Here is a 57,671-nt window from a genome sequence, read left to right on the forward strand (position 1 = left end):
TAACCTTATCCCCATAACCATATTGCACCAATAACGATTTAAAATCATTAATGAAAGCCAATTCATGATTATAAATAAATCTGTAAATACCTATATTGGACTCAATTTTGTTAATACTAACAATCTTTTCTCCTTTATCATTCTTATCCGCTTTTGACGGATAAATCCTAACTTTAATATTCTTATTAACAACTTTCATTTAATTATAACCACCATTATTAATAAAAAACCCAAATAAAATATGTATTAACTACAATTAATAATATAAACCATATACATATATAAAGAAATACCGAGAGAGCAATTGACGACTATTCACACACTCATAAAATTATAAAAAAAATCAAAAAAATAGTATACTGAACAAAAAATCCAATACAAATACCATGAAAAAATAGCTATTTTAGAAAAATAAGTATGGAAAATTATTAAAAATAAAAGTACCCCCAACATTGCGATTCATCCTCGACTTAAGAAGTCGAGGTATTCTCGCTAAATTATGATAAAAAGAAAATTCACTAAATCAAAAAGCAAAAGCATAAGACTAAGAAACAAAGAAACAATACTCAAAACACTAGTGTACAACATAGTCCAATGCATCAAAATTTCAAAATGATGTCAACATAACCCGGGACTGTCAATTTGTTAGGACTTTTGTTAATATTTAGTGGTTATTTTTTCAAATTCCTTTTCCAGTCTTCTTTTAATTTTTTAATACTATATTTTTCGTTAAATTGTTAAAGTTAAAAGATATGAATGTAAAAAATGTGAAAAAAAGTTCCAAGTTGAGTTCACAGAATACTGGGGAAAATTCTGTAATTATTCCAATAAAATGAAAAATAAAGCAAAAATATTATTGCACCATGGATGGAAATCATTAAGAAATATTGGAAATGATTTTAAAGCATTATTAGACTTTGATATATCTCACGAATCTGTTAGAAAAGCTTTAAAAAATGAAGGTGGATTGTACTGGCTAAATGAAGAAATAGAACTCTCCGGATATTATGGTTTCGATGCCCAATGGATTAGAAACGAAGGTAAATGGATATACAGACTAGAACTATTCGATATAATAAATAATATGCCAGTAGCATCCTTAATATCAGAAAAAGAAACACCAAAAATAATTGAAGATTTCATCGACATATCAATCCCACCAAAACACCGCAAAGCAATAATAACAGACTTAAAAGAAGATTACGAACAAGTAATGAGAAAATTAGGCTTCGCACACCAACACTGCACATTCCACCTAATAAAAAACATAACAACCAACTTAAAACCAAAAATAACTGAAGAACTAGACAAATACGAAACAGAATTCCAAGAAAACAATCCAAAAGCCTCAAAAAGCAAAATCAAAAAAGCACGAAAAGAGAAAAAAGAAGAAATAACAGACGAAATAAAAATCTACATAGAACTATTATATGAATTATTCCACCAACAATCATTTGATAAAGCAAAAAGCTACATAGAACTCCTAAAATACGAATTAACCAATTTTCCAAAGATGATGCAAGAGTACTTAATAAAAATTTCTTCCCAGTCTACAGAAAATACCTGATATTCCTAGAAAAAGCATTCATATGAAAATTAGAAAGTACAAATAATAAAATAGAAAATTATTTCGGAAATACGCTAGATAAACATACTAAAAGAATTTATAGAACTCCTGAAGGAATATTTGATTATATTATGGCGAGAAAAAATGGATGGATTGAAAACCGAAAAAAAGTCCTAACAAATTGACAGTCCCTCTGAATGATTAGAAAAAATTATTATATATTACTCAAAAATATACAAGTGATAATATTTTTTTCTAAATAAATCTAAATATCTGGTGTTTTCATGTTAACCAAATTTTTCAAATTGGACGAAAATAATACAAATTTAAGAACTGAGTTTCTGGCAGGTTTAACAACATTTTTAGCTATGGCTTATATTTTAGGTGTGAACCCTGCATTGCTATCTGAAGGAGGAATGCCTGCAACAGGAGTATTCTTTGCAACTGCTCTTGCTTCAGGAATTTCTTGTATTATTATGGGGCTTATTTCAAAATACCCTGTTGGCCTTGCACCAGGCATGGGAATAATCCCTGTGTTTACATATACAATCATTATAAGTATGGGCAACACGTGGGAAACTGCGCTTGCGGCAGTATTTGTTTCAAGCATACTCTTTATATTGATTACCATATCAGGTTTAAGGGAAGCCATTCTTAATGCCATCCCTCTTGACCTGAAATTTGCAATTGGTGCAGGTATTGGTTTTTTCCTAGCATTTGTCGGTTTAAAAGGTGCTGGAATTATTATAGGTAACTCTTCTACTTTAGTGGGAATGGGTGATATCTCATCTGCCCCTGCACTTTTAGCAGTTATCGGCATCATGCTTACTTTAGTGTTATACCTTAAAAAAGTGCCAGCAGCAGTATTTCTTGGTTTAGTAATAACATCAATTTTAGGAGTAATTTTCACATTATTTGGATTTGGTACTGGAAATGTTTTAATGCCATCTATTCCGACACACTTTATTTCATTTAACTTTGATGTGTCCCTAGTCGGTGCATTTACAAAAGGATTCGGCCAATTATTTTCCAACATCCCTAACTTACTCACAATCCTGTTCTCATTATTGTTTGTGACTTTCTTTGATACTACAGGAACATTAATTCCTTTAGCAAATCAGTGTGGTTTCATTGATGAAGAGGGTAATGCAGATGGTATTGACCGAGCTTTCCTCGCAGATGCAATTAGTGGACTCATCGGTGCCGTTTTAGGTACATCAACATTAAATGCATATGTAGAAAGTGCAACAGGTATTGGACTTGGAGGCAGAACCGGATTAACAGCAATATTTATAGGTATTTTCTTCCTACTTTCACTTGTCTTTGCCCCTACAGTTTTATCATTATTCACCTCTTCAGTGACAGCAGCGGCATTAGTGATTGTAGGTATACTGATGGCCGCACAATTGAAAGAGGTAGACTGGAACAATATGGCCATGGCATCTTCCGTATTCATAACTACCATAATGATGATTTTAACATACTCAATCACAATAGGTATATCATGGGGATTCATCACTTATGCGGTTGCATCTATTGCTACCGGTAAAACAAAAGAATTCAAACCGATTACCTGGCTGTTGATTATTGTATTCGCAGTATCACTATTTTTAGGACTTTAATTTGTTAGGGGAAAAATTTAACTTCTCCAAACACTTTATTATTTTTTTAAAATTATCAAAGTATATGTTAGCAATTTAAAATAATCGTTGTTGAGTGTCAATATAGTTAGGTTCAGAAATTTCCTTTACAATTCCATTAACATCACCAATCAGTAATGGAGAATCAGGATTATGCAACTTTTGATTCTTTTTGACTAGCTTGATGTTACTGTTGGCATAGCAGTATAGAAATTATCTACTAAAAATCGAAATATTATTTCATAGATTACAACAAAAAATGCCTTAAAAGTAATGAAATTATCCGCTATTTTTTAGGAGAAATTTGTTTCATAGTGGACAGTCCCATGAAAACTTTTTTATAAAATGTTAAATAGAGTATTTAATATAAATAAATCTTTTAAAAATCCAATCAAGTTCATTAAACAAATATTTTATAAAAATATACATATTACCAAAGAAATAATCATTTACTTGATTTTGGGGGGAATTTTTATGATAAAATTTAAATATTTTTCTAAAAAATCGATAATTTTAATTTTATGTCTGGTGATATTGTGCAGTATGCAGGCCTGTGCAGCATGTACGGCCGTATATGTAGGTTCGGATGCTAGTGATGACGGTTCAGTAATTGTTGCAAGATCAAATGATTATCCTGCCGTTTGGGCAAATCATATTGAGGTAACTCCTGCTGTAGAAAATCAGCCGGGTCGAGTCATGCCTGTAACTGAGTATGGAACGGTAAAAACGGAAATTCCGGCAAATACTTACAAATACACTTCAACACCATATATGGATAGTACGGTAGCGGCTACGGGTTATTCTCATGATGCGGCTTCTGCTACTAATGAAAAAGGAGTAGCCATGACCATGTCTGTTACAGCATATGCAAACAGTGCCGCTTTGAGGGCAGATCCTTTAGTATCTGCTGGAATTTGTGAAGATGCTGCAGTAGACCTTGTGATTTGTCAGAGTGGAACTGCGAGGGAAGGTGTTAATGTTCTTTGTGGAATCATTGACAGGTATGGAAGCAGTGAAACTAATATTGCTTTTATTGTCGACCAGAATGAAGCATGGTATATAGAGATGTATACCGGACATCAGTATGCTGCGGTGAAATTGCCAAGGGACAAAGTGGCAGTTTTCGGTAATGAATTTTCTTTAGAGTACTTATCCGACTATGAAGACCATATTATATCTAAAGGATTATTTAGTCTTGCAGAACAAAGGGGTTTTGCTGTACATGGTAAGAATAATGAAATTAATCTCTTTCATACATATTCCGGAAATCAGATGACTACAGATTATTCCCATAGGAGAACCTGGATTGGACACCACATTTTAGCTCCTTCAAAATTCAGTGCCGAATATAATCATAATACTATGTATCCTCTATGTTTCACACCAGATAAGAAGGTTTCACTGCAGGACGTCTCTCAGCTTATGCGCAATAGATTTGAAGGAACAAAATATTCTCCTGATGAGACAGGTAATACTGATATTAGAGTGATTGGAACTGATACTGCACTAAGCGCCCATATTATACAGGTGTTTTCAAATCTTCCTGCAGAAATGTCATGTGTCAACTGGGTCAGCAGCGGTCCGCAGGTCTATGGAGTCTTTGTACCGGTATCCAATGATTGTATATATGTTGGTGGGGCTTATGGAGCTAATCAACCTGCAAGTCAAAAAAATGTCTTTGATATAAATTATCCATATTATCTCTTTAAGGATATCTGCTCTCGCTGTTTAGGACCAAGCAACTACAAAACTTATGGCGAGCCTGTCAAGGATTTCTGGTATAAAGCCGAAAGCAATATGTTCATTTCAATGAGCAGAGTACTCGCAGCAGCAGCAAAAATGACCGATAAGAATAGCAGGGCAAATTATATCACTTCATACTGTAATGATATGATGAATAAAGCATTTGAAACAGGAAAAGAAATACGCCAAATTATTCAAAATGGAGTGCCTCCAAGGGATTTGAATATTGATGCATCAAAATTCAGTGCTGTTCCTGCTGTACCTGGAGACCACTCTACCGAAATTATAATTAAGACAACAGATATCGTTAAAGTGTATAGAAACGGAACACAATTCTATGCAACTATCATGGACGGTGAAGGGAAATATGTGCCTAGAGGGGCTGTAGTTACTTTCAGTGTTAATGGTGTAATGTATAATCGTGTAGTCGGTGAAAACGGTTTGGTTAAAATGAATATTAACCTTAATCCACGTAATTATAATATATGGACTTATTATGGTGGAGCAAGTGCTATAAATGCAATTGATATATTGCCTACATTGATAGCCGGAAACCTGGTAAAATATTATATGAATGACTCCCAGTTCTTTATCAAATTGGTTGACGGACAGGAAAATCCCGTTGCAGGTAAAGCTATTAGCATGAACATCAACGGAGTATTTTATGACCGTACAACTAATCAGGGCGGTATAGCTAAACTGAATATCAGATTAAATCCTGGCACATATATACTGACTGCAACCGATCCGAATACAGGATTAATGATGTCATATATTATTACAGTATTGCCTATTTTAACGGGAAATGATATGAAAATGACCTATTTAGATGGAAGCCAGTTTAAAGCAAAAGTGGTTGATGGTCAGGGCAACCCAAAGGATAATGTAAGTGTAATATTCAACATCAATGGAGTATTCTATAACAGAACTACAGATGCATCGGGAGTTGCCCGTTTGAACATTAATTTGATGCCTGGGGAGTACATCATTACTTCAGAATATGAAACCGCTAGAGTTTCAAACATAATAACTGTAATGGCAAAGGATTGATTTAAATGCAAATATTGATGTATTAGTTTATAATGCAGCATTTATGCCGATTTAACTAAGTTATTCAGTTAAGTTATTTTCATTACCATCACCATTACCGAATATTTCACGTTAATGAAAATTAAAATAATCTTGTTTGTGTGTCAATATAGCTAGGCTCAGAAATTTCCTTCACCACATCACCATCATTAACATCCCCGACCAATAATGGTGAATCAGGATTATGCAACTTCTGATTCTTTTTGACTAACCTGATGTTGCTGTTTGCGTAGTAATATCGAAATTATCCAATACTTATTGTAATATTTGTTCGTAAACTATAAAACAAATAATAGTGTTCAAATACTCTTACCAAAATTGAATATACTAAATATAACATATACAAAAGTAAGTATATACTTTTAAATTTAGCCTTGGAGAAGATTATATGCCAGAATTTAAACTTATTGAAAAGTTATTATACAAAAGTGAAAAAATGACATAGAAGCTGAATTTATAATAGGAAACGAAACTTTATGGGCAAGTCAAAAAGTCGTAGCAGAAATTTTTGGAACAACTTCAGCCAATATTTCAATGCATTTCTCAAATATAATTGAAGAATGCGAGTTAGATGAAAAAGAAGTGAGTATATCTTCCAAAGACCTTTTTAAAGACGATTCTGATTTTATTAAGAAATCCTTAAAAAAATCAAATAATAGAGGTAGTCCCCAAAAATGGTATAATCTTGATGCAATCATATCAATAGGATATAGAATAACAGCAAAGAAGCAACACAGTTCCGTCGCTGGGCTAATAAAATTTTAAAGGAATATATGGTGAAAGGATTTGTCATCGATAAAGAACTACTGAAAATCATATTTGCAAAAGTCTCCAATGAAAATATCAAAAAGTATATAATAAAAAACCACAAAAATATAGTGTAAAAAACCACAAAAGCATATTATAATTATGGGGATTAATATGTCTGAAATTTATTTTAAAAGAATATTGGATGAAACAATTGAAAAAAGACTCAAAATGATAGGTGCAATAGTTATTGAAGGTCCAAAATGGTGTGGAAAAACAACAACAGCAAAACAGCATGCCAAAAGTATTTTACAACTACAAGATCCGGACAATAGACAGAACTATTTAGAATTAGCTGAAATAATGCCATCAAAATTATTAGAAGGTGAAAACCCGAGATTAATTGACGAATGGCAAGTTGCACCAGTATTATGGGATGCTGTAAGAACAAAAATTGACAATACCCCCGGATACGGACAATTTATCCTTACAGGCTCAACAACTGTAGACAATGATAAAATTATGCATACTGGAACTGGACGAGTAAACAGAATAACGATGCTACCTATGAGTTTATACGAAAGCAAAGAATCAAACGGCAAAATATCCATTTTAGATTTGTTTAAAAATCCAGATATGCATATAGATGGAATAGAATCAGATTTAACAATGGAAAATTTAGCATTTGCAACTTGTAGAGGAGGATGGCCAGAAAGTGTCATACAAACGGATAAAGAAGCACAATTATTTGTTGCAGAAAACTATGTAGACAATATTTGTAAATCAGACATATCTACAGTGGATGGAGTTAAAAGAGATCCAAACCGAGCTAAAAAAATATTAAAATCATATGCACGAAATAATTCTACAGAAGCAACAAAACAAACAATTTTAAAAGATGTTAGGGGAAATTATCCAGACATGGCTTATTCTACATTGGATGATTATCTAAAAGCACTTTCCAAATTATTTGTCACAGTCAATATTCCTGCATGGAATCCTAATATCAGGTCAAAAACCGCAATAAAATCATCAGATAAACGAGAATTTATCGACCCCTCAATAGCAACAACATTATTAAATTTAGACCCTGAAGGATTATTATTTGACTTAGATACTTTTGGACATATATTTGAAAACTTATGTATGAGAGATTTATCGGCATACACTTCATCAATGGGAGGACAAGTATCTTACTATAGAGACCGTTACGGCTTGGAATCTGATTGCGTATTAACTTTAAAAAATGAAGATTATGCATTAATAGAATTCAAATTAGGAAGTAAAAAAATAGAAAAAGGAGCGAAAAACTTATTAAAACTGGATAAACTCATTAAAAAGACAATTTCAGAAACTGATTTATATTTAAAAGAGCCGAAATTTTTAGCTGTAATAACCGGAGGAAAATATGCACATACAAGAGATGATGGAGTTAAAATATTGCCAATCGGCTGTCTACACTAAACTATTATATTAATTTAGATTGTTTATCGATATAGCTAGGCTCTTTAACTTCCTTTACAACATCACCATCTTTAACCTCACCAATCAGTAATGGAGAATCAGGATTATGCAACTTTTGATTCTTTTTGACTAACCTGATGTTACTGTTGGCATAACAGTATAGAAATTATCTACTACTTTTTTGATTTTTATTTCATTCATTACGAACGAATAATGCTTGAAAAGTATGTGAATTATCTACTACTTTTTTAATGGATTTTGTTTCATAAGTAAAGAATCAACCCGGTTCCATCAATTGACAAGCAAATTTATCATTTCATTTGAAGTTAAAGTTTATCCTTCATTTTTAAATAATACTTCATTTATTTGAAGTAACAGTATTAACTACATCTAAATGAAGTACTTCAAATTGATAAATGAAATTAGATTAATGGCTTAGGACTTTGAGTGAAATCCTGAGGATACTTTTTTTCACATAACTCATATCCAATATATTCCAATCTTTCATTGAGCAATCTTTTTCCATTTTCGGTTACTGCATACAATGGAACTTTTTTTCCAGCATAATATGGTTTTCTTTCTTCAGCAGTTTCCCGTATGTTTATGGAAGAGCATCCTGAAATCACATCAGCATAATCAAATAACATCTCCGCCTCTTTTTTGGAAACGTTGGTTGTATGTGCTACGAAAATATATATGTTGACATCTTCAGGTTTTGGATGTTGCCTTAAATCCTTAACCATTTCTGTTGGAATAATTGTTATTGCAATGTTTTTATATCCTCTTTCAATTGCCATTTCAAGACCTTTTAATGGATTCAACTCTGCAGTTTCAGGATTTAAAACATTTTCTCTTCCAACTTTATCCATTACCTCATCAATTGGAGTGGTGCTTATCAATGCGGAAACTCTTCCTCCAACTCCCTGAACAAGCTCAGCGTCATCAATCAGCAATGTCCCTACTCCCTCACATGCTCCAACCACACAATCAACATTGCCATTGATCATGTTGGTTTTTAATGTTTCGCTGGTTCCAAAGCTCATTGTGTCTTCAACATCAATTGATCTTTGTGGAGTGCACATTCCGAATTCATCTATTCTTTTGTTAATGTTGGATTTGATGAATTCTTTTGTCAAATTACCATTATGCTGACCATTGTCAAATATGGAACAGTAATCTACTACCGGTTCTCCAATGTAGGTTATTTTCCCGTTTTCTATTACTACTTCAGCTTTTCCTAATGCTTCAATTACATGTCTGTCATTCATACAATCACCAGATAACAAATGTTATATACAATGCTTTTTAAATAGATTTTGTAAGGAAAAACTCACAATAGGTCAAAAAGATGAAAAAAATTAAAGATTACGATGACAATTGCCCCATAGACGATACATTGAAATTGATATCCAAAAAATGGGTGATATTTATCATCAGAGACATATTCTTAGGAAAAAAGCAATTCAGCGAATTTCTAGAAGAAAAAACACTAAGCAACAGAGTACTGACAGACACACTCAAATTCATGGAAGACAATGATTTAATTACAAAACAAGTTTTTGAAAATGACATCAAAACTGAATATTCACTAACGCAAAAAGGATTCAATCTAAACAAAATTCTCTATAATATGCTGGAATACGGCCTCAATGAAGTAAACAGCGGAAATCTATCTGAAAAACAAAAAGAAGAATTATTAAATGAGTATGAAGTCCTTTTTAAAATCAATGATTAATTTTAACGACTATTCTCATAACATATTAGAAAATTATAAAAATTTTTTAGTTTCTTTTAAAAATTCTTCTGCCTGATTAATTCTTTTTTTAGCTAAATCTTCCCCAATAGAGTCTATTGCAGAATAATCCGCATCTTCCCTGTCTGATTGAGCATTAGTCAAATATTTATACACATTATATCTGAATTCATCTTCATGAACATATTTTAAACTGAACAACTGAATCAAACCTTGATGAGTTTTAGGGACATTGCATTCCTTCTTAATCAATAACGCTTTAGCACATAAAAACATTGAATAATAAGATAAACTAACTGAATCTGCATAACCTTCAATTTCAAATAAAGCTTTACTATGTTTTAATTTTGTTTCAGCCTTAACAATAAAAGCAAGTACCTCTTCATTATCCAATTGGTACACCATCCTTTAAAACATTAGTTAAAAATGAGAAATTTTTAGTTTTATTGAATAAGTCTTCATTAATTACATGAGCTGAAATAAGTTCTTGTTTATCATACATAATCCATGCAATTTCCTCTGAAATAATATCATCTATATCTTCACGATGATTGGAAATTATTAGAATATCAATGTCTGATTCCTCATGATCATCACCACGAGCAACAGAACCAAATAATATGATTTTAATAATTTTATCACTGTTAATTGCATTTGCAAACTCACGAGCAATCTCAACTCTATTATACATTAATAACCACCATAGATTATTAGATAATAATTAATTTAAATTTTATCAATAATAAATATTTACTAACTGCGACTTTATGAAAAACTTGATTAATTAATATTAAAATAATCTAGTTTGTGTATCAATATGCCTCACGTAATAGTTGTACCACTTATTAAAAAAAGCAATAAATAATGATAAAATATTGTGAAATTGTATTAAACTGAACATTAACATTTGCACCAACTATTCAAAACTAACTTTAGAATATTCATCCCGGAATATAATTATAGTACTTCAAAATTGCTTTAAATTCATAAAAATTCTTTCATTTCAACAAAAAATATATTTACTTACGAATTTAACATATTAATAATCAATTTATTCCCAATATTTGAAAAATTCATCTGAGGGATTATCCGATTTCATTATGTTTTCATATTCACTGTTGTAGAGGTAATGTTTAGCTATATCCAAATCAATTTCATGGTCGATATATTAACATGAACTCCCACTTACTTATCAGATATTGCGCACAAAACAATTTTACCCGAACGGCTCAAATTAAAATAGATATTTTCATGATTGGATGGGTATGCATTACCATATTTTTCAGTTTTAGATATGGGATTTTGTTATATTTTCCTCATCAAGCAGTTTTTTAAAATTAGATCTGCTCCGGCACTCCGTTTCTTATCCTTTTCAAATATATAATAATCTATCTTTTTTCTGCGATTTTCAGCAAGTAACCAGTAAGTTTTTTTTAAATCCAAATTATCCTCATTAAAATAAACTAATTTAATCATTTTATCCAATAGAAATTTAAATGATTAATATGTTCAAAAATTATTTAAGGCCATGGGAGTAATTACGCCTTTTTTTAAAAATCCATAATAATCTCAAACTCAGGAAACTCCGTCTCTCTAATAACCCTATTAATATTAGGATTTAAAACCTTTGAAAATTTCAATACCAAATCCCTGATGTTATTATATTCCTTTTCAGATTGCGAATTTAAACCATGGGCAAGAATTGAATTGTTTCTTGTAAATATATTGGCTAAAAATGAATGCTTATTTTCTATGTATAATTTTCCTATTTCATCTTCAAAGTCATTGAGCAATTCATAGCCCTGAATTAAACTGATCCTGACAACGCCTTTAAAATCGGCTTCAAAGTTACGGTTTATGCCGTGCTGTTCCAATATTGTCAAATCCACATCAGATGTATTGATTCCATACTCATTTTTAAGTCTTATTTGAGCAATTAACTCTAAAGATCTGTAAAGTCTTGCAATGGCATCATCATATTTTGTTTCTTCAGCCCTTCTTTTTGCATTACTTATCAAACTAGCTAAAACATAATACGGCCTTATATCCTCTTCCCCCTCACATAGAAAATGAAGTGCCTTTGCATTAAAGCCTAACTGTTTTTTTACCTCAGGCCATTCCTTTACAAATGCCTTTTTATCAAAATACTCGTTGGCATTTTTATAATCCACATTATCAAAATAATAATATGCAGTGAATAATTTAAGATAGGCATCCTTATTTGCTTTAGTTACACTGCCAATAAATGCTTTTCCGGCATTAAATTGATTAGTGTTAAATAATCCTTTAAGAAGTCTTATCATTATGCCATCATATATAGGGTATAGATTTTGTGTAATGATTTTTTCAGTACCCCTTATTACAGCACCGTCTTGACGTTCTGTACCTACAAGATATATTTTCTTTTGAAGAAACATGGAATTGAATGCAGCCGCCATTGCCATTGTTTTTGTACCTAACGTATAATCGATAACAACCTTATAATCAGACAATTCAATAATTTTTTCATTAAATGCTTCAAAATAAACTTTAAAGTCATCAACATCTTCTAAATAAACAAATTCATAGTAATCGAATTCCTCTCCAAATTCATCCAAATACTGCTTTTCAACAGACTCTACAGTTTTTTTGGATTCTTCAGGGCCGAAAAATATTACCTTATCCGGATTGGTCGTGTCAATGGAAAATAAAATTCCATGCGCCAAATCCTCTGTTTCTGATTGCCCCATACCTTCTTCAACAGTCACTAAAAGTGCAGTATCTTTCCTTGACATTTTTACACCTGCTTTAATTAATAATTAATCTTGTTAAATTAACAATATCTCCTCTTTAGCCATCAACTGTAAGATTCATTAATTTAAGATTATCATTCAACATGAAAAAATGAATGCCTCAACTAAAATTAGTTGAGGAGCTCATTTAAGATATTTTACAATCTTTTCAACATCATCTGTAATAATTGCTGTATGATCAGTATCATCAATGAAGATGAATTCACCATTCCTTGCAATATTTTCTAATTTACCCTCATCGCCATGTTCAGTAGCCAGATAAATTACAGGAGTATCATTGATTTTTACAGGTTGGAAATCCCACACAGAGTTTACATAGAACATTTCAACCATTTTCTCAGATAACTCATCATTATCTTCTCCTCCTAACTCATCAATATCAAAGCCTAAATCTGTTAGTTCCTTAAAGATATCTGATGCATCTACATTATCTGGAATGTCATCACTGTAGAAGTCTAATGCACCATCTATTAAGACACATTTTTCTATTTTCCTGTCTTTTTCTAACTTTTCGGCAATCAGTATTGCGAAAAGACAACCTAATGAATATCCGGCTATAATGTCTCCATCCTGGAAGATGTCTTTGATTGCATTCCAGTACTTTTCAAATGTCATATTATGGTCAGTGTTTTTGATTTCATCAACTGTTAAATCATATTTGAAGTCATCAATAAGGTAGACATTTCCTTCAAATTCAAGATTGTCGAGCAATGGTGAAAATACCATAGACAATCCGCCCAGTGGAGGCAGTATAAACATGTTTTGATTTTGGATACCCTCTTTAGCCAGATAGAATCCGTATTCCCCTTGGTCATCATCAATGAATTTTGCAATTTGATAAGGAGTTTTATTATCAAAAATGACATGGGCGTTAACACTAATGCCAGATTTAGACAAGATTGAGGTCATTTTAATTGCAGTTAATGAATCACCACCCATACGAACGAAGTCATCATAGATACCAATGTTTTCCTGATTGAAGACTTCTTCAAATGCATTTACTATTAGTTTTTCAGTTTCAGTGGTTGGTGCAACATACTCAACTTTCAATTCTTCAACATCGACTTCAGGCAATGCGCGTTTGTCCACTTTACCGTTTACATTCAATGGAATTTCATCCAATCTGATAACAAATGATGGAATCATATATTCAGGCTTGCGTTCATCAACATAATTAGATATATTCTCTTTTAGTTCCTCATCGTCAAATTCACCGGTTGCAACAACATAAGCAACAACTTCATTGTTTGTACCGCGTTTAATGGTTTGGACAGTCACGTCATCGACATAGTCTATTTCACGTATGACCGCTTCGATTTCTGAAAGTTCCACACGGTTTCCTCTGATTTTGACTTGGCTGTCACGACGTCCGACTACACCTAAAAACCCATCAGACAATACGCGTACCATATCACCGGTACGATACATCACTTTATAGTCCTCATCATCCTCAAACGGATTGGTCAGGAATGCTTTGGCAGTTTCTTCGTCACGGTTCAGGTAGCCATCAGCTATCTGGTTACCTGCAAGGTACAATTCGCCGACAGCACCGACAGGAACACGTCTGAATTCATCATCCAAGACATAAGCCTTAATATTGTCAACCAGATGACCAATAGAAGACGGGTCGATTCTATCTGCTACATCACAAGTTGAGACTTCAACATATGCTTCTGTAGGACCATAACCGTCAACAAAACGACAATCCACTTCATCATCGAATTCACCTAACTTCTCACCACCAGTGAACAGAACATCCAACGGAATATCATCAACTTGAGTAATTAATAACTTGGCAACTTGTGTGGTAATGTCAACGTGATTTATGCCCTGTTTGATGAAGTGATTATTCAATGCGCTCATGTCAAGTTTTACATCGCTTGGAATAACATCCAAACATGCACCAGCATAAACTGCCGCAAATATCGCTTTATAAGCCGCATCAAAACCAATTGATGAATAAAGACCGAAAACATCATCGTTAGTCAAACCATAATTTCTGATATAATAAGCAGATAAGTTAACAAAAGCGGTTCTTGGAACTTTAACACCTTTAGGAAGACCAGTAGTACCACTGGTGTACAAGATACAACCCAAATCATTATAAACTACAGGCAAGTTGGATAATGTTCCAATATCCTCTCTTAAGATATCTGAGATGTTTAAGATGATTGAATCATTAGCTAACAATTTAGCGCGTTCATAAGTTCTATTACTGACAATGACAACCTTGGATTCAGTATCTTCCAATATAAATTGTATACGGTCATCAGGATGAGCATCATCTAAAGGAACATAAGTAGCACCAACAGATAAAATACCTAAAACACTGAACATGTATAATTCAGAACGTTCAACAAGGAAAGAAACGCAATCCTGTTTTTCAACACCTAATTCTTTCAATGTATTTGCCAGTTTATCAGCAATGAATGCTCCTTCAGCATAAGTATAGGCATTCTCATTATAGGATACGAGATTGCCATCAGGATATTTGGCAAGATTATCATTGAATGCATCCAGAATATCACCATATTTCAAAGCATGTTCTGTTTGATTATATGTATCTAAGAGTTTCAAATCGGAACCTGAAACATAATTGATTTCACTTAACTTATCAACGCAGATTATTTGTGATAATATTAATTTATAAGACTCAACAAACCTATTTATCATGTCTCGAGAATATTTAGCTGAATATTGAATACAAATTGAATAAGACTTGCCTTTTTGAATAATATCAATACACAAATCACTAATTAACTCCTCCATGTTTTCAGATTCGCCATCTTCTTCCATAGATTCGAATTCAGTGTAGTCTGCATCATCATCATCTATCCATTCAGGTACGAATTGGAATAATACGCTTGAATCGATATCATATTCTTTTGCAAGCAATCTGAAAGGATAATAATTATATTTCATTACATCGTATACCAAATCAGACATGTATTCCATGAAATCAGACACATTCTGGTCTTTACAGTCCGCCAGCATAGGCAATGTGTTTACATACATACCGATTGCATTGTAATTGTTGAATCTGCCACGTCCATTCTCAGCAACATTGAAAAGGACCCTGTCACTGCCGGTGAATCTGGATAAGGTGTAAGCAAACACGCTAGTGAACAGTACATTTTCACTAACATTATATTTACTTAAGAATGATTTAAATTGAGTCACATCTATGTCCAGGTCCAATAAAACATCATCAGGACCATCACCATCAACACTATCCAATAATTCGCTTACTTCATCCACATCGGCAAGCATTCTATCATAGAATCTTTCAGCGTCTACATATTCTTCTGTTTCCCGTATTTGTTGGCTGAATGCAGAAACTTTCAGGAATGACTCATCAACATCAACACTGCCACCATCAAGAATTGTTTGTAAATCTTTTTTAAATACACCATCGGATAAAGCATCGAAGATTATATGGTGGAAAGAAGCATATAATGAATAACCGTCACTATTTTCAACAACCAGGAATCTGGACAAACTATCATACAAATCAAATGGTTTAGTTAAAAATTCCATGAGATAATCATCGTCCACATCTGATTTGAATTCCACAGATGGTTCTGATCCTTTTACCAAATAAGGAACATCATTATCATCGCTAACACACATGCCTAAAATCGGATGAACATCCAACATAACATCCAATGCATTTAATATGTCATCAACATCATAGTCCTTAGCTATATCCATAATGCTTGGAATCATATAGATATCAAATTTATTATTTGCAATTATATCCAGATATACGTTCAATTGAGACTCGTTTAAAGGACATCCATTTTCTAAAGTGTAAATATCCAAGTCCAATGCATCTTCTTTATTAATGTTTTCAGCAATTGCAAATGGAGTGCGCAAACTCAAAATGTCTGTTGCAGTAACATCATAGTCGCCAAGATATGACAACACTTTAATTGCAGTTAATGAATCACCACCAAGATGAGTGAAATCATCATAAACACCAATATTATCCTGATTAAAGACTTCTTCAAAAGCATTTACAATTAGTTTTTCAGTTTCAGTTGTTGGAGCAACATACTCAACACGTAAGCTGTCCAATTCAACATCAGGCAGTGCACGTTTGTCAACTTTACCGTTTACATTTAATGGAATGCTGTCCAATTCAATGACAAATGATGGAATCATATATTTAGGTTTGCGTTCGTCGACATAGTCACAAACAGCAGTCTTGAGAGAATCCGCATCGAAATCTTTGGATACAACGACATATGCAACCAGTTCATTATTGGCGCCGTTTTTAATAGTCTGAACAGTCAGATCTTCTACGAAGTCAATTTCACGTATGACCGCTTCAACTTCTGACAATTCAAGACGGTTTCCTCTGATTTTAACCTGACCGTCACGACGACCAACAACACCTAATGAATTATCAGGAAGAACTCTTACAAGGTCCCCAGTACGATACAATGTAGCATAATCTTCACCACCATCAAACGGATTGGTCATGAATGCTTTTTCGGTTTCCTCATCACGGTTCAAGTAACCGTCGGCTATCTGACTACCTGCAAGATAAAGTTCACCAACAGCACCGACAGAAACACGTCTAAATTCATCATCCAAAATATAAGCTTTGATATTGTCAACAAGATAACCTATTGAAGAAGAATCAACCCTCTTATCCACATCAATTGTTGCAACTTCCACGTATGCTTCTGTAGGTCCGTAACCGTCTGCAAAGCGACAGTTGACTTCCTCTTCAACTTCACCAAGTTTTTCACCACCAGTGAACAATACATCTAAAGCCAAATCATCAACCTGACCGATAAGCAATTTAGCAACCTGGGTAGTAATGTCAACATGGTTTATACCCTGTTTTATGAAGTAGTCATTCAATGCATTCATGTCTAATTTAACATCATTCGGAATGACATCCAGGCAGGCTCCGGTGTAAACTGCAGCAAATATTGCCTTAAATGCAGCGTCAAAACCAATTGAAGAGAACTGACCGAATACATCCTTTTCGGTTAAATTATAAGTTCTGGCATAATATGAAGATAAGTTAACAAGTGCTTTTCTAACTGTTTTAACACCTTTAGGAAGGCCGGTAGTACCGCTGGTGTATAAAATACAAGCCAAATCACCATAAGCAACAGGTAATGTATCTAAAGTTCCAATATTTTCTTTAAGAACATCAGAGATGTTTAAAAGGTCTGCATCAGTTAAATTAGCTACACGTCCACATGTTTCATCGCTGACAATGACAACTTTAGCTTCGGCATCTTCTAAAATGAATTGTATACGGTCATCCGGGTGTGCATCATCCAAAGGAACACATACCGCACCTGTTGAAAGGATACCCAATATGCTCAGCATGTATAATTCTGATCTTTCAACAAGGAACGCAACGTTATCCTCCATACCAACACCAAACTCTTTTAAATGTTTAGCTATCTCATCTGCAACAAATGCCCCTTCAGCATAAGTATAGGAAGCATCATTACAGGATACAAGTGTGTTATCCGGATATTCGGCAAGATTATCATTGAATGCATCTAAGATGTCTTCATACTCCAAATCATATTCAGTTTGATTAATAGCATCCAGAATCTCCAAATCAGATGAAGAGACATAATTTATATCCGATAATTTTTCAGCATCCACTATTTGTGTTAATATTTCAGCGTATGCTTCAACAAAACGGACTCCAGTTTCATGTGAATATCTGTCGGAATGTTCTAAATTAACAAGATATCCATCATCCAAATCATTGATGACACATGAGAAGTCAGATACCAAATCAAGTACAGATCCAACGATTAATTCATTTTCTACATGAGACACATCATTCAAATCAAAGTTATACTCGAAACTGACATCATTGTTTAAATCATATTCACTGGCAAGCAATCTGAAAGGATAAACACTGTTTACCATTGAATTCAGGTTCAAGTCAGAGAAGTAACTTACAAAGCTTTCAACTGAGTCATCCTTACAGTCAACCAATAGAGGAATCGTACGGACATACATTCCTAAAGCTTCCTTATTGTATTCCTCATGACGACCATGTTCAGTGAAAGTGTAATAAACCTTGTCACTGCCTGCAAATCGAGAATATGTGTATGCAAATATTGAATTTAGCAATGCTCCCACAGTAATACCGTTTTCAAGTGCAAATTCTTCAACACGATCGCGAATACCCCTAACAGGAAGAGATAAATTCTCAGCAGAACCGTTTAAATCATCCAATATATTATTTACTTCATCAATGTCAGCGAATAAATTATTGAAGAATTCCTGTGCAGATTCATAAATAGGTTCAAATTTGGATTTATATGAATCATTGCTGTCATATACAAATCCTAAATCTATTTCTTCATCCAAACTGCCATCCAATGCAGCAAGTATGTCCCGATCGATTACTGAAGCGCTTGTTGCGTCACTTATCATATGGTGCATATCATAGAAAATAACTTTTTCATCATCATTAATAAAGAAACGACATAGAGATTCAGCCAAATTGAATGGCAGGATAAGGCTTTCATAATCATTATGGTCAATTTCTTCAATTACAGGATTGCTGTCACAGACAATAAGAGGCAAGTCACTATCATCAACAATACGCCCTCTTAAAACAGGATGTTTATCAATTAAAGAAGCAATAGCATTTTTCATATCTTCAACAGTACAGTCTGAACTGAATTCAACAATACCCGGAGCGGCATAAGCAGTACCTTTATCGTTGACCTTTTCATCCAGATAAATACCTAATTGAGGTTCGGATAAGCAGCAGACAATACCGTCTTCAATTCCATAGCCTGCAATAAACTCTAATTCATGTCTAATATTATCAATAAACTCATCTACTGAGTCACTAATATATGTACCCTCTGCATAGCTACCCGCAACAACATATTTATCGTTTTCACGAGTAACATTCAAATCAATACCATAATAATCATCATCAGAAGCTTCAATTTCACCTAAATCATCTAAAGATATTTCAGGATCATATGATTCAAACAATTCGTTTCTGAATTCTGATTCCGTACTTAAGAAGTTGAAAGTAACTGGAGCATTTTTAAACTCTAATTCATCAGCCATGTAAATTAATGAAGAGTAATTCAATCCTAATTTTTTGACTTCATTGAATGATTTTTTAAGATTGTATACATCTTTCATTAATGATACTGAATCATTGTCGTTGCCTACTTCAACAAGTGTTGGGAATTGTGAAGTAAACCATCCAATGGTTCTGTTAACATCAGCCAAAGTCTCTTCACGACCATAAGACTCACGATTGAAAATAATATCTTTACCGTAAGTCTTTTTATAGGCACGAGCTATAGCCAATGCCAAATATTCCTCTTCAGACAACATTAAGATATTATCAACATCAAATAAAGCATTTTCAACATTGAACCTGAATGGTTTTTCCTTACCTTTGATATCTGAATCATCCAGTTTGCTGTTGATTTCAGTCCAATATTTCCTTTCTTCATCAGTAATGTCATCCAATAAACCTTTTACATCTTCAACCCAATTTTTATAAGGGTACGGTCTTAAAATATCTATTTCATTTCCTGAAACTATCGCATTGTAGATATGAGTTAAATCATCCAATATGATACTCCAGCTTACACCGTCAACAATCAAGTGATGCAAGACGAAAATTACATAAGAGTCATCACCGTGTCTGACTAAGCTAATATCCATCATTTTATTATTATAGATGTCAAGGGAATTATTGGCTTTTTCATTAATTTCAACAAGGTTTTTGCCTAAATCACCATCAATGACAATTTCATTGATTTCACATGTTCTAGTACCCAACGGCATAATCTCCTGTACAGGAACGCCATCTTCAATACTGTAACTTACCCTTAACATATCATGGATATTGGATAATTCATCCCATGCCTTTTGTAAAGTACCAACATCCAAGTCAACAAGAGCTTTTACAGTGAATCCCTGCATGTAATCATTCTTGTTGACTTCTTCAAAGAAGTAACTTTGAATAGGCAGTAAACCAACACGACCCTCAACTGCATCATAGGACACCTGAACTTTATCTTCAATAATCTGAGCAATAGCATAAGGAGTTTTATGAGTTAATATATCCTTAGCAATGCAGGTTATGCCTTCTTTTTGAAGCAATGAAATAACACGAATAGCCTTAATAGAATCTCCACCAAGACGGACAAAGTCATCATATAAACTGATGGTTTCCTGATCAAATACAACTTCAAATGCTCCCACAATTATTCTTTCATTTTCATTTGTAGGAGCAACATATTCTGCATGCAAGGTTTCCATTTGAACTTCAGGCAATGCCCGTTTATCGACTTTACCGTTTACATTCAAAGGAATGCTGTCTAATTTTATTACATATGATGGAATCATGTATTCAGGTTTACGCTCATCGACATAATCACAAACAGCACTCTTGAGATCATCTCCATCCAAATCATTGGATACAACAACATAAGCCACGACTTCATTGTTGGTACCCCGCTTAATTGTTTGAACAGTTACATCTTCCACATAATCTATTTCACGTATTACCGCTTCGATTTCTGAGAGTTCTACACGGTTTCCTCTGATTTTGACCTGACTGTCACGACGTCCGACTACACCTAAAGAACCGTCAGATAAAACTGTTACCATATCACCTGTACGATACATCACTTTATAGTCCTCATCATCCTCAAACGGATTGGCCAGGAATGCTTTAGCAGTTTCTTCGTCACGGTTCAGGTAGCCATCCGCAATCTGGTTACCTGCAAGGAACAATTCACCGACAGCACCAACAGGAACACGCCTGAACTCATCATCCAATACATAAGCCTTAATATTGTCAACCAGATGACCAATAGATGATGAATCAATTCTATCTGTTACATCACAAGTTGAAACCTCAACATAGGCTTCTGTAGGACCATAACCGTCAACAAAACGACAATCCACTTCTTCATCGAATTCACCTAACTTCTCACCACCAGTGAATAAAACATCCAACGGAATATCATCAATCTGACTAATCAACAGTTTGGCAACTTGTGTGGTAATGTCAACGTGATTTATGCCCTGTTTGATGAAATGATTATTCAAAGCATCCATATCCAGTTTTATATCACTTGGAATAACATCCAGACATGCTCCGGAATAAACCGCTGCGAATATCGCCTTATAAGCCGCATCAAAACCAATTGATGAATAAAGGCCAAACACATCATCGCCAGTCAAACCATAATTTCTAACATAATATGCAGACAGATTAACAAAAGCGGTTCTCGGAACTTTAACACCTTTAGGAAGTCCGGTAGTACCGCTGGTGTATAGGATACAGCCCAAATCATTATAAACTGCAGGAAGGCCAGATAATGTTTCAATATCTTCCCTTAGGATATCGGAGATGTTCAGGACAATTGCATCATTAGCTAACATTTTAGCGCGTTCATAAGTTCCATCACTGGCAATGACAACTTTGGATTCTGTGTCTTTCAATATGAACTGTATACGGTCATCCGGATGAGCGTCATCCAATGGAACATAAACCGCACCAACAGACAAAATACCTAAAACGCTGAACATGTACATTTCAGAACGTTCAACAAGGAAAGAAACGCAATCCTGTTTTTCAATACCTAATTCTTTCAGTTTGTTGGCCAGTTTATCAGCAATAAACGCTCCTTCAGCATAAGTATAGACATTATCATTATATGATACGAGATTACCCTCAGGATATTTGGCAAGATTATCGTTGAATGCATCCAAAATATCATTATATTCTAAAGCATGTTCTGTTTGATTATATGTATCTAAAAGTTCCAAATCAGAATCTGAAATATAATTGATTTCACTTAACTTGTCAACACTGATTATTTCAGACAGTATGGATTTATAAGACTCGGCAAACCTGTTCATCACATCTTCGGAATATTTAGCGGAATATTGGAGACTTATGGAATATGTCTTGCCTTCCTGAATAATATCAATACTTAAATCATTACTTAAATTTTCAACACTTTCAGGTTCGCTTTCCTCTTGCACTGATTCAAATTCACTGTAGTCAGTATCATCATCGCTTATCCATTCCGGCATGAACTGGAATAAGATGCCTGCATCAATACCATATTCCTTTGCAAGCAATCTGAACGGATAGTAATTATATCTCATTACATCATATACTGAATCGGACATGTATTTCATGAAATCAGAAACATTCTGGTCTTTACAGTCAACCAGCATCGGCAATGTGTTTACATACATTCCTATTGCATTGTTATTGTTGAATCTGCCACGTCCGTACTCGACAACATTGAACAGAACCTTGTCACTGCCGGCAAATCTGGATATTGTGTAAGCAAGTGCACCTGTGAACAATACATTCTCACTAGCATTATATTTGCTTAAGAATGATTTGAATTGAGTATAATCCAATTCTAAATCTAATAGTATGGCATCAGGACCATCACCATCAGCACTATCCAATAATCCACTTACTTCATCCACATCGGCAAGCATCCTGTCATAGAAGTTTTTAGCATCAGTGTATTCCTCTGTTTTTTGTATTTGTTGGCTGAATGCAGATACTTTCAGGAATGAATCGTCAACTTCTACACTGCCTCCATCAAGGATTGTCTGCAAGTCTTTTTTAAATATTCCAACAGATAATGCATCAAAGACCAAATGGTGGAAAACGGCATATAATGAATAACCATCATCATTTCCAACAACCAGGAATCTGGACAAACTGTCATACAAATCAAATGGTTTATTTAAGAATTCAATGATACTGTCATCATCCACATGGGATTTGAATTCAACAGATGGTTCGGATCCTTTTATCAAGTAAGGTATTTCATTATCATTGCTTATGCATGTGCCTAAAATCGGATGAACGTCCAACATAACATCCAAGGCTTCCATTATGTCCTCAACTTCATAGTCCTTAGCTATATCCATAATGAGCGGAATGAGATATGCATCAAATTTATTGTTTGCAATTATATCCAGGTATACGTTCAATTGAGGCTCGTTTAAAGGACATCCAGTTTCCAAAGTGTAAATATCTAAATCCATTGTATCTTCTTTTATGTTTTGGGCAATGGCAAATGGAGTGCGCAGACTCAAAATGTCTGTCGCAGTAACATTATAGTCGCCAAGATAAGACAGCACCTTAATTGCAGTCAGTGAATCACCACCAAGATGGGTGAAATCATCATAAATACCAATCTTGGTCTGATTAAAGACTTTTTCAAATGCATTTACAATTAGTTTTTCAGCTTCAGTGGTAGGAGCAACATACTCAACACGTAAACTTTCCACATCAACTTCAGGCAATGCACGCTTGTCCACCTTGCCGTTTACATTCAATGGAATCTCATCCAATTCAATGACAAATGAAGGAACCATATATTCCGGTTTGCGTTCATCCACATAATCAGATATATTCTCCTTGAGATTATCATCGTCAAATTCATCAGATACAACAACATAAGCCACAAGCTCATTGTTGGTGCCTCGTTTAATTGTTTGAACAGTTACATCATCCACATAATCTATTCCACGTATTACTGCTTCTATTTCAGACAGTTCCACACGGTTTCCTCTGATTTTGACTTGGCTGTCACGACGGCCAACGATGGCCAGTGTTTTATCCGGAAGCAATCTTACCATATCACCGGTACGGTATAAAGTGCCGTAATCTTCATCACTGTCAAAAATATTGTCAATGAATGCTTTGGCATTTTCTTCTTCACGGTTCAGGTAACCGGCAGCAACCTGATAACCGGAAAGGTATAATTCGCCGACAGCACCTACAGGAACACGTCTTGACTCATCATCCAGGACATAGAATTTAGTATTATAGTTAATATGACCAATAGAGGATGAATCAATCTTATCTGTTACGTTAATTGATGAGATGAATGCGAATGTTTCTGTTGGTCCGAATCCATCAATTAAAAGATAATCTTCTGGGCTTTCAAATTCACCTAACTTTTCACCACCTACAATCAAAACCTCCAACGAAGTATCTTCAACATTCTCCATAAAGAGCTTACCGACTTGAGTGGTAATCATTGAATGGTTTACGCCATGCTCAACGAAATACTTATTTAACTCATAGACATTTAGCTTGATGTCATCCGGAACGATTGCTAGACAGGCCCCTGCATAGAATGTCTGACAAACGGCCTGTGAACCTGCATCAAAACTGATATTGGCAAACATACCACACACATCATCCCTGCCAAAGTCAAATTTGTCAACATAAACGGCAGATAAATTAAGAATGGATTTTCTTGTAACTTTAACACCTTTAGGAAGGCCTGTAGTACCACTGGTGTAAAGCATACAAGCCACATCACCATAAGCAACAGGCAGATTATCCAAAGTTCCGATATCTTCCTTAAGCATATCTGAGATATTTAAAAGGTATGTATCTTTTGCGAGTGATTCACCACGTTCATATGTATCATCACTGACAATGACAACCTTGGACTCTGTATCTTCCAATATGAATTGTAAACGGTCATCAGGATGTGCATCATCCAAAGGAACATATGTAGCGCCAACGGACAATATACCTAAAATGCTGAACATGTACAACTCGGAACGCTCAACCAGAAATGCAACGTTATCATCAGCCTTAACACCAACATCCTTTAAGGATTTTGCTATTTTATCGGCAATGAATGCCCCTTCGCCGTAAGTGTAAACTGAATCCCTATATGAGACAAGATTGTTATCAGGATAATCGGCAAGATTATCGTTGAATGCGTCTAAAATGTCATCATAAGCCAAAAGATATTCATTTTGATTGAAACTGTCTAATAGTTCAACATCCTTATCGGAAATATAACTGATATCACTTAATTTTTCTTTATCTAAAAATTGGATCAATACTTCCTTAAATACTCTGACAAATCTCTCAGCAGTTTCCTGACTAAGATTATCCAAATGATTCAAGTTAACGGCAAAGCCATCATCCAAATCATGAACCACACATAACAGTTCAGAAATACGGTCTGCATCATCACTAAATATAATCTCATCGCCAGTATCTGACAATGCATTCAAATCAGAATTATACTCGAAAGTAACATTATTTACCAAATCAAAGTCATTAGCAATCAGACGGAATGGATATAGACTATTATGCATAGAATCCAAAATCAAATCAGAAACACCGCCCACATAATCATCCACGGTTCTATCACTACAATCCACAATTACAGGAATAGTACGAACAAACATACCTAAAGCATCCTGATTATAAGTTTCATGACGACCATTTTCTGTAAAATTAAAGTAAACCTTATCACTACCAGCAAAACGTGAATAAGTATATGCGAAAACAGAATTCAGGAAATTACTTAGAGTAATGCCCTTATCGCGAACAAAAGACTCGACGCTCTCACGAATACCGCGAATAGGCAAAGTCACACTACCCACACAACCATCAATATCATGTAATAATGGTTGAACATCATCAATATCAGCAAACACAGTATCAAAGAATTCCTTGGCAGTTACATATTCATCTTTGAATCTGGACTCAAAAGAGTCATTGCTGGTATAAACAAAGCCTAACTCAACAGCATCATCAAAAGTACCATCAAAAATACTGTCGAACTCTTCATTAATAATGGTACGTGAAGTAGCATCATTAATTATATGGTGGAGATCGTAGAATATGATTTTGTTATCATCAGTTTCTATAATGTAGAAGCGAGCAAGACCATTATCCAGATTAAACGGTTTAATTAATTTTTCATAATCTGCCTCATCTGTAGTATCTATAATAGGATATGAATCACATACTAATAGAGGAATGTCTCCATCAACGACACGTCCTTTTAAAACAGGATGTTTATCTACTAAACAAGCAATGGCATTTCTTATTTCCTCATTAGATTTGTCCAATCCGCACTCATAAATTCCCGGAGCGGAATATGCAGTTCCCATGTCATTGACCTTTTCATCCAGGTAAACTCCTAATTGAGATTCAGACAAGCAGCAAACAATATCATCAGATGAATAATCTGATATGAAGGTCAATTCCTCTTTGATATTATCAACAAACTCATCAAAAGCGTCACTTAAATAAGTGTCGTCAGCATAATATCCGCTGAACACATACGAATCGTCCTGACGGAAAACATTAAGGCTCACACCATAAATAGTCAGCTTTAAACTATCCTCATTGTCTTCAACAGCATCGGATAAATCTACATCAAATGTTTTGAATAATTCGTTTTTATATGAAAATTCAGTACTTAAAAAGTTGAAAGTAACCGGAGAATGCTTAAATTCAAATTCCTCTGTAGTATAAATCAATGAAGCATAATTCAATCCTAAATGTTCAACATCTTTCAATGCTGTTTTAATGGCATATACATCTTCAACCAATGAAATATTATCATATTTGTTGTTTACATTTACTGGAATAGGATATTGGCTGGTAAACCATCCTACTGTTCTTGAAACATCTGCTAAACTCTCATCACGGCCGTGAGACTCACGATTGAATATTATGTCCTTACCATAAGTCTTTTTATATGCACGAGCTATGGACAATGCCAAATATTCCTCTTCAGACAACATCAACAAATTATCAGTATCAAAAGACACATCAACACTAAAACTATACATTTTAGATTCGCCTTTTATAGAAGAGTCGTCTAACAGATTATTTACTTCAATCCATTGCTCTTTTTCATCTTTAGAAATATTTTCAACTAGATTTTTGACATCTTCAACCCAATTTTTATAAGGATATGGTCTTCTAATGTCAAGTTCATTATCTTGAAGCAGTGAATTATAAATGTGAGTTAAATCATCCAATAAAACATTCCAGCTTACACCATCAATAATCAAATGGTGAAGAACAAATACAAGATATGATTTTGCATCATGATGAATTAAATGAATCTCCATTAAGTTACTGTAAACATCAAGAGAATTCATTGCATTTATAACGATTTCTTTAATATTTCCGTCTAAATCTTCATCAATTTCAACTTCATTGATTTCACAAACTCTTGAATTTAACGGCAATACTTCCTGAATAACATTTCCATTTTCAACTCTATAATTTGCCCTTAACATGTCATGGACATTAGATAATTCATCCCATGCTTTCTGTAAAATTTCAATATCCAAATCTTCAATTGACTCTAAAATGAACTCCTGTGAGAAATTATTTTCATTGATTTGGTCAAAGAAATATCTTTGAATAGGCAGCAGACCAACTTCACCCTCAACTGCATCATATGAAACAGTAGTAATTTCACCAATGTTTTGTGCAATTGCATAAGGAGTTTTATATGTTAAAATATCCTTTGCACTGCAGGAAATGCCTTTTTTCTGGATAAATGAAATAACCCTGATTGCTGAAATTGAATCTCCACCAAGGCGTGTAAAGTCATCATACAAACCAATCCTATCCTGATCAAATACTGACTCGAATGCATCAACAATTATTTTTTCCTTTTCATCAGTTGGAGCAACATATTCAACACGCAAACCTTCAACATCAACTTCAGGCAGCGCCCTTCTGTCAACTTTTCCGTTTACATTCACTGGAATCTCATCCAATTTAATAACATATGATGGAATCATATATTCCGGTTTGCGTTCACCGACATAATCACAAATTGCATCCTTAAGGATGTCCCCTTCCAATTCATTGGACACGACAACATATGCCACCAATTCATTATTGGAATCATGTTTAATGGTTTGAAGTGTAATGTTATCAACATAGTCGATTTCACGTATGACTGCTTCGATTTCAGATAGTTCCACACGGTTTCCTCTGATTTTGACTTGGCTGTCACGACGACCAACAACACCTAAAGAGTTATCCGGCAATACCCTTACCATATCACCGGTACGATACAATACACCGTAATCTCCTTCATCAAATGGATTGTTAATGAATGCATGGTTTGTTTCCTCTTCATTGTTTAGGTAACCTTGAGCAATTTGGTCACCAGCCAAGTATAATTCACCTACAGCCCCAACAGGTACACGCCTAAACTCTTCATCCAGGATATATGCTTTGGTATTGTAAATCAAATCACCAACTGATGAGGAATCAATCTTATCATTATTGTTTTTGGATGTAACGAAAACGAATGCTTCAGTCGGTCCGTAGATATCGATTAATTCATAGTTTTCAGGGCTTTCAAATTCACCCAGCTTTTCACCCCCTACAACCAAAACATCCAACGAAGTATCTTCAACACTATTAACAAAGAGCTTACCGACCTGAGTGGTAATAAAAGTATGAGTGACATCATGTTTAATGAAATAATCATTCATTGCATTCATGTCCAAACGAATATCCTCAGGAATCACTGCCAAACAGGCTCCTGCACAGATTGTTGATAGAATAGCCCATGAACCCGCATCGAAACCAATGGTTGCAAACATACCATAAACATCATCCTGTGTCAAACCATAGGCCTCATTGTAATAATATGGGACATTTAGAGCGGATTTTCTTGTAACTTTAACACCTTTAGGAAGGCCTGTAGTACCACTGGTGTACAGCATACAAGCCAAATCACCATAAACAACCGGCAATTCATCCAAAGTTCCAATTTCCTCCTTAAGAATATCAGAAACATTTAAAATAGTAGCTGAATCAGTTAGCTTGTCAGCACGCTCATAAGTCTCATCACTAACAATAACAACATTAGGTTCAGTATCATTCAATATGTACTCTATACGTTCATCAGGATGGGCATCATCTAAAGGAACATAAGTAGCACCAACAGATAAAATACCTAAAACGCTGAACATGTACAACTCAGAACGCTCAACAAGGAAAGCAACATTGTCTTCTGCTTCAACACCAATATTCCTTAAGGAATTTGCTATTTTATCGGCAATGAATGCACCTTCAGCATAAGTGTAAACAGAATCATTATACAAGACAAGATTATTATCAGGACAATCACCAAGATGGTTATTGAATGAATCCAGAATGTCATCATATTCCAAAGGACACTCATTTTGATTGATATCATCCAAAATCTCCAAATCTTCACTGCAAACATAATTAATGTCAGATAATTTATCATTATCCAAAATCTGAATTAATACCTCTTTAAATACATTTAAGAAACGAATAATAGTTTCATTTGAATAGTGTTTAGAAGAATCAATAGTCACCAAATAACCGTCAGACAAATCATTAACTACACATGCAAAGTCTAAAACCAAATCAAATCCTGTTTCATTGATTACTATTTCATCCTCATATCCAGATACATCGTTTAAATCGAAATTATACTCAAATCCAACATCATTATTTAAATCAAACTCACTGGCAAGCAATCTGAATGGATAGACACTATATTTCATTGAATCCAATAACAAATCAGATACGTTAGATAAATATTCATTAATTGAAACATTACTACAATCAACAATTATCGGAATTGTACGAACAAACATGCCTAAGGCATCCTGATGATACGCTTCATGACGACCATGCTCGGTATAGGTATAGTAAACTTTACTGCTACCTGCAAAGCGGGAATATGTGTAAGCAAAAATCGCATTTAAAAGACTACCTACAGTAATACCATTTTCACTACAATATTCTTCAACTTGGCTGCGAACATTATGAATAGGTAGCGAAATAGTATTGTTAGTACCCTCCAAATCATACATCATATGACTTACTTCATCAATATCTGAAAGATTCCTGTTGAAGAAATCATAAGCCTCTTTATAAATATTATCAAATTTAGACTCAAATGAATCTATGCTTGCATAAACAAAGCCCAAATCAACAGTATCATCAATAGTGCCATCAAAAATGCTGTTTAAATCCTCATGAATAATAGAATGTGAAGTAGCATCATTAATAATATGGTGGAAATCATAGAATAGATATTTGTTCTCATCAGTTTCTATAATGCTGAAACGGGCAAGACCCTTGTCTAAATCAAATGGTTTGACCAATTTGGAATAATCTACCTCGTCAGCAGTATCAATTGATGGGTATGAATCACATACTAAAAGAGGAATTTCACCATCAACGACACGACCTTTTAAAACTGGATGTTTTTCAATTAAACGATCAATGGCATTTCTTATTTCATCACTGGATTTATCCAAGCCGCATTCATAAACACCCGGTGCGGCATAAGCAGTTCCCATGTCATTGACCTTTTCATCCAGATAAATACCCAATTGAGGTTCAGACAAGCAGCAAACAATCTCTTCAGATTCATACTCTCCAATGAACTTCAATTCATGTTTAACATTTTCAACAAACTCTTCAAACTTATCGCCCAGATAAGTGCCTTCCGCATAATCACCGTTCACGGCATAAGAATCATCAAAACGAGCAACATTAAAGCTAACACCATAAACTGTAGAATCATGGCTTGCATCTTTGTTTTCATAAACATCAGATATATATTCATTGAATGATTCGAACAATTCGTTTTTAAATGCAAATTCTGAGCTTAAAAAGTTGAAAGTAACCGGACAATGCTTGAACTCTAACTCTTTGGAAGTGTAAATCAGTGCCCCGTAATTCAAACCTAAATAATCTATTCCTTTAAATGCTTTTTTGATGCTGTAAACGTCTTCCATTAATGAAATATTATCATGCCCATTGTTGACATTTACCGGGACAGGATACTGTGTTGTAAACCATCCGATTGTCCTTGAAACATCACCAACAGTTTCATCACGACCATATGACTCACGATTGAATATAATGTCCTCACCATAGGTCTTTTTATAAGCACGTGCAATAGCTAAAGCCAAATACTCCTCTTCAGACAACATCAATAGGTTATCGACATCAAATGACACATCAACACTGAAATTAAATGCCTTGGAATTGCCTTTTATGGAAGATTCATCCAACATATCGTTAACATCTGTCCAATGCTGTTTTTCATTATCGGAAATATTTTCAACTAAACTGTTTACATCTTCAACCCAATTTTTATAAGGATATGGCCTTAAAAGATTAATCTCTTTACTTTCGATTATTTGAGTGTAGATATGAGTTAAATCATCGATTAAAACACCCCAGCTGACACCATCGACAATCAAATGGTGAATAACAATAACAACATAGCACTCATCATCATGACGAAGCAATGAAACATTGATTAGATTATTATTAATGTTAATTGAATTGATTGAGTCTTTAACTAAATCGATAACGGCTTCATTGAAATCTCCAGTTACCCTAATTTCATTGATTTCACAGATTCTAGTGTCAACAGGTAAGATCTCCTGAACTACATTATCCCCTTCATGCCTGTATTTTACTCTTAACATATCATGAATTTTAGTCAATTCATCGAATGACTTCTGTAAATTACTTAAATCCAAATCAGTTTTTGCTTTCAGGATAAATTCCTGTGAAAATTCATTGCTATTGATTTGATCAAAGAAATATCCTTGAATAGGAAGCAGATCAACTTCACCTTCAACAGCATCATAGGAAACACTATTGATTTCACCAATGTTTTGGGCAATCTGATAAGGGGTCTTATAAGTCAATACATCTTTAGCACTGCAGGAAATTCCATTTTTCTGGATAAATGAAATAACCCTGATTGCTGAGATTGAATCTCCTCCAAGACGTGTAAAGTCATCATACAAACCAATCTCGTCCTGATTAAATACTGACTCAAATGCCTCAACAATGACTTTTTCTGTTTCTGTTGTTGGAGAAACATACTCAACACGCAACCCTTCAACATCAACTTCAGGCAAGGCACGCTTATCCACCTTACCATTGACATTCAACGGAATGCTGTCTAATTTAATAACATATGAAGGAATCATATATTCAGGCTTATTTTCACCGACATAATCAGCAATGGAATCTTTGAGTGCATCACCTTCCAAATCATTGGTCACAACAACATATGCTACAAGTTCATTGTTAGTGCCATGCTTAATTGTTTGAATAGTCACGTCCTCAACGAAATCTATTTCACGAATGACTGCTTCAATTTCTGATAGTTCTACACGGTTTCCTCTGATTTTAACTTGACTGTCACGACGGCCAACAATACCTAATGAACCGTCAGGCAGCACTCTTACCATGTCTCCTGTACGATATAAAGTGCCGTGACCCTCATCGTTGTCAAACGGATTGTCAATGAATGCCTTGATATTTTCCTCTTCACGGTTCAGGTAACCTCCTGCAACCTGATAACCTGACAGACATAATTCACCGACAGCACCTGCCGGCACGCGCCTAAACTCATCATCCAAAACATAAGCTTTAGTATTGTATCCTAAAATACCTACTGAAGAAGAATCTATCTTATCACTATTTCTTATTGAAGAAATGAATACACAGGCTTCTGTTGGACCAAATGCATCCACTAAAGTATAACCTTTTGGACTTTCAAATTCTCCTAATTTTTCTCCACCTACGAGCAATACATTTAAGGAAGTATCATCTACAGTTTCCATGAATAATCTTCCAACTTGGGAAGTAATTAAGGTATGAGTAACATTATGTTTGATGAAATAATCATTCATTTTTTCCATATTAAATCGGATATCATTTGGAACTACTGATAAGCAGGCTCCAGAATATAAAACAACAACCATAGCCAACAATGCCGCATCAAAACCAATTGTTGAGAATAAAGCATATGTATCATCATTAGTTAAACCATATTCGTCTTTATAGAATGTAGCCAAATTGACAATGGATTTGCTTGTAATTTTCACACCTTTAGGAATGCCTGTAGTACCACTAGTATATAAAATGCATGTCAAATCTCCATAAACAACAGGTAAACTGGATAAAGTTCCAATATCTTCATTAAGAATATCCAAAATGTTTAAAAGAACAATATCATCAGACAATTCATTGGCGCGATTATAAGTTTCATCACTAACAATAACAACCTTAGATTGTGTATCTTTTAACATGAAGGAAATACGTTCATCTGGATGGGCATCATCCAATGGAACATAAGTAGCGCCCAATGATAGAATACCTAAAACGCTGAACATGTACAGCTCGGAACGTTCAACAAGGAAAGCAACATTATCCCCTGGCTCAACACCTAAATCTTTTAGGGATTCTGCAACCTTATGGGCAACAAATGCCCCTTCACCATAAGTATAAATAGAATCATTATATGATACCAGATTATTATCCGGATAATTAGCAAGATTGTCATTGAAAACATCCAAAAGATTATCATAATCCAACGGATGTTCATTACTGTTCATGGCATCCAAATAATCAAGATTGGACTGAGAAACATAATTGATATCAGACAGATTGTCATGACTAATCATTTGTGATATGATTTGATTGTAGGTTTCTGCAAAGGATTTAATTATGTCCTTGGAATATTTATCTGAATATAATAAGTGTAAGCTGTATTTATCTCCTTTTTGGACAACGTCTGCATTGAAATCTGTAATCATATCGTTCATTTCTTTGATATTATTCTCCTCAATATCATCATCCTCATCATCACCAATCCAATCAGGCAGGTATTGGAATATGATGCTTGAATCTATGTCGTATTCACCGGCCAGTAATCTGAATGGATAATAACTGTATCTCATTACATCATAAATCAGATCAGACATCTGTTCCATGAAATCAGAAACCCTTTGATTTTTACAATCAACCAGAATAGGCAATGTGTTAACAAACATACCGATTGCATCTAGATTGTTGAATCTGTCACGCCCATTTTCAATAATGTTAAATGAAACCTTGTCGCTGCCTGTGAATCTGGATAATGTGTATGCAAATGCACTAGTGAAAAATACATTCTCGCTAATACCCCATTTATCCAAGAATGACTTAAATAAGTTAGAATCCAAATCCAAATCACTGAATGAAGCTCCCGGACCATCAGGCAATACGCTGTCCAAGAACACACCCGCTTCATCAGCATCTGCAAGCATGGAATCATAGAAATCATAAGCAACAGAATATTCCTCAGAATCTTTTATTTGCTGTGTGAAAGCGGACACTTTTAAGAATGAATCATCAATATCTACAGCACCACCATCAAGAATAATCTGTAAATCCCGTTTGAATACATCTTCAGATAAAGCATCAAATACAATGTGATGGAAAACGGCAAATAGCACATATCTATTTTCATTTTCAACAACTAAAAATCTAGACAAACTATCATTCAAGTTAAATCCTTTTGTTAGGAATTCCTTGACAAAATCATCACTAACATCATTTTCAAATGAAATGGACGGTTTTGATCCTTTAACTAAATAAGGAACTTCAAATTCATCGCTGACACACATTTCCAAAATAGGATGAGCGTCCAGCATCATATCCAATGCACCATATATATCATCAGCATCATAGTCTTTGGAAATGTCCATGGTTATTGGAAGGAGATATGAATCTACCTTATTGTTTGCGATAATGTCCAAGTATACATTTAATTGAGGTTCATTCAACGGACATCCACTTTCTAAAGTGTAAATATCCAAATCCATTGTATCTTCTTTAATGCTTTCAGCAATTGCAAATGGAGTGCGCAAACTCATAATGTCTGCTGCAGTAACATTATAGTCGCCAAGATAAGACAGCACTTTAATTGCAGTTAATGAATCACCGCCCATGCGAACAAAATCATCATAGAGGCCAATATTTTCCTGATTAAAGACTTCTTCAAATATATTTACAATTAGTTTTTCAGTTTCGGTGGTTGGTGCAACATACTCAACTTTCAATTCTTCAACATCAACTTCAGGCAATGCACGCTTATCCACCTTACCATTTACATTCAATGGAATCTCATCCAATTCAATGACAAATGAAGGAATCATATACTCCGGTTTACGCTCATCAACATAATTACAGATATTATCTTTTAGGTCATCACCATCAAATTCATCAGATACAACCACATAAGCAACCAGTTCATTGTTTGTACCGTTTTTAATTGTTTGAACAGTCAAGTCTTCGACGTAGTCTATTTCACGTATGACCGCCTCGATTTCTGACAGTTCCACACGGTTTCCTCTGATTTTAACCTGGCTGTCACGACGCCCGACAATACCGAATGATCCATCCGGCAAGACCCTTACAATGTCTCCTGTTCTATACATTACGCTGTAGTCTTTTCCTTCATCAAATGGATTTTCAAGGAAAGCTTTCATTGTTTCTTCATCACGGTTCAGGTATCCGTCTGCTATTTGATTACCTGCCAAGTACAGTTCACCAACGGCACCGACAGGTACACGTCTTGCCTCGTCATCCAGCACATAAGCTTTGATGTTGTCAAGCAGGAATCCAATTGATGACGGATCTATTCTGTCATCTGAATCTATACTGGTTACGTCAACACATGCTTCTGTCGGACCATATGAGTCAACGAAACGATAATCCACATCAATTTCACTTTCACCAAGTTTTTCACCACCAGTAGTTAAAACCTTCAAAGAAGTTTCATCGACCTGACTAATGAAGAGTTTAGCTACTTGTGTGGATATTTCAGTGTGTGTTACACCCTGTTCAATGAAGTATTGATTCATTGCATTCATGTCCAGTTTGATATCGCCAGGAATAACGCTTAAGCATGCACCAGAACATATTGTTGGGAAAATAGCCTTCATTGCCACATCAAAACCAATAGATGCAAATAAAGCATATACATCATCTTCACTTAATTCGTATTTTCTGATATAGAATTCGGATAAGTTAAGAACAGATTTTCTAGTGATTTTAACACCTTTAGGAATGCCGGTTGTACCACTAGTGTATAAAATACAAGCCAAATCACCATAAACAACAGGCAATTCATCTAAAGTTCCAACATCCCCCTTCATCACATCAGATATGTTTAAAAGTATTGCATCATCCGTTAATGATTTAGCACGCTCATAAGTATTATCATCAACAATTAGAACACTAGACCGAGTATCTTCCAATATGAACTGTATACGGTCATCAGGATGTTTATCATCTAATGGAACATAAATAGCACCCATTGACATCACACCTAACACACAGAACATATACAGTTCAGACCTTTCAACCAAGAAAGCAACCTTATCCTGAGATTCAACACCAAGATCCCTTAATCTATTAGCAAGTTTGTCCGCAATAAATGCACCTTCAGAATAGGTGTAAGACGCATCATAATAAGACACCAGAGCCTTGTCTGGGTTTTTGTTGAGATTTACATTGAATGCATCTAAGATATCCTCATGCACCAAATCATGTTCAGTTTGGTTAATATCATCCAAAATCTCCAAATCAGATTTGGAAACATATTCAATATCGGATAGTCTTTCAGCATCCACTATTTGTGTTAATATTTCTGCATATGCCTCAACAAAACGGACTCCAGTTTCATGAGAATACTTATCAGAATGTTCTAAATAAACTAGATATCCATCATCCAAATCATTAATGATGCATGAAATATCAGATACCACATCACCTGCAGGTGCAACGATTAATTCATTTTTTACATGAGACACATCATTCAAATCAAAGTTATATTCGAAACTGACCTCATTGTTTAAATCATATTCACTAGCAAGCAATCTGAATGGATAAACACTGTTTACCATTGAATTTAGGTTCAAGTCAGAGAAGTAACTTGCAAAGTTTTCAACTGAGTCATCCTTACAGTCAACCAATAGAGGAATTGTACGGACATACATTCCTAAAGCATCATTATTGTATTCCTCATGACGACCATGTTCAGTGAAAGTATAATAAACCTTATCAGAGCCAACAAAGCGGGAATATGTGTATGCAAATATTGAATTTAGCAATGCTCCCACAGTAATGCCTTTTTCAAAAGCAAATTCTTCAACACGATCACGAATACCCCTAACAGGAAGAGATAAAATCTCTGAAGTGCCATCCAAATCATCCAAAATAGTGTTTACTTCATCAATGTCGGCAAATAAATTATTGAAGAATTCCTGTGCAGATTCGTAAATAGGTTCAAATTTGGAGTTATATGAATCATTACTAGCGTATACAAATCCTAAATCTAATTCTTCATCTAAACTGCCATCCAATGCAGCAAGTATGTCCCGAGTGATTATTGAATAACTGGATGCATCATTTATAATGTGGTGCATATCATAGAATATGACTTTTTCATCATCGTTAATATAGAAACGGCAAAGAGATTCAGTAAGATTGAATGGCCTGATAAGACTATCATAATCATTATGGTCAATTTCTTCAATTACGGGATTGCTGTCACAGACCATAAGAGGCAAGTCACTATCATCAACAATACGTCCTCTTAAAACAGGATGCTTATCCATTAAAGCAGTGACAGCATTTTTCATATCTTCAACAGTGCATTCTGAGCTGCATTCAACAAATCCAGGAGCAGCATAAGCGGTACCTTTATCGTTGACTTTTTCATCAAGATAAATACCTAATTGAGCTTCGGATAAGCAGCAGACAATACCTTCTTCAATTCCATAGCCTGCAATAAACTCTAATTCCTGCTTAATATTATCTACAAACTCAGAAAATTTATCATCAATATAGGTACCATCAGCACGCTGGCCAGTCACCACATAACCATCATCCATATTCAAAACATTTAAATCAACACCATACTGATCAGCATCACCCAATTCAAGTTCGTCAACAGTTTGAACATCAAATGCTTCAAATAATTTATTTTTATAAGCAAATTCAGTACTTAAAAAGTTGAAAGTAACCGGACAATGTTTAAATTCCAATTCATGAGTATCGTAAATTAAAGAGGAGTAATTCAAACCTAAATTTTTAATTTCCTTAAATGATCTTTTAAGTTTTAACGCATCCAATGTCAATGAAATCGAATCATAATCAGTTCCTACATCAACAGAAATCGGATATTGTGTAGTAAACCATCCAACAGTCCGGTTCACATCAGCCAAACTTTCTTCACGACCATATGATTCACGGTTGAAAATAATGTCCTTGCCATATGTCCTTTTATATGCACGGGCAATACCTAATGCAAAGTATTCCTCTTCAGACAGATTTAACAGGTTATCGACATCATAACTGATATTTTCAAGATTGAAATTGAATGCTTTGGCTTTACCCATAATATCCGAATCATCCAATAAACCGTTAATTTCAATCCAATGTTCTTTCTCTTCATCAGATATGTTTTCAACCAATTCTTTAACATCATTGACCCATGATTTATATGGATAAGGTCTTGCAAGGTCAATTTCATTGCCGGAAATCATCTGAGTGTAAATATAAGTTAAATCATCCAATATTACACTCCAGCTTACACCATCCACAATCAGGTGGTGAATGACAAAGACAACATAGGATTTTCCACCATACTGAACTAAACTTATATCCATCAGTTTATTTGAAATGTCAAGGGAATTCTTTGAATTTTCTATTATTTTGTTAATATTCTCATCCAAGTCATTATATATATTATATTCATTTAATCTGCAAATGTTAGTGTTCAATGGGAGTACTTCCTGTATGACTTCACCATCTTCGATTCTATAGGTTGCCCTTAACATGTCATGGACATTGGACAGTTCGTCCCAGGCTTCCTGAAGGACATTCAAATCTAAGTTGCTAACAGCCTCTAAAACAAACTCTTGTGTGAAATCATCCCTATTTATTTCATCAAAGAAATATCTTTGAATCGGAAGCAAGTCAACAGGACCTTCAACAGCATCATATGACTCTTTAACTTCCTCCCCGATATTGCGGGCAATCAGATAAGGAGTCTTATAAGTCAATATATCCTTGGCATTGCATGAAATGCCTTCCTTTTGAAGAAGTGAAATCACACGAATGGATTTGATTGAATCCCCACCCAATCGAGCAAAGTCATCATATAAACTAATATCCTCTTGATCAAACACAGTTTCAAATGCTTCAACGATTATTCTTTCGGTTTCAGTATTTGGAGCAACATACTGGGCACGTAAATCTTCAGTAGTTACCTCAGGCAATGCACGCTTATCCACTTTACCATTAACATTTAAAGGAATGCTATCCAAACCAATTACATATGATGGAACCATATATTCCGGTTTAAACTCACCCACATATCCTTGAATAATATCCCTTAATGTATCATCATCCAAATCATCACTTACCACGACATAAGCAACCAATTCATTATTTGTGCCACTCTTAATAGTTTGAACAGTTACATCATCAACATAATCTATTTCACGTATTACAGATTCTATTTCAGATAGCTCTACACGGTTTCCTCTGATTTTGACTTGGCTGTCACGACGACCAACGATAGCTAGTGTTTTATCCGGCAACAACCTCACCATATCTCCAGTACGATATAAAGTGCTGTAATCTTCATCATCGTCAAATGGATTGTCAATAAATGCTTTGGCATTTTCTTCTTCACGGTTCAGGTAACCTTGAGCAAGCTGATAACCTGATACGTACAATTCACCGACAGCACCACAAGGAACACGCCTAAACTCATCATCTAAAACATAAAACTTAATATTGTGGTTAATCTGACCTATGGATGATGAATCAATCTTATCGTTGTTGTCGATTGATGATATGAATGCGAATGTTTCTGTTGGTCCAAACCCGTCAATTAAACGGTAATCTTCAGGGCTTTCAAAGTCACCCAGTTTTTCACCACCAACCATTAAAACCTCTAACGATGTATCTTCAACACCACTCATAAAGAGTTTACCTACCTGTGTAGTAATCATTGTATGAGTTACGCCATGTTCAACGAAATATTTGTTTAATTCATGAATATCCAGCTTAATTTCATCTGGAACGATTGACAAACAAGCTCCTGCATAAATTGTTTGGCAAATACCCCATGAACCAGCGTCAAAACTGATATTGGCAAACAATCCATAAACATCATTTCTGTCAAAGTCAAACTTATCAACATAAACCTCAGAGATATTAAGAATGGATTTTCTGGTAACTTTAACACCTTTAGGAAGGCCAGTAGTACCACTGGTGTACAGCATACAAGCCACATCACCATAAGCAACAGGCAACTTATCCAAAGTACCTATATCCTCTTTGAGAATGTCTGAAATATTTAGAAGGGTTGCATCATTTGCCAGTGATTTGGCACGTTCATATGTATCATCACTAACAAGGACAATCTTAGATTCAGTATCCTCCAATATGAATTGTATACGGTCATCGGGATGGCCATCATCCAAAGGAACATAAGTAGCACCAATAGATAGAATACCTAAAACGCTGAACATGTAGAGTTCTGAGCGCTCAACAAGGAAAGCGACATTATCTCCTGTTTCAATTCCATAATCTCTTAAATATTTTGCAATCTTATCGGCAATGAATGCCCCTTCGCCGTAAGTGTAAACGGAATCATTATAAGAAACAAGACCATTATCTGGACAATCAGCTAAATTATCATTGAATGCATCCAAAAGGTCATCATAATCCAATGGATGTTCATTATGGTTCAGGGAATCTAAAAGCTCCAAATCAGAATGGGAAACATAACTGATATCAGACAATTTATCATGACCAATCATTTGTGATAGAATTTGATTATATGTTGCTGCAAAGGTTTTGCTCATGTCTTCGGAAAATTTCTCTGAGTAATTAATGTTCAAAAGGTAACTTTCACCCACTTTCCTAACATCAACAGTAAAATCGTTAATAGAATCATTCAGATACTGAACTAATTCATTTTCAATATCCAAATTATCTGCATTGTCTGCAAACTCTATCCATTCAGGCAAATACTGGAAAATAACACTAGAATCAATATCATAGTGACTTGTCAGCAATCTAAATGGATAATAATTATGTCTCATAACATCATAAACCAAATCAGACATCTGCTCCATAAAACTAGAAATGCTTTGATTCTTACAGTCAGCTAAAATAGGTAATGTGTTAACATACATGCCTATAGAGTCGAAATTATCAAATCTGTCACGCCCATTTTCTATTACGTTAAATGAAACCTTGTCGCTACCTGTGAATCTGGATAATGTATAAGCAAAAACGCTAGTAAATAAGATATTTTCACTGATGTTGCATTCCTTTAAAAATCCTTTAAATACATCTTCATCCATTTCCAATGTACTCTGATAGACACCAGGCCCATCACCCAATACATCTTCCAATAATATTCCCGCATCATCACTGTCAGCCAATCTGGAAGCATAGAATTCTTCAGCCTCTTTGAATTCTTTTGTACCCTGCATTTGCTGATTGAATGCAGCTACCTTTAAGAATGAATCATCCAATGCAATGGAACCTCCATCAAGTATTGTCTGCAAATCACGTTTAAATACATGTTTAGATGAAGCATCATATACCAAGTGATGGAAAACTGCAAATAATGAATATTTATCATCAGTTTCAATAATTAGGAATCTTGATAAACTGTCATACAAATCAAACGGTTCAGTCAAAAAGTCACGAATAAACTCATTATCAATGTCATGCAAAACAGAAATTGATGGCTTTCTTCCATTAACCATGTAAGGAACATCAAAATCATCGCTAACATGCATTCCCAAAATTGGATGGAAATCAAACATGACATCCAATGCTTCTTCTATATCACTAAGAGAATAATCCTTAGAAATATTCATGAAGAAAGGAAGGTTATATGCATCTTTCTTATCATTAGCAACAATATCCAGATATACATTTAACTGAGGTTCATTTAATGGGCAACCCTCTTTTAGGGAATAGACGTCCAAATCAAATTCGTCATTATCATGTATGCTGGCTGCAATGGCTTGAGGAGTGCGCAACCTTAAAATATCAGCGGTTGATAAATTATATTCCTCAAGATATGACAATACTTTAATGGCAGTCAGGGAATCTCCACCAAGACGAACAAAGTCATCAAGAATACCTATATCATCCTGATCAAATATTATTTTAAATATCCTTACAATACTTTTTTCCACGTCGTTTGTTGGAGCAACATATTCTGCACGTAATTTATCACGATTAACAGCAGGCAATGCACGCTTATCCACTTTACCGTGAACGTTCAATGGAATCTCATCCATTTTAATTACATATGATGGAACCATAAATGGAGGCTTGCTTTCACCTACATGCTCCAGAACATTTTCTCTGAGCTTTTCCTCGCCACAGTCATTATCCACAACAACATATGCCACCAATTCATTATTGGACTCGTGTTTAACTGCCTGAACAGTGACGTCAGTCACGTAATCCAATTGACGGATGACAGATTCGACTTCAGAGAGTTCTACACGGTTTCCTCTAATTTTTACTTGGGTGTCACGGCGTCCGATAATACCCAATGTTCCATCTGGCAATATTCTTACCATATCACCTGTACGGAATAGAACATTATAATCCTTACTGTCATCAAATGGATTTTTTACAAATGCTTTGCTGTTTTCTTCTTCCCTGTTTAGATATCCATCTGAAATCTGATAACCTGAAATGCATAACTCTCCAACAGCTCCAACCGGCACACGTCTTAATTCATCATCTAAAATATACATTTTAGTATTGAAATTCCACATACCAATCGAGGATGAATCGATTTTTTTGCTATTGCATAATGAGGTGATGAACGAAAATACTTCAGTAAGTCCGAATGCATTTACAAATTGATAATCATTAGGATTATCAAATTCCCCTAATTTTTCACCAGCTACTAAAATAACTTTCAAAGGAGACTCACTAATAGTTTCCATGTAAAGTTTTCCCACTTGTGTGGTAATTAATGTATGTGTAACCCACTGTTCTATGAAATAATCATTTAATTTTACCATATCAAGTTTAATCTCACCGGGAACAACTGATAAGCAGGCTCCTGAATAAAAACTTTGACATATTGCCAGTGAAGCTGTGTTAAACCCGATTGTAGCGAATAGGCCATAGACATCCTCATTAGTAATTTTAAATTTATTGGCATATGATTCCACACTGTTTAAGATAGCATCCCTTGTAATTTTTACACCTTTAGGAAGGCCTGTAGATCCACTGGTATAAAGAATACAGGCAATATCGCCTTCAACTGTAGGCAAACTGGATAACTCTCCGATTTCACCGTTGACAATGTCGGAAATGTTTATGATGATTGCATCCTCATTCAGGGATTTGACGCGATTGCAGGTTTCATCACTGACAATAACCACTTTAGATGAAGTATCATTTAATATGAACTTGATACGTTCATCCGGATGGGCATCATCCAAAGGAACATATGCAGCACCAGTTGATAAGACACCTAAAACACAGAACATGTACAGTTCAGACCTTTCAACTAAAAAAGCAACATTGTCATGCGCACCAACACCTGCATCCTTAATGGCACAGGCAAGCTTATCTGCAATAAATGCTCCTTGACTATAGTTATAAACCTTATCCTTATATGATACGAGAGGTTTTTCGGGATTTTTAAATAAATTAAAGTTGAATGCTTCCAGAAGGTCATCGAACATCAGATTACGTTCAGTTTTATTATAACCATCTAAAAGGTTTAAATCAGCTTCATCGACATAATTAATATCAGACAACATCTCTTCTCTAACGATACCCCCCAATATTAATTTGAATGAATCAACAAAGTGTTTTACAAAATTATCGGAGTATTTCTCGGAGTAGAATATTCTTATTTCCAATGTATCTCTTTTTGCATAATAGACCACTGTTGAAAAATTAGCCCACATGTCTTTTTCCAGCATTTCAAATTCCATATCTATTGTAGAGGAAAAAATATCCTGTAAAACACCAAATGAAACTGTATTTTCCAGCTGATAGTCAAACACAAGTTCCATGAATGAATACAAGTCAAATTTGCTTACAGTATCAATTATATCACGGGAATAATTCATGAAAGATTCAACACTTTGATTGTTACACTCCATAAGCACTGGGGATGTTTGGTAAAACATTCCTACAGAATCAGACAAACCCAAATGAGCCCTGCCATCAGTGATTAAATCAAATATGACTTTGGATGAACCAGTAAATCTTGACAGAGTATATGCAAATACGCTTGCGAAAAACTGATTTCGGGTTATATTATGATGATCTAAAAATGAAGTTACATTCTCTTCATCAATGCTGAAACGTTCAACATAAGATTTTGAACTGTCTTCGGCAACGGAAAATACCAAATCATTAACCTCATCCCTTTCGGACAATGCACTGTCGTAGAACTTTTGGGCGTAACCCCTATATTCAGAATCGTTAATGGCTTCTTCAAATGATATTTCTCTTAAAACTCCAGTGTCCACCAATTCAGTATTTTCTCCATTTAAGATTTTCAATAAACTGTTTATTACTGTATTGAATGATGTTGCATCGAAAATCAAACTGTGGAAATCCATACATAAAAACACATCACTCTTATCTTCCACAATCAAAAATCGGGACAGATACTTATTCAATTCAAAAGGCCTGACAAAACTTTCAATGTCTTCAGTCAAACCGACCGCTACAGGCGGCTTAGCGTCAAACCCTATCAGGTTTCCTTCATCTAGGACACGTGAGGTTAAAACTGGATGCAGTTTCAGTAATTTGTTTATTGCTTTTTTAATTTTTGCAACAGAGTATGAATTTCCCAATCCTAATTTGAGAGGGTTGTTATATCTTGTGCCCGTTTCATTTTGAGCATCAGAATAAACAGTCCTTTGAGATTCGGTCAATTCATATAAGCCATTGAAATCATATTGATTTCCGATTGATAAAACTTCCAAATCGCCGCAGCGCTGATTGATGCTTTCCAATACATTATCGGTCAAATGTTTTATATTTCCTATGAGATATTTAATGTAAATTTCTGAAAATATCTCATAATTGTATATGACGTCAATTGAATCTTCATATAAATTTAATGTTAAGGCAGATCCGTCTCCGTTTCTTACATCAATATCATTTAGCTTAGTGAAATCGTGAATCGCATAATAAAATGAACTGTCAACATAATCTTCAATACGAACCCTGGTATGTTCCAGGGCATCTCTGTAATCTTCTTCGATTCTGTTTAAATATTCTTCGAAAGTGTCATTCTTATAGTAATCTATCATTAATAAAGTATTTTTGGCATTGGCTCCAAAAACAACTTCTTCAGTGTTAATTGAGGATTTCAATAGACATCCTTCTGTTGAATCTATTCGGGAGAAATATAATGAAAAAATAGCGGTAAAGAAATTATATTTTGAAATTTTATGATTTTTAAGGAAGGTAGAAAGGGAATCGTTTTCAATAGAAAAACTAATGTTTCGATAATTATTTGACTTTATATTGAAATATTTCACATAATCTTCAGCATCCAGAAGTTTATTATCCCAATAGGAACGATCATCATCAAAATCTGGTGAATTCAAATATTCCTCATACTCTTCAAAGTAAGAGCCGATGACTTTTGGAATATTGGCTGCTTCAGGGTTGTTGAACAGTTCCTTGATGACGTTTATTGAGGAGTAGTCAAAGATTGAAGAGTGAATATTTGCCAAAACTGTTAACTCATCATCACCTTTTAGAACTAGGAACCTATACAACGGAACGTCCGTCATGTCCTCGAATTTGAATTTGAAAAAGACATCCATTTCATTTTCAATTGTCTTGTCACTTATTTCTTTGAGCTCGTAAATCTTACCGTCATTTTTTTGACGATACGGATTTAAATTTTCATCAAAACGCACATCCAACAGGTTTCCAATATTTTTAAAAATTGCATCCAAACGATTCTCATCCATCAGTTCATATTTGAAACTGAATTTAATTTCATAAAATTCCATAAAATCTCACCTTTGAAATAGATTCTAAATTACATTAATATGTATGAAATTTAGCACTATAAATAAATTATTAAAAATTTTTCAAAATATTTAAAAAAAAATAAACAAACTTCAATAAAATCACCTCCAAAAAAATATAATATTGTACAGTAATTTTGAAAATAATTATAAAAAAAATATTTTAATAAAAATTTTTACATCCTAATTCAATTTTATAACTCTAATACTTAACAAAAAACAAATAATATATATTTAAACACTTAATCAAATATGAATTAAAAATATGTCCTTAATTTTTTAAAAAATTAAACTGAACTATAAAAAATACAAATATTTTTATAAAATAAACAACTTTTAAATATCAATTATAATAATCCGCATAATTATGAACAAATTTGTCCATGATTGATAAAAAAATATTAAATAAAAATAATATTATCATATAAATAAACAAAATAATAAAAAATTGATGAATAAATGAATAAGAAAATAATTTAAATATAACATAGGCCAATAAATATGTTCATGAATGCATTGATTTCACCAATAATAAAAAAATACAAAACGATTATACTCATTCTTATCCTGTTAATCATCCAGGCATATTTTACATTGACGCTGCCTGAATATACCGCAGATATCGTAAATGTTGGTGTTGCCAATGCAGATATGGATTATGTCTATGACATTGGAATGAAAATGATAACAACGACTGTTCTTGCAACAGTTTCCGCAATTCTTGTCGCTTTTTTCTCAAGCAGGTTTTCTTCGGGATATGCAAGAGATTTGAGAAAAATGATTTTTCCCAAGGTCCTGAAGTTTTCCAATCATGAATTGAATGACATTTCAAAGTCCTCACTGATTACCCGAATCCTAATCGACGTTTCACAAATCCAGATGTTTGCAGAAGAGCTTTTGACTGTAATCATATTCGCACCAATCATCGGAGTCGGAGGCATCATGAAGTCCCTTGAACTTGGAACCAACCTCTCCTGGATAATCCTTTTGATATTTGCCATCGTCATAATCTTCATGATTCCTATTTTCATGAAAGTACTGCCTTACCTTGGAAAACTGCAGGAAATAACAGATAGAATCAATGTAAACACCAGAGAAGTCCTAACCGGGATGCCTGTCATCAAAACTTTTGTAAGGCAGGATTATGAAGAGAAAAAATTTGATAAAGTAAATAGCGAATTCAATGAAACCAACATCCGTGCTTACAGATATATCCTTCTTCTAACACCCCTATTGACATTGCATTTATCCCTCATGACTGTCGGGATAATTTATTTCGGATCATTTCAGATTGAAGCTGGAGACATGCTGATTGGAGATTTGCTAGCATTTATCCAATATGCAACCCAAATCGTGACCTCCTTTTTAATGGTTGCGACATTCTTTACCATAATGCCCGACATCATCGTTTCCATAAGGCGCGTAAATGAAATATTCAAAACCGAAGTAAGCATCACTGACGGCGAAATAGACACAATCAACACCGACAAGCCAATCATCGAATTCAAAAATGTGGATTTCAAATATCCGAACAGTGAAAACAACACTTTAACAGACATCAACTTAAAATTGGAACCTGGCAAAACAATAGCTATTATCGGAGGAATTGGGTCCGGCAAATCAACAATACTCAACTTGATACCCCGCCTTCAGGACCCAACTGCAGGTGAGATACTGCTGAATGGAGAAAACATCAAAAAATACAAGCTATCAACCCTGCGGGAAAACATAAGTTTCACACCGCAAAAAGCCCATATATTCGAGGGAACCGTAAAATCCAACATGACAATCATTGATGAAAATGCAAGTGATGATGAAATCAATGAAGCACTGAAAAGGGCAAATGTGAATTTCATTGATGGCTTGGATGATGAAGTTGCGCCGGGAGGAGCCAATTTTTCAGGCGGGCAAAAGCAGCGCCTATCTATAGCAAGATCAATTTTAAAGGAATGTGACTTTTATCTCTTCGACGACTGTTTTTCAGCCCTTGACATGAACACCGAGAGGATAATTAAAAACAATCTCAAAGAGATGGAGGGATCATCAATTCTAATAGTATCCCAAAGGATTTCAACAATAAAGGATGCCGACGAAATAATCGTTTTGGATAATGGCAAAATCCTCGACAGGGGTCCTCATGACAGATTAGTTGAAACCTGCGGGATTTACCGTGAAATTGTAGACAGCCAAGTCGATGCACTGAGGGATGCGGTATAATGGATTCAAATAATGAAAAAATGGGATTGGGAAGAATCATCAAAAATGTTTTACGCTTGATGAATGAGCGTAAACTCAAATTCATCTTAACAGGCATTTGTGCAGTAATATCAGTCCTGTTTACGATTATCAGCCCACTATTGCTAGGGGATGCAATCAACATACTCATTGAAGGAGCCAGAAATATCATCAACCATACCGGAACGATTGATTATGAGAGATTGTTTTATCTTTTATTCATCACTGCGACATTATATTTCATCAGCAATCTGGTTTCATACATACAAACATACTATCTGACAAAAACGACTTCAGAAATTATCTATTCACTAAGGCAAAAAATGATGAACAAGGCAATACAAATGCCAATGGAGGCAGTTGATGAAAATCAGATAGGTGATGTTTTATCAAGACTCACAAATGACATTGACACTCTGGAAGTCGGCCTCACATCATCATTTTTAGAAATCACAACCACCATTATCACAATCATTGGCACACTGATAATGATGATTACCATCAATGCCTGGCTAACATTGGCCATTGTTGCAGTAGTCCTTCTATCCTCTGCACTTATTGCAATAGTCGTCAAATTCTCCCAAAAATATTTCGAAAAGCAGCTGTTTATCCAGGGAAGCACATCTGGTCAAATTGAGGAAATATTTTCCAGCCAGGAGGTAATAAGGACACTCAATTATGAAAATCGTGCCATTGATGATTTTAATGACAACGTTGATGAATGGTATAATCATGAATGGAAATCCAGGTTCTTTTCCAGCCTTAACACCCCAATCATGAGTTTGAATTCCAATTTGGGATATGTTGCAATAGCAGTATTGGGTTCAATTTCTGTTCTTCAAGGCACAATGACACTAGGAAGAGTTCTGTCATTTTTTGAATATTTAAAGAATTTTACAGAACCTATCGAAAACCTGACAGCGATAATACCTCATCTTCAGGCAGGAATGGCATCTGCCGAGAGGATATTCGAGTTTTTAGATATGGAAGTGGAGGAAAATCCATCCCAAAAGGAACTTGAAAGATTTGAAAATGAAATAACCTTTGACAACATCAGTTTTGGTTACACCGAAGATGAAAAAATCATTGACAACTTTTCATTGACCGTCAAAAAAGGTGAAAAGATAGCTATTATCGGTGAAACCGGAGCGGGTAAAACTACCCTAATCAAACTGCTTACAAGATTATACGATGTAGATTCAGGTGAGATAAGAATTGATGGAGTAAACATCAATGAATATGACAAACATTCACTGAGGTCATATATGGGAATGGTATTGCAGGAGATCTGGCTGTTTTCAGATACTATTGAAGAAAACATCAGATACGGCAATCTCGACACAACCGATGATGAACTGATTGCAGCTTCCAAGAAAGCGAATGCAGACAAATTCATAAGACAGCACCCGGAAGGGTATAATACTATCCTCAATGAGGATGCGGATAACCTATCACAGGGCCAAAAGCAACTTCTGACAATAGCTAGAGCAATTATTTCCAACAAGGAAATATTGATTTTAGACGAAGCAACATCCAATGTAGATACAAGAACAGAAATGCTGATTCAGGAGGCTTTAGATAATCTGATGGGAAATAAAACCAGTTTTGTTGTAGCTCACAGACTGTCAACCGTTAGAAATGCCGATAAAATTATCGTGCTGGGAAAAGGCCGAGTCATTGAGCAGGGAACCCATGATGAGCTTCTAGCTCTAAAAGGATACTATTACAATACATTGAAGACTCAGGAAAATAGCTACTGAATCCAAGAGTCTCAATTTATGCCTATTTTTGAACCTCACCTGCTTAAAGAAGCCGGAGAATTCCTGCACAGTAATGTTAAATGAAACAAATAAACACTACAAAAAATCTATTAAATCAGCTTTTGCTGTCTATCAATATAGCTGGGTTCATTAACCTCTTTTACAACATCATCATCTTTAACCTCACCGATAAGCAATGGTGAATATGGATTGTGCAACTCTTGGTTCCTTTTGACCAGCTTCATGTTGGCGTTGGCATAGCAATATCTGCATCCATGAATGCATGTGTTATATGCTCCAATATCCCTTCCAAATATACAATTGCATTCACGAATCTGGTATTTTCCTTTAGGGATTTTTAGATTATTTCCTATAGCTTTCTCAATGACATTTTGTGTCATGCATCCGCTTGAGTCAAACCCAAACTGATCTAAAAGTGTTCCTTCAACACAGGTTTTCATCTTCAAATCACATTCATTGGCTATTTTTGAGAATTTTTCACCAATTTTAAGCCTCTCATCAACAGTTACCTCATTAACTTCAGGAAAATTCCTTAAAACCTTCTGATACATGTCTATAAAACTGATTGTACAGTCATTGGTATAACCCGAAAGCTCTGATGCCATCTCTTCAAAGCGGTCAATATGAAACTCCAAAGAATATTTTTCACTTATAAAAATCGGATCATATCTCCAGGATATGGAATTGACACCTAAAGTTTCAGACAACACTTTAAAAGATTTGATAACATTTTTAAAATCAGGAACATTTCTTTCAATGTCTTTTCCGTAGGGAGTTATCGTTACAAACCAGAACTGACTGAAATCATCCAAGTTAGAAATATTTTTAAGCAAAGGCTTTGGATTTTTAGTGCAGAAGCACAGACAGTCAATTATTTTTGAATCCAAAGGGTATTTGTAAATATCATCATTATAGGGATTTCTGGTACATACAAATCCTTCATCAATTCTATTCAAGAACCATTTACTAAAAAAAGCGGGAATATCCGTTCTTGAACCAGTATTAATTATCATAAAAAAAGAAATTAAAAGAGATTTATAAATCTCTTCCGAAAATATGTACTGCTGCAGTTCCTCCGGTACCACCAATATTGTGGGTCATACCGATTTCTGCACCATCAACCTGACGGGCTCCGGCTTCTCCTCTTAATTGCCATACAATTTCAGCAGCCTGAGCAATACCTGTAGCACCTAATGGGTGTCCACGAGCTTTTAAACCACCTGAAGAGTTGATTGGGAAATCACCGTCAATTTCAGTTTGACCTTCTTCGATAGCTATTCCGCCTTTACCCTTTTCGGCAAATCCTAAGTCTTCCACTGCTAAAAGACCGTTTATGGAGAAACAGTCGTGCACTTCAGTAACGTCAATGTCCTTTACAGTAACTCCAGCCATTTCATATGCTTTTCTGGAAGCCACTTTGGTTGATTCAATAGTAGTTATGTCTTTTCTGTCGTGTAAAGTCAATGTTCCTGAAGCCTGAGCGGAAGCTTTTACGTAAATTGGAGTGTCAGTGTATTTTTTAGCGTCTTCGGCAGGCACCATAACAACTGCTGCTGCTCCGTCGGATACCGGCGAACAGTCAAGTAATGTCAATGGATCAGCCACCATAGTTGAGTTGATTACTTTATCTACACTAACTTCAAATGGGAACTGTGCATTTGGGTTTTTAGATGCATTCTTATGGTTAACGACGGAAAACTGTGCTAACTGTTCACGGGTTGTACCGTATTCATGCATGTGTCTTTTTGCAATCATTGCATATAATGAAGGAAATGTAGCACCTTGCTGTGCTTCCCATTCATGGTCTGATGCGGTTGCAATAGCTGGAGTAGCATCCACTACATCAGTCATCTTTTCAACACCTGCTGAAATTACAACATCATGATAACCTGATGCAACTGCCATAATTCCCTGTCTTAATGCCAATCCTCCTGATGCACAGGCAGCTTCAACTCTTGTGGTTGGAACTGGATTAAGACCCATATGATCTGAAATAAGTGCTGCAATGTGTTCCTGTTCTACGAATAATCCTGAGGACATGTTTCCAACGAACATTGCTTCAATATCATTACCGTCAATACTAGCATCGACCAATGCCTTTACACCAGCTTCAGCGATTAAATCTCTGAAGGAGGAATCCCATAATTCACCAAATTTAGTTTGTGAAACACCAATAATAGCAACGTCTCTCATAATTTAACCTCCTTACATTTTAATTTTACCTTTGAATTTAGCGTAAACAGCATAATCGACATAAGTTTTATTAGCTATGATTTCTTCTGTTTTAGGAGCTAAATCTCTTTTTTTAAGAATTTCATCAGTTACTTCCAATGTGAATCCGTCACTGCCTGCACCTGAACCGTATGATACGACAAATATTTTATCTCCAGGTTCGGCAACATCCAAAATATTAGATAATCCTAAAGGTACAGCACCGGAATAAGTATTTCCAATATTAGGAGTTAATAATCCTCTTGAGTATTGTTCTGGAGTGAATCCTAATTTTTTAGCTGCTCTTAAGTAAAATTTACCGTTTGGCTGGTGGAAACAGGCGTAATCATAATCGGCAGCCTGAGAGTCAGTTTTATCAAATAATTTTTTAGCTGCACTTAACACATGTTTGAAGTAAGCAGGCTCACCTGTAAAACGTCCACCGTGAGATGGGTAGTTTTCACCTTCTCTTCTGTAAAAATCAGGAGTATCAGTTGTGAAACTGCAAGTTGTTTTTATTTCTGCCAAAACATCTTTTTTACCGATAATGTAAGCGGCACCACCTGCAGATGCAGTGTATTCAAGCGCATCTCCAGGAGCTCCCTGTGAGGTATCAGCACCAATAGCCAATCCGTATTCAATCATGTCACTTTCAACAAGACCCATGGACATCTGTATACCAGCAGTTCCTGCCTTACATGCAAATTCCAAGTCTGCTGCAGTCAAATCAGGTGTTGCACATACAGCTTCTGCAACAATGGTTGCTGTTGGTTTTACTGCATAAGGATGTGATTCAGAACCAACATAAACTGCACCAATCTTTTGTGGATCTATTTGAGCTCTTGCTAGAGCATATCTAGCAGCGGTAACTGCAATAGTTGCAGTATCTTCATCAGCAGAAGGAACTGATTTTTCGTTAACTACCAAACCATTGGATAAAGCTACAGGGTCATCTCCCCAAACTTTAGCTATTTCCTCTACTTTTATTCTATATGAAGGCACATATGCCCCATATCCTACAATTCCTACCATTAAATCACCGTAAATATAAATTTTTAAAAAAACACATTAAAAAGTATTCTAATTAATTAATATATGATTTTAAGTATTATATAAAAGTAACTACAAAAAATACGAATTTTAAATTAAAATAGTAAATATTTTCAAAAAAAGTAATTATTGACATGCAGCTGCCGGGATTCGAACCCGGGTTGTAGGCTTGGAAGGCCCAAGTAATAACCAGACTATACCACAGCTGCAAAAGTAAAAGTGCGGCGTCCGGGATTTGAACCCGGGTCTCTAACGTGGCAGGCTAGAGTCTTAACCAGGCTGGACTAACACCGCATAAAATAAACAACAATATTATATTACACCATTATAATATATAAAAGTTTTGATTTTTTTACCAAATTTTTGTTTTGGAATAAAAAAAGATAATTATTAATATTAAATAATTAATCTTTTCTTGCAGTAACGCAAATCCAATCGTTTTCATCTTCAATATAGGCTTTGAAATCCCTGAAACCTGTTTTTTCAAGAGATTCCTTCAATACATCCTCAGAATATATTTTCATGTCCAGAAGTTCAACCAGACCATCATATTTTTCCATTTCTCCTTCCCTGTATACTGCCTCATTACAGAAAAATACAAGTCCGTCCTTTTTAATAACACGGTTAACTTCCTTTAAGTCATTAATGAAATCCGGCCAGAAATAAATGGTTTCAAAACCTGTTACAATATCAAAGCTTTCATCTTCAAAGGGCATTTCGCTGACAGATGCCTGAATCACTTCAGCCTTACCTTCTTCAATTGCTTTCCGGTTTAAATCAGCTGACTTTTCAACGCTTACTTCAGAGTAATCAATACCAATGACTTTTCCGGTTGTAATTTGAGCGGCAAACCTTTCAATGTTTCTTCCGCCCCCACATCCGATATCCAATATAACATCATCTTCGGCAATGTCAAAATGGCTGACGCCCCATTGAGCCATTGTTTCATGGGATTTGTTCATTCGATCAAGTATCTGATGACCCAATTCACCTACAGGCTTTCTGGCATTTTTAATTAATTCCTTATCTTCAATATGATGACCTGTATTTACCTTATCTTCCATATTAACACCTATTTTTTAAATCCTTTTCTTGTTTTAATGGCCTGTCCTGTTTGGAAATTATTGATTTCAACTGCAGACAATAATGATTTACCGTAAGCTAGAAGCTTATCATCCCTGTTAACTATCAGGACTTCATCATTGGATCTTATGTTTTCATCGCATTCAATGACGAACTTTGAAAATATGCTTTTTCCGTCAAGTGCAAAGGGTTCTGAGTCCTCATTAACAACAACACGATTTTGAGGATATGGCATTGCCTTATGGAGTCTTCTTGCACCTTCCTTGGATAAAACCAGGTATGAGTCTGATGCCCTCATGTTAACGATTAATGTCTTTCCGTCATAGATATGTCTGATTTTACCTGTTTTTTTACTCTTTTCGATTTTGATGTTGCCTTTAAATAAAGCTTCACCGGCACCCCAGCCGAACTGATAGTCAGCAATAGCTTTTACCTTTTTAACGTCATCTTTTGCATATATTACTTCATCTTCAAACTTATTTTCCAAATCAAGATTCAATATGTCTGCAACTCTTTTCTGTACAATCACACCATCATAGTTTTTGGCAAAATCCTCAAAGAAATCACGGATAAATTCCACACTTTCACTGTCGCGTATTTTTGGAGCTGCACTTTGACTTAATGGATATAGCTCATCGATATCTAAAGGAATAAGACCGAAAGGAACATCCAGAACCATAAAGTCTGCATTATCCAGGTCAATTTCATTATTGTCACCGCAGATAAAGAATTCCCCCAATTTGCCTGAGAAGAATTTGGAATAAGGTTTACGTGTCGGAGGCAATACTACCAGATCACGTTTTTTAGGCATGTCAATGAGTTTTTGCTGGTGTCTTAAGACTTCAGAACGGTTCAGGGATTCCGGACCGGTGTAGAAGAATGCGGATTTCTTGCTTCTAGGGTCGTATTTTTCAAAGTCTTCAGTATAATTTGCCAATTGGCGAACAGCATCCAGAAGTGCAGGATGAGCACGACAGCGTTCCTCAACAAGTTCCATCAAACTTCCTTCATAAATGGCCTGTCTTATCAGTCTCAGTTCTGCAAATGAAACATACAGGTTATGCTGTGCGATTAGGTCTCTTCTCTGCTCTTTAGGCATTGCCCTTAAGTCATCTGGAGTGTATTTTGAACATACCTCACATGAACATGGCATTTCCTGCAGATTCTCCAATTTAAACGTTCCCCTAGTTGATAAAAGCCTGTCATCTTCAGCATATAAAATATAGGCCGCTGAATCGAACAGATCACACCCCATTGCAACGGCAAGTGCAAATATCATCGGATGGCCTGCTCCCATTAAATGGCGGGCAGTATTGTCCGGAAGGTTCATCATTGAATTCATTACAACATCAACAAGTTCCTTATAGTGATATGATTCCATTAACGGCACTACTGCACCGATTGGGTATAAATCAGCATCCAATTTGGAGAGTTCTGAAGCGCATTTCTGCCTCAAGTCCATGAACGTTGAGCCCTGAACTACAGAGTTCAAAAGCATTTCTATATTCTGCTCCTTTTTAAACTCAACCGCTTCCTTTGCACGCTCCAAGGTAATTTCCAAATCGCTTTCCGCCTTTTCACGTTCGACAAATGGTGCTGTTGGAATATCAAGGCTTGTTCCGATATCGGTTCCAATCAGTTCCTGAAATTCAATGACTTCCTTATTTGTAATGTCAACATCACCATAAACGGAAAGCTGGAATGAACCTGAATCAGTCATTACAGGTCCGTCGAAATTAATCAGTTTGTGAAGACCCTCTTCAACAGCCTTCTGCTTTAAATCATCATCCTTATAAATCAAATAAGCGTTAGTTATTACTATATCTGCGCCATACTTTTTTACATCAATTACCTGTTTTCTTGGGTGTATTACAGGCATTAATGCAGGCGTTTTAACGTTTCCGTGCTTGGTTTTTAAAACACCGACTCTTCCTCTCATATCTTTAGCTTTAATTTCAAACATAAAACATACCATAAATAATTTATTCAAAAATAGTTATTTATTGGAAATTATTTAAAGTTTACCTATCTAAAAAAAGAAAAAAATAAAAAAAGAGGAAAAATAAGGATTTATGGATTTATCCTTATAATTTAAGTTCCTCTTTGATTTTTGAGACAAAATTGTCCTCATGTTTTAAATCTGACTCATTCAAATCAGATTTTTTCCAGTTGATACTATTCCAAATAGGCATACGATTATGGATATTTGAATTTGGAAAATGTGTGTTTTCAAAACTTTGTGTTTTATTAATTTCTGGGAGGAAATCTAATTGGGAATTTGCTGGAATAGCATCATTAATTTTAGCTGACTTATTTTTAAATACAGAGATGTCTTTTCTATGAGTAAGGAAACTATTTGATTTGTTGGGAGTTGTGTTTTTAAAAGACAAATCCATATCAAAATGATTTAAGTCACCTTCATCCTTGAATTCAAAATGATTTTTGACAATATCCAATGAGATATTTTCAGGCGGCAAAACACCGTTGAAAGGCAAATTATTGAATTTTCCTTTCCTGTCGTTTTTGAATGCAGAAGAAATATTGTCCATTCCTATCAATTCAGATGTGACATCACTGATAACTTCACTGGATTCGTTATCCACAAATCCAGGAGCAGCAGTTTCATCAAATCTTAAATCAGGACGCATTTTTTCACCCTGTCTGAAATCTCTTTTATTGTCAATATCCTGAATTCCTGAATCATGAGATTTTTCATGATTTTGTTCGTATAAATTCATGTGTTCATCTGTTTCATAAGAAACATCATTTAAAGAAGTT

Annotated in this window: 21 protein-coding genes and 2 tRNA genes (1 of these 23 running past the window's edge); 9 read left to right on the forward strand and 14 right to left on the reverse strand. The window is 34.9% G+C overall.

From position 1 onward, the window contains the following. Positions 1-199, reverse strand: a 199-nt coding sequence (locus ACKI44_RS09505) for a hypothetical protein (RefSeq protein ID WP_407423795.1), incomplete at its 3' end; no start/stop codon positions are given. Positions 200-832: 633 nt separating this feature from the next. Here ACKI44_RS09505 and ACKI44_RS09510 point away from each other — a divergent pair. From ACKI44_RS09510 to ACKI44_RS09535, 6 genes are all read left to right on the forward strand, one after another. Further along, positions 833-1,567, forward strand: a complete 735-nt coding sequence (locus tag ACKI44_RS09510) for a hypothetical protein (RefSeq protein ID WP_407423797.1) — start codon at positions 833-835, stop codon at positions 1,565-1,567. A 284-nt stretch (positions 1,568-1,851) separates the two neighbouring features. Next, positions 1,852-3,189, forward strand: a complete 1,338-nt coding sequence (locus ACKI44_RS09515) for an NCS2 family permease (protein ID WP_407423799.1) — start codon at positions 1,852-1,854, stop codon at positions 3,187-3,189. 492 nt (positions 3,190-3,681) lie between these two features. Further along, a complete protein-coding gene (locus ACKI44_RS09520; RefSeq protein ID WP_407423801.1) occupies positions 3,682-6,000 on the forward strand; it encodes a C69 family dipeptidase in 2,319 nt (772 codons plus the stop codon). Positions 6,001-6,573: 573 nt separating this feature from the next. Beyond that, positions 6,574-6,804 (forward strand): hypothetical protein, encoded by a 231-nt coding sequence (locus ACKI44_RS09525; RefSeq protein WP_407423803.1) that lies wholly within the window; start codon positions 6,574-6,576, stop codon positions 6,802-6,804. Further along, positions 6,798-6,923 (forward strand): hypothetical protein, encoded by a 126-nt coding sequence (locus ACKI44_RS09530; RefSeq protein ID WP_407423859.1) that lies wholly within the window; start codon positions 6,798-6,800, stop codon positions 6,921-6,923. The genes ACKI44_RS09525 and ACKI44_RS09530 overlap by 7 nt, the downstream gene beginning before the upstream one ends. A gap of 37 nt (positions 6,924-6,960) precedes the next feature. After that, entirely contained in the window at positions 6,961-8,250 is a 1,290-nt protein-coding gene (locus ACKI44_RS09535; protein ID WP_407423805.1) for an ATP-binding protein, read from the forward strand. A gap of 422 nt (positions 8,251-8,672) precedes the next feature. On the opposite strand, the gene ACKI44_RS09540 is transcribed toward ACKI44_RS09535, so the two are convergent. Further along, positions 8,673-9,518 (reverse strand): methanogenesis marker 8 protein, encoded by an 846-nt coding sequence (locus ACKI44_RS09540; RefSeq protein WP_407423807.1) that lies wholly within the window; start codon positions 9,516-9,518, stop codon positions 8,673-8,675. A gap of 80 nt (positions 9,519-9,598) precedes the next feature. Here ACKI44_RS09540 and ACKI44_RS09545 point away from each other — a divergent pair, with 80 nt between their 5' ends. Further along, positions 9,599-9,985 (forward strand): helix-turn-helix domain-containing protein, encoded by a 387-nt coding sequence (locus ACKI44_RS09545; RefSeq protein WP_149732496.1) that lies wholly within the window; start codon positions 9,599-9,601, stop codon positions 9,983-9,985. Positions 9,986-10,018: 33 nt separating this feature from the next. On the opposite strand, the gene ACKI44_RS09550 is transcribed toward ACKI44_RS09545, so the two are convergent. From ACKI44_RS09550 to ACKI44_RS09565, 4 genes are all read right to left on the reverse strand, one after another. Further along, the gene (locus ACKI44_RS09550; protein WP_188118149.1) at positions 10,019-10,396 is read right to left on the reverse strand and encodes a HEPN domain-containing protein; all 378 of its coding nucleotides are present in this window, start codon (positions 10,394-10,396) and stop codon (positions 10,019-10,021) included. Then, on the reverse strand, positions 10,389-10,694 hold the full coding sequence (locus tag ACKI44_RS09555; RefSeq protein WP_149732498.1) for a nucleotidyltransferase domain-containing protein: 306 nt from the start codon (positions 10,692-10,694) through the stop codon (positions 10,389-10,391). The genes ACKI44_RS09550 and ACKI44_RS09555 overlap by 8 nt, the downstream gene beginning before the upstream one ends. Positions 10,695-11,553: 859 nt before the next feature. Then, positions 11,554-12,777: a TIGR02710 family CRISPR-associated CARF protein gene (locus ACKI44_RS09560; protein WP_407423809.1), complete on the reverse strand. Its 1,224-nt coding sequence runs from the start codon at positions 12,775-12,777 to the stop codon at positions 11,554-11,556. Between the two features lie 141 nt (positions 12,778-12,918). Then, positions 12,919-46,515 carry an amino acid adenylation domain-containing protein gene (locus ACKI44_RS09565; protein WP_407423811.1) on the reverse strand — a complete coding sequence of 11,199 codons (33,597 nt, stop codon included), beginning with the start codon at positions 46,513-46,515 and terminating at the stop codon, positions 12,919-12,921. 525 nt (positions 46,516-47,040) lie between these two features. Here ACKI44_RS09565 and ACKI44_RS09570 point away from each other — a divergent pair. Together ACKI44_RS09570 and ACKI44_RS09575 are read left to right on the forward strand one after the other, a co-directional pair. Further along, complete coding sequence (locus ACKI44_RS09570) at positions 47,041-48,750, forward strand: ABC transporter ATP-binding protein (protein WP_407423813.1); 1,710 nt, start codon at positions 47,041-47,043, stop codon at positions 48,748-48,750. After that, complete coding sequence (locus ACKI44_RS09575; protein WP_407423815.1) at positions 48,750-50,528, forward strand: ABC transporter ATP-binding protein; 1,779 nt, start codon at positions 48,750-48,752, stop codon at positions 50,526-50,528. Before ACKI44_RS09570 ends, ACKI44_RS09575 begins: the two co-directional genes overlap by 1 nt. A gap of 110 nt (positions 50,529-50,638) precedes the next feature. On the opposite strand, the gene ACKI44_RS09580 is transcribed toward ACKI44_RS09575, so the two are convergent. The 8 genes from ACKI44_RS09580 to ACKI44_RS09615 all read right to left on the reverse strand — a co-directional run. Continuing rightward, positions 50,639-51,562, reverse strand: coding sequence for a DUF1848 domain-containing protein (locus ACKI44_RS09580; protein WP_407423817.1), 924 nt, complete (start codon positions 51,560-51,562; stop codon positions 50,639-50,641). A gap of 22 nt (positions 51,563-51,584) precedes the next feature. Further along, positions 51,585-52,742: a thiolase domain-containing protein gene (locus ACKI44_RS09585; protein WP_407423819.1), complete on the reverse strand. Its 1,158-nt coding sequence runs from the start codon at positions 52,740-52,742 to the stop codon at positions 51,585-51,587. A gap of 12 nt (positions 52,743-52,754) precedes the next feature. After that, positions 52,755-53,792 carry a hydroxymethylglutaryl-CoA synthase gene (locus ACKI44_RS09590; protein WP_407423821.1) on the reverse strand — a complete coding sequence of 346 codons (1,038 nt, stop codon included), beginning with the start codon at positions 53,790-53,792 and terminating at the stop codon, positions 52,755-52,757. 153 nt (positions 53,793-53,945) lie between these two features. Beyond that, positions 53,946-54,019, reverse strand: a tRNA-Gly gene (locus ACKI44_RS09595). Positions 54,020-54,030: 11 nt separating this feature from the next. Then, positions 54,031-54,104 (reverse strand) — tRNA-Gly (locus tag ACKI44_RS09600). A gap of 110 nt (positions 54,105-54,214) precedes the next feature. Then, a complete protein-coding gene (locus tag ACKI44_RS09605) occupies positions 54,215-54,874 on the reverse strand; it encodes a class I SAM-dependent methyltransferase (protein WP_407423823.1) in 660 nt (219 codons plus the stop codon). Between the two features lie 8 nt (positions 54,875-54,882). Further along, positions 54,883-56,856: a tRNA guanosine(15) transglycosylase TgtA gene (tgtA, locus tag ACKI44_RS09610; protein WP_407423825.1), complete on the reverse strand. Its 1,974-nt coding sequence runs from the start codon at positions 56,854-56,856 to the stop codon at positions 54,883-54,885. A 121-nt stretch (positions 56,857-56,977) separates the two neighbouring features. After that, positions 56,978-57,671, reverse strand: the 3' portion of a protein-coding gene (locus ACKI44_RS09615; protein WP_407423827.1) for a hypothetical protein. 224 nt of this gene lie beyond the right edge of the window; only the last 694 of its 918 coding nucleotides appear in the window; its start codon lies off the right edge, out of view — the gene reads right to left on this strand; its stop codon occupies positions 56,978-56,980.

The sequence above is a fragment of the Methanobrevibacter sp. genome, assembly GCF_045646205.1.
GTDB lineage: Archaea > Methanobacteriota > Methanobacteria > Methanobacteriales > Methanobacteriaceae > Methanocatella.

Excerpts from the sequence above, each read along its gene's own strand:
- ACKI44_RS09510 (WP_407423797.1), top strand. The coding sequence starts at position 833 with ATGAAAAATAAAGCAAAAATATTATTGCACCATGGATGGAAATCATTA.
- ACKI44_RS09515 (WP_407423799.1), top strand. The coding sequence starts at position 1,852 with ATGTTAACCAAATTTTTCAAATTGGACGAAAATAATACAAATTTAAGA.
- ACKI44_RS09520 (WP_407423801.1), top strand. The coding sequence starts at position 3,682 with ATGATAAAATTTAAATATTTTTCTAAAAAATCGATAATTTTAATTTTA.
- ACKI44_RS09525 (WP_407423803.1), top strand. The coding sequence starts at position 6,574 with ATGCATTTCTCAAATATAATTGAAGAATGCGAGTTAGATGAAAAAGAA.
- ACKI44_RS09535 (WP_407423805.1), top strand. The coding sequence starts at position 6,961 with ATGTCTGAAATTTATTTTAAAAGAATATTGGATGAAACAATTGAAAAA.
- ACKI44_RS09540 (WP_407423807.1), bottom strand. The coding sequence starts at position 9,518 with ATGAATGACAGACATGTAATTGAAGCATTAGGAAAAGCTGAAGTAGTA.
- ACKI44_RS09545 (WP_149732496.1), top strand. The coding sequence starts at position 9,599 with ATGAAAAAAATTAAAGATTACGATGACAATTGCCCCATAGACGATACA.
- ACKI44_RS09555 (WP_149732498.1), bottom strand. The coding sequence starts at position 10,694 with ATGTATAATAGAGTTGAGATTGCTCGTGAGTTTGCAAATGCAATTAAC.
- ACKI44_RS09560 (WP_407423809.1), bottom strand. The coding sequence starts at position 12,777 with ATGTCAAGGAAAGATACTGCACTTTTAGTGACTGTTGAAGAAGGTATG.
- ACKI44_RS09565 (WP_407423811.1), bottom strand. The coding sequence starts at position 46,515 with ATGGAATTTTATGAAATTAAATTCAGTTTCAAATATGAACTGATGGAT.
- ACKI44_RS09570 (WP_407423813.1), top strand. The coding sequence starts at position 47,041 with ATGAATGCATTGATTTCACCAATAATAAAAAAATACAAAACGATTATA.
- ACKI44_RS09575 (WP_407423815.1), top strand. The coding sequence starts at position 48,750 with ATGGATTCAAATAATGAAAAAATGGGATTGGGAAGAATCATCAAAAAT.
- ACKI44_RS09580 (WP_407423817.1), bottom strand. The coding sequence starts at position 51,562 with ATGATAATTAATACTGGTTCAAGAACGGATATTCCCGCTTTTTTTAGT.
- ACKI44_RS09585 (WP_407423819.1), bottom strand. The coding sequence starts at position 52,742 with ATGAGAGACGTTGCTATTATTGGTGTTTCACAAACTAAATTTGGTGAA.
- ACKI44_RS09590 (WP_407423821.1), bottom strand. The coding sequence starts at position 53,792 with ATGGTAGGAATTGTAGGATATGGGGCATATGTGCCTTCATATAGAATA.
- ACKI44_RS09605 (WP_407423823.1), bottom strand. The coding sequence starts at position 54,874 with ATGGAAGATAAGGTAAATACAGGTCATCATATTGAAGATAAGGAATTA.
- tgtA (WP_407423825.1), bottom strand. The coding sequence starts at position 56,856 with ATGTTTGAAATTAAAGCTAAAGATATGAGAGGAAGAGTCGGTGTTTTA.